At 59.4% G+C, this 55,492-nt stretch carries 59 protein-coding genes (2 of these 59 only partly in view); 21 read left to right on the top strand and 38 right to left on the bottom strand.

The genetic code is table 11. The features are described from left to right. The 14 genes from odhB to sdhC all read right to left on the bottom strand — a co-directional run. On the bottom strand, positions 1–883 hold the 5' portion of the coding sequence (gene odhB / locus FHX15_RS20065; protein WP_184400111.1) for a 2-oxoglutarate dehydrogenase complex dihydrolipoyllysine-residue succinyltransferase. 374 nt of this gene lie to the left of the window's left edge; only the first 883 of its 1,257 coding nucleotides appear in the window; its start codon is at positions 881–883; its stop codon lies off the left edge, out of view. A gap of 31 nt (positions 884–914) precedes the next feature. Further along, positions 915–1,232: a YciI family protein gene (locus FHX15_RS20060; protein WP_184400110.1), complete on the bottom strand. Its 318-nt coding sequence runs from the start codon at positions 1,230–1,232 to the stop codon at positions 915–917. A 15-nt stretch (positions 1,233–1,247) separates the two neighbouring features. Beyond that, positions 1,248–4,232 carry a 2-oxoglutarate dehydrogenase E1 component gene (locus FHX15_RS20055; protein WP_184400109.1) on the bottom strand — a complete coding sequence of 995 codons (2,985 nt, stop codon included), beginning with the start codon at positions 4,230–4,232 and terminating at the stop codon, positions 1,248–1,250. A 170-nt stretch (positions 4,233–4,402) separates the two neighbouring features. Continuing rightward, positions 4,403–5,305, bottom strand: coding sequence for a succinate--CoA ligase subunit alpha (gene sucD, locus FHX15_RS20050; RefSeq protein WP_064707972.1), 903 nt, complete (start codon positions 5,303–5,305; stop codon positions 4,403–4,405). 13 nt (positions 5,306–5,318) lie between these two features. Then, a complete protein-coding gene (locus FHX15_RS20045; protein ID WP_184400108.1) occupies positions 5,319–5,810 on the bottom strand; it encodes a DUF1579 family protein in 492 nt (163 codons plus the stop codon). An 8-nt stretch (positions 5,811–5,818) separates the two neighbouring features. Next, positions 5,819–7,012 (bottom strand): ADP-forming succinate--CoA ligase subunit beta, encoded by a 1,194-nt coding sequence (gene sucC, locus FHX15_RS20040; protein WP_184400107.1) that lies wholly within the window; start codon positions 7,010–7,012, stop codon positions 5,819–5,821. 36 nt (positions 7,013–7,048) lie between these two features. Beyond that, positions 7,049–8,011 carry a malate dehydrogenase gene (gene mdh / locus FHX15_RS20035; RefSeq protein ID WP_112571905.1) on the bottom strand — a complete coding sequence of 321 codons (963 nt, stop codon included), beginning with the start codon at positions 8,009–8,011 and terminating at the stop codon, positions 7,049–7,051. 173 nt (positions 8,012–8,184) lie between these two features. After that, a complete protein-coding gene (gene zapE, locus FHX15_RS20030) occupies positions 8,185–9,348 on the bottom strand; it encodes a cell division protein ZapE (RefSeq protein ID WP_184400106.1) in 1,164 nt (387 codons plus the stop codon). 49 nt (positions 9,349–9,397) lie between these two features. After that, positions 9,398–9,904 carry a protease inhibitor Inh/omp19 family protein gene (locus tag FHX15_RS20025; protein WP_184400243.1) on the bottom strand — a complete coding sequence of 169 codons (507 nt, stop codon included), beginning with the start codon at positions 9,902–9,904 and terminating at the stop codon, positions 9,398–9,400. Between the two features lie 248 nt (positions 9,905–10,152). Next, positions 10,153–10,443 carry a DNA polymerase beta superfamily protein gene (locus tag FHX15_RS31050; protein WP_246779009.1) on the bottom strand — a complete coding sequence of 97 codons (291 nt, stop codon included), beginning with the start codon at positions 10,441–10,443 and terminating at the stop codon, positions 10,153–10,155. A 127-nt stretch (positions 10,444–10,570) separates the two neighbouring features. Continuing rightward, positions 10,571–11,350 (bottom strand): succinate dehydrogenase iron-sulfur subunit, encoded by a 780-nt coding sequence (locus FHX15_RS20015; protein ID WP_184400105.1) that lies wholly within the window; start codon positions 11,348–11,350, stop codon positions 10,571–10,573. A gap of 15 nt (positions 11,351–11,365) precedes the next feature. Further along, entirely contained in the window at positions 11,366–13,207 is a 1,842-nt protein-coding gene (gene sdhA, locus FHX15_RS20010; RefSeq protein ID WP_184400104.1) for a succinate dehydrogenase flavoprotein subunit, read from the bottom strand. A 7-nt stretch (positions 13,208–13,214) separates the two neighbouring features. Continuing rightward, complete coding sequence (gene sdhD, locus FHX15_RS20005; protein ID WP_184400103.1) at positions 13,215–13,595, bottom strand: succinate dehydrogenase, hydrophobic membrane anchor protein; 381 nt, start codon at positions 13,593–13,595, stop codon at positions 13,215–13,217. A gap of 11 nt (positions 13,596–13,606) precedes the next feature. Continuing rightward, positions 13,607–13,999 (bottom strand): succinate dehydrogenase, cytochrome b556 subunit, encoded by a 393-nt coding sequence (gene sdhC / locus FHX15_RS20000; RefSeq protein ID WP_184400102.1) that lies wholly within the window; start codon positions 13,997–13,999, stop codon positions 13,607–13,609. Positions 14,000–14,301: 302 nt separating this feature from the next. On the opposite strand from sdhC, the gene FHX15_RS19995 reads away from it, so the two are divergent. Further along, positions 14,302–14,796 carry a hypothetical protein gene (locus FHX15_RS19995; RefSeq protein ID WP_184400101.1) on the top strand — a complete coding sequence of 165 codons (495 nt, stop codon included), beginning with the start codon at positions 14,302–14,304 and terminating at the stop codon, positions 14,794–14,796. Here the strand turns inward: FHX15_RS19995 and FHX15_RS19990 are convergent. The 5 genes from FHX15_RS19990 to tsaD are packed head-to-tail and all read right to left on the bottom strand — an operon-like array spanning position 14,793 to position 18,264. Further along, the gene (locus FHX15_RS19990; RefSeq protein WP_184400100.1) at positions 14,793–15,440 is read right to left on the bottom strand and encodes a class I SAM-dependent methyltransferase; all 648 of its coding nucleotides are present in this window, start codon (positions 15,438–15,440) and stop codon (positions 14,793–14,795) included. The genes FHX15_RS19995 and FHX15_RS19990 overlap by 4 nt on opposite strands. A gap of 6 nt (positions 15,441–15,446) precedes the next feature. Then, the gene (locus FHX15_RS19985; protein WP_184400099.1) at positions 15,447–15,878 is read right to left on the bottom strand and encodes an EVE domain-containing protein; all 432 of its coding nucleotides are present in this window, start codon (positions 15,876–15,878) and stop codon (positions 15,447–15,449) included. 5 nt (positions 15,879–15,883) lie between these two features. Then, entirely contained in the window at positions 15,884–16,177 is a 294-nt protein-coding gene (locus FHX15_RS19980) for a YciI-like protein (RefSeq protein ID WP_184400098.1), read from the bottom strand. Between the two features lie 9 nt (positions 16,178–16,186). After that, positions 16,187–17,170 carry an NAD(P)H-dependent glycerol-3-phosphate dehydrogenase gene (locus tag FHX15_RS19975; protein WP_184400097.1) on the bottom strand — a complete coding sequence of 328 codons (984 nt, stop codon included), beginning with the start codon at positions 17,168–17,170 and terminating at the stop codon, positions 16,187–16,189. Next, entirely contained in the window at positions 17,167–18,264 is a 1,098-nt protein-coding gene (gene tsaD, locus FHX15_RS19970; RefSeq protein WP_184400096.1) for a tRNA (adenosine(37)-N6)-threonylcarbamoyltransferase complex transferase subunit TsaD, read from the bottom strand. Before tsaD ends, FHX15_RS19975 begins: the two co-directional genes overlap by 4 nt. A gap of 72 nt (positions 18,265–18,336) precedes the next feature. On the opposite strand from tsaD, the gene hemC reads away from it, so the two are divergent. The 6 genes from hemC to FHX15_RS19940 all read left to right on the top strand — a co-directional run bounded on the left by hemC (position 18,337) and on the right by FHX15_RS19940 (position 24,165). Then, on the top strand, positions 18,337–19,266 hold the full coding sequence (gene hemC, locus FHX15_RS19965; RefSeq protein WP_184400095.1) for a hydroxymethylbilane synthase: 930 nt from the start codon (positions 18,337–18,339) through the stop codon (positions 19,264–19,266). 5 nt (positions 19,267–19,271) lie between these two features. Beyond that, positions 19,272–19,979, top strand: a complete 708-nt coding sequence (locus tag FHX15_RS19960; protein ID WP_184400094.1) for a uroporphyrinogen-III synthase — start codon at positions 19,272–19,274, stop codon at positions 19,977–19,979. A gap of 68 nt (positions 19,980–20,047) precedes the next feature. Next, positions 20,048–21,319, top strand: a complete 1,272-nt coding sequence (locus tag FHX15_RS19955; RefSeq protein ID WP_184400093.1) for a COG4223 family protein — start codon at positions 20,048–20,050, stop codon at positions 21,317–21,319. Between the two features lie 2 nt (positions 21,320–21,321). Further along, positions 21,322–22,929, top strand: a complete 1,608-nt coding sequence (locus FHX15_RS19950) for a heme biosynthesis protein HemY (protein ID WP_184400092.1) — start codon at positions 21,322–21,324, stop codon at positions 22,927–22,929. Positions 22,930–22,946: 17 nt separating this feature from the next. Continuing rightward, positions 22,947–23,432 carry a TerB family tellurite resistance protein gene (locus FHX15_RS19945; protein WP_184400091.1) on the top strand — a complete coding sequence of 162 codons (486 nt, stop codon included), beginning with the start codon at positions 22,947–22,949 and terminating at the stop codon, positions 23,430–23,432. Then, the gene (locus tag FHX15_RS19940; protein WP_184400090.1) at positions 23,419–24,165 is read left to right on the top strand and encodes a glutamine amidotransferase; all 747 of its coding nucleotides are present in this window, start codon (positions 23,419–23,421) and stop codon (positions 24,163–24,165) included. Before FHX15_RS19945 ends, FHX15_RS19940 begins: the two co-directional genes overlap by 14 nt. Here the strand turns inward: FHX15_RS19940 and FHX15_RS19935 are convergent. After that, positions 24,146–25,390, bottom strand: coding sequence for an MFS transporter (locus FHX15_RS19935; protein WP_184400089.1), 1,245 nt, complete (start codon positions 25,388–25,390; stop codon positions 24,146–24,148). The two genes, FHX15_RS19940 and FHX15_RS19935, sit on opposite strands and share 20 nt — an antisense overlap. A 139-nt stretch (positions 25,391–25,529) precedes the next feature. Between FHX15_RS19935 and FHX15_RS19930 the strand changes: the two genes are divergently transcribed. Further along, the gene (locus tag FHX15_RS19930; protein WP_210290784.1) at positions 25,530–25,820 is read left to right on the top strand and encodes a YggT family protein; all 291 of its coding nucleotides are present in this window, start codon (positions 25,530–25,532) and stop codon (positions 25,818–25,820) included. Then, positions 25,817–26,128, top strand: a complete 312-nt coding sequence (locus FHX15_RS19925) for a DUF167 domain-containing protein (RefSeq protein WP_184400087.1) — start codon at positions 25,817–25,819, stop codon at positions 26,126–26,128. Before FHX15_RS19930 ends, FHX15_RS19925 begins: the two co-directional genes overlap by 4 nt. 3 nt (positions 26,129–26,131) lie before the next feature. Here FHX15_RS19925 and ppa read toward each other — a convergent pair whose 3' ends face one another. The 4 genes from ppa to FHX15_RS19905 all read right to left on the bottom strand — a co-directional run bounded on the left by ppa (position 26,132) and on the right by FHX15_RS19905 (position 31,586). Continuing rightward, positions 26,132–26,668, bottom strand: a complete 537-nt coding sequence (ppa, locus tag FHX15_RS19920; protein ID WP_112572889.1) for an inorganic diphosphatase — start codon at positions 26,666–26,668, stop codon at positions 26,132–26,134. Positions 26,669–26,816: 148 nt separating this feature from the next. Continuing rightward, positions 26,817–27,323, bottom strand: a complete 507-nt coding sequence (locus FHX15_RS19915) for a GNAT family N-acetyltransferase (RefSeq protein ID WP_183749653.1) — start codon at positions 27,321–27,323, stop codon at positions 26,817–26,819. Positions 27,324–27,520: 197 nt separating this feature from the next. Next, positions 27,521–29,341 (bottom strand): translational GTPase TypA, encoded by a 1,821-nt coding sequence (gene typA, locus FHX15_RS19910; RefSeq protein WP_184400086.1) that lies wholly within the window; start codon positions 29,339–29,341, stop codon positions 27,521–27,523. Positions 29,342–29,498: 157 nt separating this feature from the next. After that, positions 29,499–31,586 carry a M3 family metallopeptidase gene (locus FHX15_RS19905; RefSeq protein WP_184400085.1) on the bottom strand — a complete coding sequence of 696 codons (2,088 nt, stop codon included), beginning with the start codon at positions 31,584–31,586 and terminating at the stop codon, positions 29,499–29,501. A 202-nt stretch (positions 31,587–31,788) separates the two neighbouring features. Between FHX15_RS19905 and FHX15_RS19900 the strand changes: the two genes are divergently transcribed. Then, on the top strand, positions 31,789–32,235 hold the full coding sequence (locus FHX15_RS19900) for a hypothetical protein (RefSeq protein WP_184400084.1): 447 nt from the start codon (positions 31,789–31,791) through the stop codon (positions 32,233–32,235). Here FHX15_RS19900 and FHX15_RS19895 read toward each other — a convergent pair whose 3' ends face one another. Both FHX15_RS19895 and FHX15_RS19890 read right to left on the bottom strand, forming a co-directional pair. Continuing rightward, a complete protein-coding gene (locus tag FHX15_RS19895) occupies positions 32,236–32,877 on the bottom strand; it encodes a LysE family translocator (protein WP_184400083.1) in 642 nt (213 codons plus the stop codon). Positions 32,878–33,016: 139 nt separating this feature from the next. Then, positions 33,017–34,240 (bottom strand): argininosuccinate synthase, encoded by a 1,224-nt coding sequence (locus FHX15_RS19890; RefSeq protein ID WP_184400082.1) that lies wholly within the window; start codon positions 34,238–34,240, stop codon positions 33,017–33,019. Positions 34,241–34,431: 191 nt separating this feature from the next. Between FHX15_RS19890 and FHX15_RS19885 the strand changes: the two genes are divergently transcribed. Both FHX15_RS19885 and FHX15_RS19880 read left to right on the top strand, forming a co-directional pair. Further along, a complete protein-coding gene (locus tag FHX15_RS19885) occupies positions 34,432–35,283 on the top strand; it encodes an SDR family NAD(P)-dependent oxidoreductase (protein WP_184400081.1) in 852 nt (283 codons plus the stop codon). 85 nt (positions 35,284–35,368) lie between these two features. Continuing rightward, complete coding sequence (locus FHX15_RS19880; RefSeq protein ID WP_184400080.1) at positions 35,369–36,010, top strand: LysE family translocator; 642 nt, start codon at positions 35,369–35,371, stop codon at positions 36,008–36,010. Positions 36,011–36,111: 101 nt separating this feature from the next. Here the strand turns inward: FHX15_RS19880 and FHX15_RS19875 are convergent, their stop codons facing one another. The 5 genes from FHX15_RS19875 to FHX15_RS19855 form a co-directional block, all read right to left on the bottom strand. Next, positions 36,112–36,906, bottom strand: a complete 795-nt coding sequence (locus FHX15_RS19875; RefSeq protein WP_184400079.1) for an ABC transporter ATP-binding protein — start codon at positions 36,904–36,906, stop codon at positions 36,112–36,114. Further along, positions 36,903–37,781, bottom strand: a complete 879-nt coding sequence (locus FHX15_RS19870; RefSeq protein ID WP_184400078.1) for an ABC transporter permease — start codon at positions 37,779–37,781, stop codon at positions 36,903–36,905. The genes FHX15_RS19875 and FHX15_RS19870 overlap by 4 nt, the downstream gene beginning before the upstream one ends. A 118-nt stretch (positions 37,782–37,899) precedes the next feature. After that, on the bottom strand, positions 37,900–38,853 hold the full coding sequence (locus FHX15_RS19865) for an ABC transporter substrate-binding protein (protein WP_184400077.1): 954 nt from the start codon (positions 38,851–38,853) through the stop codon (positions 37,900–37,902). 92 nt (positions 38,854–38,945) lie between these two features. Beyond that, positions 38,946–40,181: a 23S rRNA (adenine(2503)-C(2))-methyltransferase RlmN gene (gene rlmN / locus FHX15_RS19860; protein ID WP_184400076.1), complete on the bottom strand. Its 1,236-nt coding sequence runs from the start codon at positions 40,179–40,181 to the stop codon at positions 38,946–38,948. A 243-nt stretch (positions 40,182–40,424) separates the two neighbouring features. After that, positions 40,425–40,934, bottom strand: coding sequence for an invasion associated locus B family protein (locus tag FHX15_RS19855; RefSeq protein WP_184400075.1), 510 nt, complete (start codon positions 40,932–40,934; stop codon positions 40,425–40,427). 338 nt (positions 40,935–41,272) lie between these two features. Between FHX15_RS19855 and FHX15_RS19850 the strand changes: the two genes are divergently transcribed. Beyond that, positions 41,273–41,833 (top strand): sigma-70 family RNA polymerase sigma factor, encoded by a 561-nt coding sequence (locus FHX15_RS19850; protein ID WP_184400074.1) that lies wholly within the window; start codon positions 41,273–41,275, stop codon positions 41,831–41,833. A gap of 92 nt (positions 41,834–41,925) precedes the next feature. On the opposite strand, the gene FHX15_RS19845 is transcribed toward FHX15_RS19850, so the two are convergent. Both FHX15_RS19845 and FHX15_RS19840 read right to left on the bottom strand, forming a co-directional pair. Then, entirely contained in the window at positions 41,926–42,318 is a 393-nt protein-coding gene (locus FHX15_RS19845; RefSeq protein WP_184400073.1) for a YkvA family protein, read from the bottom strand. 64 nt (positions 42,319–42,382) lie between these two features. Next, positions 42,383–42,688 (bottom strand): 4a-hydroxytetrahydrobiopterin dehydratase, encoded by a 306-nt coding sequence (locus FHX15_RS19840; protein WP_184400072.1) that lies wholly within the window; start codon positions 42,686–42,688, stop codon positions 42,383–42,385. 34 nt (positions 42,689–42,722) lie between these two features. Between FHX15_RS19840 and FHX15_RS19835 the strand changes: the two genes are divergently transcribed. Continuing rightward, positions 42,723–43,223 carry a low molecular weight protein-tyrosine-phosphatase gene (locus FHX15_RS19835; protein WP_184400071.1) on the top strand — a complete coding sequence of 167 codons (501 nt, stop codon included), beginning with the start codon at positions 42,723–42,725 and terminating at the stop codon, positions 43,221–43,223. On the opposite strand, the gene thpR is transcribed toward FHX15_RS19835, so the two are convergent. Then, the gene (gene thpR / locus FHX15_RS19830; protein ID WP_184400070.1) at positions 43,130–43,723 is read right to left on the bottom strand and encodes an RNA 2',3'-cyclic phosphodiesterase; all 594 of its coding nucleotides are present in this window, start codon (positions 43,721–43,723) and stop codon (positions 43,130–43,132) included. The two genes, FHX15_RS19835 and thpR, sit on opposite strands and share 94 nt — an antisense overlap. Positions 43,724–43,790: 67 nt before the next feature. Continuing rightward, entirely contained in the window at positions 43,791–44,435 is a 645-nt protein-coding gene (locus FHX15_RS19825; protein ID WP_184400069.1) for an arylesterase, read from the bottom strand. 72 nt (positions 44,436–44,507) lie between these two features. Between FHX15_RS19825 and FHX15_RS19820 the strand changes: the two genes are divergently transcribed. The 4 genes from FHX15_RS19820 to FHX15_RS19805 all read left to right on the top strand — a co-directional run bounded on the left by FHX15_RS19820 (position 44,508) and on the right by FHX15_RS19805 (position 49,338). Then, positions 44,508–45,227 carry an ABC transporter ATP-binding protein gene (locus tag FHX15_RS19820; RefSeq protein WP_184400068.1) on the top strand — a complete coding sequence of 240 codons (720 nt, stop codon included), beginning with the start codon at positions 44,508–44,510 and terminating at the stop codon, positions 45,225–45,227. After that, positions 45,224–47,767, top strand: coding sequence for an ABC transporter permease (locus FHX15_RS19815; RefSeq protein ID WP_184400067.1), 2,544 nt, complete (start codon positions 45,224–45,226; stop codon positions 47,765–47,767). Before FHX15_RS19820 ends, FHX15_RS19815 begins: the two co-directional genes overlap by 4 nt. Positions 47,768–47,944: 177 nt before the next feature. After that, positions 47,945–48,673, top strand: coding sequence for a Bax inhibitor-1/YccA family protein (locus FHX15_RS19810; RefSeq protein WP_184400066.1), 729 nt, complete (start codon positions 47,945–47,947; stop codon positions 48,671–48,673). 107 nt (positions 48,674–48,780) lie between these two features. Further along, complete coding sequence (locus FHX15_RS19805) at positions 48,781–49,338, top strand: GNAT family N-acetyltransferase (RefSeq protein WP_184400065.1); 558 nt, start codon at positions 48,781–48,783, stop codon at positions 49,336–49,338. Between the two features lie 6 nt (positions 49,339–49,344). Here the strand turns inward: FHX15_RS19805 and FHX15_RS19800 are convergent, their stop codons facing one another. From FHX15_RS19800 to acnA, 3 genes are all read right to left on the bottom strand, one after another. Next, positions 49,345–49,746, bottom strand: coding sequence for a DUF2794 domain-containing protein (locus tag FHX15_RS19800; protein WP_184400064.1), 402 nt, complete (start codon positions 49,744–49,746; stop codon positions 49,345–49,347). Positions 49,747–50,019: 273 nt separating this feature from the next. After that, positions 50,020–50,760 (bottom strand): DUF1223 domain-containing protein, encoded by a 741-nt coding sequence (locus FHX15_RS19795; RefSeq protein WP_184400063.1) that lies wholly within the window; start codon positions 50,758–50,760, stop codon positions 50,020–50,022. Between the two features lie 236 nt (positions 50,761–50,996). After that, entirely contained in the window at positions 50,997–53,687 is a 2,691-nt protein-coding gene (gene acnA, locus FHX15_RS19790; protein WP_184400062.1) for an aconitate hydratase AcnA, read from the bottom strand. A gap of 261 nt (positions 53,688–53,948) precedes the next feature. On the opposite strand from acnA, the gene ccmA reads away from it, so the two are divergent. The 3 genes in view from ccmA to FHX15_RS19775 are tightly spaced (at most 48 nt apart) and all read left to right on the top strand, a layout consistent with a single transcriptional unit that may run on beyond the window. Beyond that, positions 53,949–54,593: a heme ABC exporter ATP-binding protein CcmA gene (gene ccmA, locus FHX15_RS19785; RefSeq protein ID WP_184400061.1), complete on the top strand. Its 645-nt coding sequence runs from the start codon at positions 53,949–53,951 to the stop codon at positions 54,591–54,593. Next, positions 54,590–55,249, top strand: a complete 660-nt coding sequence (ccmB, locus tag FHX15_RS19780; RefSeq protein WP_184400060.1) for a heme exporter protein CcmB — start codon at positions 54,590–54,592, stop codon at positions 55,247–55,249. The genes ccmA and ccmB overlap by 4 nt, the downstream gene beginning before the upstream one ends. Positions 55,250–55,297: 48 nt before the next feature. Beyond that, positions 55,298–55,492 carry the 5' portion of a heme ABC transporter permease gene (locus tag FHX15_RS19775; RefSeq protein WP_184400059.1) on the top strand. Its footprint extends 567 nt past the window's final position, so the window shows 195 of its 762 coding nt (coding positions 1–195); the start codon lies at positions 55,298–55,300; its stop codon lies off the right edge, out of view.

Below are 55,492 nucleotides of genomic sequence, written 5' to 3'. Positions count from 1 at the left end.
GGACGACAAGGCCCTTATCCGTGCCGACAGCCATGCCGACGTGGCAGTAGTTCTTGTAGATGATGTCGGTGCCGTCAATCTCGGCGTTGACGGCCGGCAGTTCCTTGAGCGCATGCGTGACAGCCTTGGTGAAGAAGCCCATGAAGCCGAGTTTCACGCCATGCTTCTTTTCGAAGACATCTTTATACTTGTTGCGCAGGTCCATGACGGCCTTCATGTCCACCTCGTTATAGGTGGTCAGCATGGCGGCCGTGTTCTGTGCATCCTTGAGGCGCTTGGCGATCGTCTGGCGCAGGCGCGTCATCTTCACGCGCTCTTCGCGAGCGGCGTCTTCCACCGTCGACGGACCGCGCGCTGCAACAGGCGCAACAGGCGCAGCCGCCGGTGCTGCGGCAGCCTTGGCGACTGCAGCAATGACATCACCCTTCAGGACCTGGCCGCGCTTGCCGCTGCCATCGACCTGATCGGCCGAGAGGTTGTTTTCTGCAAGCATCTTTGCAGCAGCCGGAGCCGGCGGCATGGACGAGACGGAAGCGGACGGAGTAGCAGCGGCAGCAGCCGATGCGGCAGGCGCAGCAGGCGTCGGGGCCGGAGCCGCGGTTGCTGCTGCCGGAGCTGCGGCAGCAGGAGCAGCAGCGGCAGCCGCACCTGCAGCGATCTGGCCGAGAAGCGCGCCGAGGCCAACCGTCTCGCCAGCCTGAGCAACGATTTCCGAAAGCGTGCCGGAAGCCGGGGCCGGAACTTCGATGGTCACCTTGTCGGTTTCAAGCTCGAGAACGGGTTCGTCAGCCTTCACGGCGTCGCCGACCTTCTTGAACCAGGTGCCGACGGTTGCCTCGCTGACGGATTCACCGAGTGTTGGAACGCGGATTTCTGTGGCCATTGTTCAAATCCTGATTGTGCTTGTTATCGTGTTAGATAGCGGTCCCGGTCTGCGGCCGGAGAATGATTGAGGGCATTGGGGAGATATCGAAACGGAAACCGAAGCTGGAAGTGATGATCGGGTCCGCGTCGGCAAGCGCCTTGGCTGCCGCCTGATCCGCAACCTCGACGACCGCAATGCCGAAAGCCCCTCCAGCCTCGAAGACGGGACCGACGGCAATCGCCGATCCCGCAAGGGCGTGCTGGTGCCAATATTCGGCATGGCGCTTCATCGCCGCCATTTCCTCCCCGGTCCCGTCATGCGGGAATGTCGGGCGCGGCGGCACGAGTCTCATGAAGAAATATGCCATCGCGTCCCCCTTTGGTTAGCCGCCCAGCGCATCCTCGAGGAACGCGGCGAGCTGCGACAGATGCTTGGACATCAGGCCCGTTGCCGGCGAAGCGGCTGCGGGACGGCCCGTGTAACGAACGCGCTGGTACTTCGCGTCGATATGGGCAAGGACCCATTCCAGATACGGGTCAATGAACGACCATGCGCCCATGTTCTTCGGCTCTTCCTGGCACCAGACCATCTCGGCGTTGCGGAAGCGGGACAACTCGTTGATGAGCGCCTTGGCCGGGAACGGATAGAGCTGCTCGATGCGCAGAAGGTAGATGTCGTCGATGCCGCGCTTTTCGCGCTCTTCCAGCAGGTCGTAATAGACCTTGCCGGTGCAGATGACGACGCGACGGATCTTGGCGTCCTTCTGCAGCTTGATCGGCCCGTCTTTGATGACCTCGGCATCGTCCCAAAGGAGACGATGGAAGGAAGATTCGCCGGCCAATTCCGCAAGCGTCGATACGGCACGCTTGTGGCGCAGCAGCGACTTTGGCGTCATCAGGATCAGCGGCTTGCGGAAGTCACGCTTCAGCTGACGGCGCAGGATATGGAAATAGTTCGCCGGCGTCGTAACGTTGGCGACCTGCATGTTGTCTTCCGCACAGAGTTGGAGATAGCGCTCCAGACGGGCGGACGAGTGTTCGGGACCCTGACCTTCATAACCGTGCGGCAACAGGCAGACGAGACCCGACATACGCAGCCACTTGCGCTCGCCTGACGAGATGAACTGGTCGAAGACGACCTGGGCACCGTTTGCGAAGTCGCCGAACTGGGCTTCCCAGAGTGTCAACGCATTCGGGCGGGCCAACGAGTAGCCGTATTCGAAGCCGAGAACGGCTTCTTCCGAAAGCATCGAGTTGATGACTTCGTAACGGCCCTGCGTCGGCGACAGGTTTGCCAGCGGAATGTAACGCTCTTCCGTTTCCTGATCGTAGAGAACCGAATGACGCTGCGAGAAAGTGCCGCGCTCGCAATCCTGACCGGAAAGGCGGATCTTGTGGCCTTCGACGCAAAGCGAGCCGAAAGCGAGTGCTTCCGCCATCGCCCAGTCGAGGCCTTCGCCACTCTGGATCATATTGGCACGGTTTTCCATGAAACGCTGGATGGTGCGGTGCGCGTTGAACCCATCGGGAATTTCGGACAGCTTGCGGCCGATATCCTTGAGTGTCTTCATCGGCACAGCAGTCTTGCCGCGGCGTTGCTCGTCGGCATTGTCTGCGGTCCGAAGACCGGACCATTCACCGTCCAGCCAGTCAGCCTTGTTCGGCTTATAGTGCTGGCCGGCCTCGAATTCCTGCTCGAGATGCGCGCGCCAGTCAGCCTTCATTTTTTCGACTTCGCCATCGGTGACGAGGCCCTCGCGGACGAGACGGTCTGCATAGAGCTGCAGGACCGTCTTGTGGCCGCGGATAACCTTGTACATCTTCGGCTGCGTGAAGGATGGTTCATCGCCTTCGTTATGGCCATAGCGACGGTAGCAGAACATGTCGAGCACGACAGGCTTGTGGAACTTCATGCGGAATTCCGTCGCGATCTTCGCGGCATAGACGACGGCTTCGGGATCGTCGCCGTTGACGTGCAGGATCGGCGCTTCGATCATCTTCGCAACGTCGGACGGATAGGGCGACGAGCGCGAGAAGGCCGGATTCGTGGTGAAGCCGATCTGGTTGTTGATGATAACATGCATCGTGCCGGCGACACGATGGCCGCGCAGCCCCGACAAGCCGAGGATTTCAGCAATGACGCCCTGGCCGGCGAAAGCTGCATCCCCGTGGATCAGAAGCGGAAGAACCTTGGAGCGTTCGGACAACGGAATGATGTCACCGTCCCAGACGGTGGCGCTCATGTCCTGTTTGGCGCGAGCCTTGCCCATGACGACAGGGTCGACGATTTCGAGGTGCGAGGGGTTCGCCGTCAGCGAGACGTGCACCTTGTTGCCGTCGAATTCGCGGTCGGAGGAAGCACCCAGATGATACTTCACGTCGCCGGAACCCTCGACCTCGTCGGGTGCGTAGGAACCGCCCTTGAACTCGTGGAAGATAGCGCGGTGCGGCTTGCCCATGACCTGGGAGAGCACATTCAGACGACCGCGATGGGCCATGCCGAACACGGCTTCCTTGAGGCCGAGAGAACCACCGCGCTTCAGGATCTGTTCGAGCGCCGGGATTAGCGATTCGCCGCCATCGAGGCCGAAGCGCTTGGTGCCCTTGAACTTGACATCGAGGAACTGTTCGTAACCTTCGGCTTCGACCAGCTTGGCGAGGATCGCCTTCTTGCCTTCAGCCGAGAAGGCAACACCCTTGTCCGGACCTTCGATGCGCGCCTGGATCCACGCCTTTTCTTCCGGATTGGAGATGTGCATGAATTCGACGCCGAGGGTCGAGCAATAGGTGCGCTCGAGGATCTCGATCATCTCGCGGATGGTCGCGTATTCGAGGCCGAGCACGTTGTCGATGAAGATCTTGCGATCGTAATCGGCAGAGGTGAAACCGTAATTTTCCGGCGAAAGCTCGTGATAATCCTCAACCGGAGCGGCAATACCGAGCGGATCGAGCTTGGCGTGCAGGTGGCCGCGCATGCGATAGGCACGGATCATCATGATGGCACGAACGGAATCGCGCGTCGCCTGCAGCACGTCGGCGGCGCCTGCCGGCTGGCCGGCGGCTTCGGCCTTCGCCTTCACCTTGGTTTCGATAACCTTTTCGACGATGCCCCAGTCGCCGTCGAGCGCCGAGACGAGATCGCCGCTTGCTTGCAACGGCCAGTTCTTCTTGCGCCAGGAAGCGCCCTTGGCCGCCTTCTTCACATCGTCGGGATTGTCTTCCAGCGCCTTGAAGAAGGACCGCCACTGATCGTCGACCGAGTTGGGATCGTCTTCATAACGGGCGTAGAGCTGCTCGATATAGGCAGCATTAGCGCCATCCAGAAACGAGGTGATCTGAAATTGCTCGTTGGCTTCTTGCCGTGCCATGGTGATACGCGGACGCTTCCGTCCGCCTCCTGACTTAGATGAATTTGCCGGCTTCATCGCCGGCTGCCGCATTCCGATCGCCGCCTGTCCGCGGCGCATCCGCATTGAGTAAGTGGAGAACCGGGCGGAGGCCAGGATGCCGTTCCTCTGCCCGGGATATATAAGTTGGCTTAGCCCTTGAGGACTTCAACCAGCGTCTTGCCGAGGCGAGCCGGAGACGGCGACACCTTGATGCCGGCCGATTCCATTGCGGCGATCTTCGATTCCGCGTCGCCCTTGCCCCCGGAAACCACAGCACCGGCATGGCCCATGGTGCGGCCTTTCGGCGCCGTACGGCCGGCGATGAAGCCCGCCATCGGCTTCTTGCGGCCCTTCTTGGCTTCGTCCTTGAGGAACTGGGCTGCATCTTCTTCAGCCGAGCCGCCGATTTCGCCGATCATGATGATCGAGGTCGTGGCTTCGTCTGCGAGGAACATTTCCAGCACGTCGATGAACTCCGTACCCTTGACCGGGTCGCCGCCGATGCCGACAGCCGTCGTCTGGCCGAGACCTTCATTGGAGGTCTGGAAGACGGCCTCATAAGTCAGCGTGCCGGAGCGGGAAACGATGCCGACGGAACCCTTGCGGAAGATCGAGCCCGGCATGATGCCGATCTTGCATTCTTCCGGCGTCAGGATGCCGGGGCAGTTCGGGCCGAGAAGACGCGACTTCGAGCGGTCGAGGCGAGCCTTGACGCGAACCATGTCCATGACCGGGATGCCCTCGGTGATGCAAGTGATGAACGGGATCTCGGCATCGATCGCTTCGATGATCGCATCGGCTGCACCTGCCGGCGGAACGTAGATCACAGTCGCGTCGGCGCCGGTCTTTTCCTTGCCCTCGGCAACGGTGGCGAAGATCGGCAGGCTTTCGCCCTTCGAGCCGGTCCAGGTTTCACCGCCCTTCTTCGGATGGATACCGCCGACCATCTGCGTGCCGTAGTAAGCAAGCGCCTGTTCGGTGTGGAACGTGCCGGTCTTGCCGGTTAGGCCCTGAACCAGAACCTTGGTGTCTTTGTTGACGAGAATGGACATGCGAGGCCTTTGTTTAGGAGAGGTTGGAAGACGTGAGGGACGCGCGACGATAGATGCCGCTGACGACCTCCTGCCAAGTATCGCTGCCTGCAGGCGAAAAGCTGACGCCCATCCGGTAGCAGTCTTCATTTTCAAATGTGAATATGGTGCGCTGTCTGCCGCGCGGCGAAGTCTTCATCAGCACAAGCTCGTTGCCGTTCCACTCACCGGAAGCCGGCGAGGGCGGAGCAAAACCGACGCTGTCGAACTGGTAGAGCTTGTAGCTCTGGTCCGAACGATCGAAGCCGAAAACATTGCGGGCTTCGAAGGAAACTTCGCCGTCGCGCATCTGCCGGTAGGACTGTTCGACGAAGAACCCGCCGAACAGCGCCTCGCCGGACAGCGAAGCGCTGGCCTTGCCTTCCTTCGTCCAGGCCGAAGCCGCGACATGCTCTTCCCCTTCCCAGACGCCGGCAAAGGCGTCCAGGCGGAGATGAGCAGCAGTAGGCGTGGACTGGAAGGCCATGACCGTTCTCAACCGTTGATCGCCGCGACGATCTTCTTGGCTGCGTCGTCCAGATCGTCGGCAGCCGTGATCGCCAGACCCGACTCGTTCAGGATCTTCTTGCCGAGCTCGACGTTGGTGCCCTCGAGACGAACGACGAGCGGAACTTTGAGGCCGACTTCCTTGACCGCGGCAATGACGCCCTCGGCAATGACATCGCACTTCATGATGCCGCCGAAGATGTTGACGAGAATGCCTTCGACCTTGGGGTCAGCCGTGATGATCTTGAAGGCCGCAGCAACCTTCTCCTTGCCGGCGCCGCCGCCGACGTCGCAGAAGTTCGCCGGCTCCTTGCCGTAGAGCTTGATGATGTCCATCGTCGCCATGGCAAGGCCGGCGCCGTTGACCATGCAGCCAATGTTGCCGTCAAGCGCCACGTAGGCGAGATCCCACTTGGAGGCCTCGATTTCCTTGGTGTCTTCTTCGGTCTCGTCGCGCAGCGCCTTGACGTCGTCATGGCGAAAGAGCGCGTTGCCGTCGAAGGAAACCTTGGCGTCGAGAACGCGCAGGTGGCCGTTGGTCATGACGATCAGCGGGTTGATTTCGAGAAGCGACATGTCCTTCTCGTCGAAGGCCTTATAGAGGATCGGGAAGAGCGACTTGGCATCTTCGGCGGCAGCGCCGTCGAGAGCCAGTGCCTTGCAGATCTCCTCGACGTCGGCGGCGGTAACGCCGGCAGCCGGATCGATAGCGATCGTGTGGATCTTCTCCGGCGTGTCGTGGGCAACAGCCTCGATGTCCATGCCGCCTTCGGTCGAAACGACGAAAGCGACCTTGCCGACCGAGCGGTCGACTAGCAGCGAGCAGTAGAGTTCGCGGGCGATATCGGCGCCGTCTTCGATGTAGAGACGGTTGACCTGCTTGCCGGCGGGGCCAGTCTGGGCGGTCACCAGCGTATTGCCAAGCATTTCCTTGGCATTGGCAACAACGTCTTCGATCGAGCGGGCTAGGCGAACACCGCCCTTGGCTTCAGGCGAAAGCTCCTTGAACTTGCCCTTGCCACGGCCGCCGGCATGGATCTGGCTCTTGACCACGTAGAGCGGACCGGGAAGCGACTTGGCGGCAGCCTCGGCTTCATCAGCCTTGAGGATTGCAACGCCTTCCGCAACCGGCGCACCATAGCTCTTCAAGAGAGCCTTGGCCTGATATTCATGAATGTTCATGGGTTTATCCCTATTTCGATTGGGTCAGCGCGCCGATTACTTCAGGGCAGGCGCGATGTTGATGCAGGCTTCGCAGAGACCGGCAACGGCGCCGACGGACTTGTCGAAGGCTTCCTTCTCGGTCTTGTTGAGATCGATCTCAATGATGCGCTCGACGCCGCCAGCACCGATGACGGTGGGAACGCCCACATACATGTCCTTGACGCCGTACTGGCCCGAGAGATGGGCAGCGCAGGGCAGAACGCGCTTCTTGTCCTTGAGGTAGGATTCGGCCATCTCGATCGCCGAAGCGGCCGGAGCGTAATAGGCAGAACCGGTCTTCAGCAGGCCGACGATTTCGGCGCCGCCGTCACGGGTGCGCTGGATGATCTCTTCGAGACGTTCCTTGGTGACCCAACCCATGGTGACGAGGTCGGTCAGCGGAATACCGGCGACCGTCGAGTAACGGGCGAGCGGCACCATCGTGTCACCGTGGCCACCGAGGACGAAAGCAGTGACGTCCTGAACGGAAACGTTGAATTCCTTGGCCAGGAAAAGACGGAAGCGCGAGGAGTCGAGAACGCCGGCCATACCGACGACCTTGTTGGCCGGAAGGCCGGAGAACTTCTGCAGCGCCCAGACCATAGCGTCGAGAGGGTTGGTGATGCAGATGACGAAAGCGTTCGGGGCATATTTCTTGATGCCGGCGCCAACCTGCTCCATGACCTTGAGGTTGATGCCAAGGAGGTCGTCGCGGCTCATGCCCGGCTTGCGCGGAACGCCGGCAGTGACGATGCAGACATCTGCACCTTCGATCGCGGAATAGTCGCTGGCACCGGTCAGGTTAGCATCGAAGCCTTCGACCGGGGAGGACTGTGCGATGTCGAGACCCTTGCCCTGGGGAATGCCGTCAGCAATGTCAAAGAGGACGATGTCGCCCAGCTCCTTCAGGCCGGCGAGATGCGCCAGCGTGCCACCAATCATGCCAGAACCGATGAGTGCGATCTTGTTACGCGCCATTTCGCTTTTCCTTTGCGATCAAAATCCGGCGGGCGAGCGAGGGCGTCGCCCAATGCCGAAATCGCATAGACCTAAAGCCGAAAAATGGCAATCGATTATTTTTGATGTAGCAATTTCAATCGTTTAGATATCAAAATTCTTACGTAAACGTAAGATCAATTGTCACTAAACCGTTACTCTGCGGCCCGCCGCTCGTGATGCGCATTAAGATATTCCGCACTTCTCATCTCGAAAAGCCGAGATGCCGTACGGTCGAATTCGAAGCCTTCCGTGCCCCGCCTTTCGACAAGCAGATCCTCCGGCATAGCGGCGGCCGAAATGTAAAGGCGGACGCCATGATCGTAGAGCGTATCGATCAGAATGATGAAGCGTTTGATCTGGTTTCGCTTTTCAGGCCCGAGCAGCGGAACGTGATCCAGGAAGACCGTCTCGAAGCGTTCGGCAATGGCGAGAAAATCGGCAGCACCCAGCGGCCGGTCGCAGAGATCGGCGAAGGAAAAGCGGGCCATGCGATCGGCAGCGAGCGGCACATGGATCGTTCGGCCCTTCATCGGGATTTCCAACGGCTGGGCCTTCCGGCCATGTAGCGCCTGCGTCCACGAGGCCTCCATCGCCATGTCGGTGCGCTCGTCAATCGGTATGAGATAGATCGGCTGGCTGTTCAGCTTCTCCATCCGGTAGTCCGTCGGCGAATCGAGCGTGACTATTTCGACATGCTTCTTGAGGAGAGCGACGAAAGGCAGGAAAAGCCCGCGATTGAGGCCATCTTTGTAGAGGTTGTCGGGCTCGACATTCGAGGTCGCCACCAGCACGCAACCGCGTTCGAAAAGCTCGGAAAACAGCCGAGACAGGATCATCGCATCGGCGATGTCGGTGACCGTAAATTCATCGAAGCAGAGCAGTTCTGCTTCCTCGAAAAGGGCAGCGGCAACCGGCGGCATCGGATCGGCTTGCTTCGTCTCGCCGCTCTTCAGCTTCTGCCGATGGGCGGCGATACGATTGTGCACATCGGCCATGAACTCATGGAAATGCGCGCGCCGCTTTTTCCGGCAGGGCGCCATGTGGAAGAACATGTCCATCAGCATCGTCTTGCCGCGCCCGACGCTGCCATGGATATAGAGACCCTTGATGCCAGCCTCGGTCTTCTTCTTGGAGGCGAACAGCCAGCCGAGTGCACTGCTCTTGGCCGCCGGCTGCTTCTGTTTGAGAGCGGCAAGCACCCGGTCGAGACACTTGGCAACATCCATCTGGGCGGAATCGATCTGCAGCGTCCCCGAAGCGGTCAGCGATTTGAGCTGCTCGGTGACGCTGAGCGAATAGTCTGGCATTGGCTGCATGAGGGCTCGTCCGCCTATGCTTATAACCGGCGGAACTCGCCGGATTGTCTTACCGGCTGAGGTTGATCGGCTGGCCGGTCGAAGTCTGACCGTTGAAGCTGTTGTCTGCAACCTTGTAGACTGAGCCGATCTGATTGCCGCTGCGATCCTTGAGCAGGACCTGCTTGCCGGAAACTTCCCAGGAACCCATGGCCGTCAGCTCGCCGACGCAACCGCGCGTACCGCCACGCGAGCCGCTGCCGAGATTGGTAAGCGTCAGGAACATGTCGCAGGTGCCGTTGACACGCCAGCTCCCGACCATCGATTCCTTGGTAACGTCCATGGCGGCTGTCGGCGCGGCACCTCCCTGCTGAACGCCGCCCGTTGGGGCGGTCGAGGTTGGCGCGGCAGGAAACTGTCCGGCGGGCGGAGGTAGCTGACCGCCTTGTACGGAAGGGACGGGCTGCGCCGTCAGCGGCGGAGGTGCACTGTTACTGCTGTAATCATATGAGGTGCGTTGGCATCCCGCCAAGGCCAGAGCGGCCGTTAGACCCGTCACCACATATCGCAACTGCATCATCAAGCTCCCGAATGTCCGCCTCAACCGCAGAGATATTTCAATTAAAGGTTCGATTACCGTATTTCAATTTGGTTAATCAAGTCAGCACAATCCCAAAACGCCTTCGTGACACCTATGACGATACCGGCACAATTCAACCAGTCTTTCGCTGGACTTCTTGCTGATAAAATATGTCAGCACGGTGATGTGCCAGACTCTCCGCTTCCTGATCAGGTTTGATACGCTCGGCAAGGTCTACATAGCGTTTAATTGATGCGGCCTGAAAAGAGCGGATACGCCCGGCGGCATTCCCTCGCCCATCTCGCGAGCCTGGCCTTGAGCATCACTAGATCATGGATTGCCTCGCGCAATTCGTGATCGATGCTCGCCACCGCCAAGCCGCGGCGCCTTGCGCAAGTCCCAACCTTCAGTGTCAATATCATCGACGATCGGAACTCGATCACATCCCGATGCAAGACCAGCCCGATATGGTGGATGACCGGGCGGACATAGACGAAGCGGCAATCATAGTCGCTGTCGGGCGAGGAAAGCCCCAGGCACGGCTTCCGCTTTCGATCGCGAAACTGAGGCGGATGCCTTGCCGTCTGACCGAGGCGAGCCGCAAACGAATTTTGGCCACCGCCTCAGGATCAAAGCCTTCAATTCGGATGGTCGTATTGACGCTCACACGCGACGCTCGACCATCATCTTTTTGATTTCGGCAATGGCCTTGGCCGGGTTCAGACCCTTCGGGCAGGTCTGCGCACAGTTCATGATCGTGTGGCAACGATAGAGGCGGAACGGATCCTCGAGATTGTCGAGGCGTTCGCCGGTTGCTTCGTCTCTGGAGTCGATCAGCCAGCGATAGGCCTGCAGCAGGACGGCCGGACCGAGATAGCGGTCGCCATTCCACCAGTAGCTAGGACAGGAGGTCGAGCAGCAGGCGCACAGGATGCACTCATAGAGACCGTCGAGCTTCTGACGATCCTCATGGCTCTGCTTCCATTCCTTGGCGGGCGTCGGCGAGACTGTCTTCAGCCAGGGCTCGATGGAACGATGCTGGGCATAAAAGTTGCTGAGATCCGGAACCAGATCCTTGACGACAGGCATATGCGGCAGCGGGTAAATCTTCACCGCGCCCTTGATGTCGTCCATGCCCTTGGTGCAGGCGAGCGTGTTCGTGCCGTCAATATTCATCGCGCACGAACCGCAGATGCCTTCACGACAGGAGCGGCGCAGCGTCAGCGTCGGATCGATCTTGTTTTTGATGTACAGAAGCGCATCGAGGACCATTGGTCCGCAATCGTCGATATCCACGTAGAAGGTGTCGATCGACGGGTTCTGGCCGTCGTCCGGGCTCCAGCGATAGACGCGGAACTCGCGGGTGTTCTTGGCACCCGCTGGCTTCGGCCACACCTTGCCTTCGCGCATCTGGGAATTCTTGGGAAGAGCGAGTTCAACCATGTCAGGTTCCTCTAATCAGTATACGCGGGCCTTCGGCTCGATCTTGTGGGGATCGATGCCGTCTGCAATGAGGTCGGTGTGGACAGGCCGGTAGTCGAGCTTCACGTCGCCCGCCTCGTTCACCCAGGCTAGCGTGTGCTTGCGCCAGTTGACGTCGTCGCGGCCCGCGAAGGGACCTGACGTGTAGTCTTCGCGGGCGTGCGAACCGCGGCTTTCCTTGCGGGCTTCTGCGCCGTAGATCGTCGTGATGGCATTGGCCATCAGGTTCTGCAGCTCAAGCGTTTCGACGAGGTCGGAATTCCAGATCATCGAACGGTCGGTGACCTTGATATCCTTGAGTTCGCCCCAGATTTCCGAAAGACGGCGGCAGCCGGATTCCAGCGATTCCTGCGTACGGAATACCGCCGCATCTTCCTGCATGGCGCGCTGCATCTTTTCGCGCAACACAGCCGTCGGCGTGCCGCCACTAGCGTGGCGCAGACCGTCGAAACGATCCATGATCTTGTCGCAGGCGGCAAGGTTCAATGCCGGCACCGGTGCATCGCGGTCAATGATCTCACCAGCGCGGATAGCCGCGGCACGGCCGAAGACCACGAGGTCGATGAGCGAATTGGAGCCGAGACGGTTTGCCCCGTGAACCGAGGCGCAGCCGGCTTCGCCGACGGCCATCAGGCCAGGGATGATGCGTTCCGGATTGGAGCTGTCGGCGTTCAGTACCTCACCCCAATAGTTGGTCGGAATGCCGCCCATATTGTAGTGGACGGTCGGCAGAACCGGGATCGGTTCGCGGGTCACATCGACGCCGGCAAAGATCTTGGCGCTCTCGGAAATGCCTGGCAGGCGCTCATGCAGCACGGCCGGGTCGAGATGGTCGAGGTGCAGGAAGATGTGGTCCTTGTTTTTGCCCACACCGCGGCCTTCGCGGATTTCCAACGTCATGCAACGCGAAACGACGTCGCGCGAGGCGAGGTCCTTGGCCGACGGCGCATAACGTTCCATGAAGCGCTCGCCCTCGGAATTGACGAGATAGCCGCCTTCGCCGCGCGCGCCTTCGGTAATGAGACAGCCGGAACCATAGATGCCGGTCGGGTGGAACTGCACGAACTCCATATCCTGCAGTGGCAGGCCGGCACGGGCCACCATGCCACCGCCATCACCGGTACAGGTATGGGCTGACGTTGCCGAGAAATAGGCGCGTCCATAACCGCCGGTCGCCAGCACCACCATCTTGGCGGCGAAGCGATGGATCGTGCCGTCGTCCAGGCACCAGGCGACGACGCCGGTGCAGCGGCTGCCGTCATCGGACATGATCAGGTCGAGCGCAAAGTACTCGACGAAGAATTCAGCGTTGTTGCGCAGCGACTGGCCATAAAGCGTGTGCAGAATGGCGTGACCGGTACGGTCGGCGACAGCGCAGGTGCGCTGCACGGGCGGGCCTTCGCCGAAGTTCTGCATATGCCCACCGAACGGACGCTGGTAGATCTTGCCTTCCTCGTTGCGCGAGAAGGGCACGCCGTAATGCTCCAGCTCATAGACCGCCTTCGGCGCTTCCATGGTGAGATACTGCATGGCGTCGACATCGCCGAGCCAGTCGGATCCCTTGACAGTGTCGTAGAGATGCCACTGCCAGCTGTCCGGCGTCATGTTCTGCAGCGAGGCGGCGATGCCGCCCTGGGCCGCAACTGTGTGCGAACGGGTGGGAAATACCTTGGTGATGCAGGCCGTGCGGAAGCCCTGTTCGGCCATGCCGAGCGTGGCGCGCAGGCCGGCGCCACCGGCGCCGACGACGATTACGTCATAGGAATGGTCGACATAGTTGTAGGCCTTCCCATTCTGAGCGGGTGAAGACGTTGCCATGATACGGTTATCCTACGAATGCAATTTTCAGAATGGCGAAGAGACAGAGGCCGGCAATCAGAACCGCGAAGAACGTATTCAACATCAGAAGCAGCAGCTTGCCGATCTCGCCGTGAACGTAGTCTTCGATGATGACCTGCATGCCGAGTTTCATGTGAATGGTGCCGGAGATGACCATCAGACCCATGACGACGGCGACGAATGGGTTCGAGAGAGCACGAACCACATCCGTATAAGGCGCGCCGGCATACACGATCATAAAGATGACGAAGAAAATGATGAGCGGGATGTTGGAGACAGCCGTCAGCCGCTGGCGCCAGAAATGATCGGTGCCTTCCTTGGCGGAGCCGAGGCCGCGAACCTTGCCCAGAGGAGTGCGCATATCCATGAGTGCGACCTTTAAAAGCGAATGATGAAGCCGAGCACCCAGACCAGGACGGTCAGGCAGAGCGATCCGATAACATTGGCGATGGCGAGCTTGGTGGAGAATTCTTTCTCGAAACCGTGTCCAAGATCCCACATCAGGTGGCGGAAGCCGCCGAGCATATGGTGGAGCAAGGCCCAGGTATAGCCGAGCAGGACGAGCTTGCCGATAATGCTGCCAAGAACCCAGTTGGCCCAGTCGTAATAGGCCTGGCCGGTGGCGGCCGCGATCAGCCACCAAGCAATCAGCAGGGTGCCGACATAAAGTGCGCCACCGGTAACGCGGTGGACGATCGACATAACCATGGTGGGGATTGGCTTATAAATTTGCAGATGCGGCGACAGGGGCCGGTTTGTCACATTCGCCATCAGAACCTCGCGGCGTCTTTTCTTTGCCCTTGATGTCAGGGGCATTCTCAGTCAACCACACGAATGACAAAATTCTGTGTGCGTTGCATCATTCTCGACGTTTAATCACCGAAACCCCTGACGACAAGCATAATTGCTGCCTGCTTTTAATTTAATCGATTCGCGTTACCGGGAAGTTTTCAACACCACGAAACTCCTCTCCATCGCTCATTTTTTAAGCTGGCCTTATGGCCGCGTAGACAAGATCGGCCTTTCGGCGCAATCTGGCGTTAACAATTTGTTAGCGTTCCGGAGTTTGGTCCATGTTTCGCAGTCTGCCCAAGACCATCCTTGCTCTCTTTGCGGTGCTGACAGCGCTGCCTGCCATAGCCGGAGAGCGCCAGTTCGATCATCGCTTTCCGCGCCATAACGGCTTTAATGACGGCGTTTTCCTCGGTAGGCGCACTCACTGGCAGAGTGGTCTGCACTTCAGAGGCGACAACGTTGTCCGCTATCGTCCCCGCACCCCTTTTTTGAGGCAGTTCAACTATCCTGGGACAAGCCGCTATAGCCGCAGCAACATCGTCGTCATTGCGTCCCAGCCCCAGAGCTACGATCAGAATTACGGGAGCAACGGCCTCTACGCCGGATCGTCCTATGCCTATCAGACTGATGGAGGCACCTATATCGGCGGCGACGGATATTATCGGGTGGCCGAACCGGCACGCGAACTCGCGCCGAAGGCCAAAGTCATCGATGTCGGCATTGCCGATGATCCCTGTTCCTACGAGGCCAATGTCTGCGTCATCCGACCCTAAGGCCGGAACCGCCAGACCGTCGTCTTCTTGACCTCGCTGTCTTCAAGCGCCCGGGTAACGAGCACTTCGTAGACGGCGCAGAATTCCAGCCTGTCCTTTGGCAAATAGGCGCGTCCGGGATCTCCGACCAGCACGTCCTTGCCCCCGGCCACGAGCGTCTCGAACCACGGAATCAGCGCTTCGGCGAAGGATTTGTCGTAGAAAACGTCGCCGGCAAGGACCACATCCGCGTCGACATTCTGACCGATTAGATCAGCTCCGGTGAAATCCAGTGAGACGGAATTGACGGCCGCATTCAACCACACCGCCGTCTGCGACCACGGATCGATATCGGCGGCAAGAACCTTGGCGGCGCCAGCCTTGCTTGCGGCAATTCCGACTAGTCCCGAACCGCTCGCAAAATCGAGGACACGCTTGCAGCGAACCGTTTCAGGATGATCGAGAACATAGCGCGCCAGCCCCTGCCCGCCCGCCCAGGCGAACGCCCAGAAGGGCGGCGGCAGACCGATTGCCTCCAACTCCTCTTCGGTCTTCAGCCAGAGCTCATGAACTTCGCTCGCCAGATAGAGCTGGATCTCCGGCACATGCGGCGGCACAAGCAGGCTGGTATTGGCGCGGATGAAGGTTTCCGGATCGGTCTTCAAGACTGCTTAGCGAGGCGGTTTGTCGAAGCCGCCCATGCGGCAGACCTCAGCCCATTCGTCATCCGTCACCGGCTGCACGGAAAGCCGCATCGAGGTAACAAGCGACATCTTGGACAGCTTTTCGTTTGCTTTGATATCTTTCAGCGTCACCGGCTTCGGTACATCCATGACCGCGCGGATATCGACGCAATCCCAGCGGTCATCGCCCTTCGCCGTCGAATCCGGATGCGAGAGCGCGCAGACCTCGACGATGCCGACGATCTCCAGCCCGTCATTGGAATGGTAGAAGAAACCCTTGTCGCCGATCTGCATGGCTCGCATGTTGTTGCGTGCCAGATAATTGCGCACGCCGGTCCATTCCGTGCCCTTCTCGCCGGCGGCCTTCTGCTGCTCCCAGGACCAAGCTCCCGGCTCGGATTTGTAAAGCCAGTGCGCCATTCTGCTTAAGCCTCCGGCTTATTGAAGACCCAATTGAAGGGCTTCACTTCGACGCTTTCGAAAAGACCAGCCAGTGCGTAAGGGTCTGCGGCGCCTAGCGCCGTGGCTTCTTCCACCGTTTCGGCATGGACCATAACGAGGCTGCCATTCGGCTTGCCCTCCGCATCGAGGAACGGGCCAGCCATAGCAAGCTTGCCTTCGGCATTCAGCTTGTTGAGATAGTCGAGGTGAGTGGGGCGGGTTTCCATGCGCACGTTGAGATGGCCGGGCTTGTCCTTGCAAAGAAGGGCAAAAAGCATGTCTGTCTCCTATTCGGTCGTAATCGGACGTGTCATCAATTGTTCGATGGCTTCGGAAATGCCGAGCCTGCCTTCGATGATTGCCGAAACCGCATCGGTGATCGGCATTTCCACACCGAGCTCTTCGGCAAGCCGCGAGGCAACCGCCGCCGCAAAAGCCCCTTCCACCAACTCGCCGCGGGAAGGGTCGGCCTTTTCGCCGCGCCCGAGCGCAATGCCGAAACGCAGGTTTCGCGACTGATGGCTGGTTGCCGTCAGCACCAAATCACCCAGACCGGATAGCCCCCGCGCCGTATCGGCATTGCCGCCCTTGGCGACGATGAAGCGCGACATTTCGGCAAGCCCGCGGGCAATCAACGCCGCACGCGCCGAATCGCCAATTCCGGCGCCCTCGACGATGCCGCACGCAATCGCCAGCACATTCTTCAAAGCGCCACCCAGCTGCACGCCGATCGGATCTGCCGAGGCATAGAGCCGGAAGGTGCGGCCGGAAATCGCCTGCGCCAGCAGCTCGGCGACATGCATATCGGTAGCAGCGATTGCCATGGCCGTCGGCAGCCCCTTGGCGATATCGGCGGCAAAACCCGGACCGGAGAGCACACCGACCGGGTGATTGGGCAGTTCCCGCTCCAGCATGTCGGTCAGAAGCGCGCCGGTTTGCCGCTCCATACCCTTTGCACAGGTGACGACAATCGCATCCTTAGACAGATAAGGACCATACTGCCGCGCGGCATCCGCCTGTGCCTGAGAAGGCATGGCGAAGAGCACGATGTCCGCATCGCCGATTGCATCCGCTTCCGCAGAAAATTCCAGTGTTTCCGGCAGTGTGATGCCAGGCAGAACAGCATCATGCAATCGCTCTGCCTTAAGGTCCTCGATCAGCACCGGGTCGCGTCCGACAAGGATTGCCGAATTTCGCCCGGTCAGGGCCACCACGGCCGCAAGAGCCGTGCCGAAAGCCCCCGACCCGACGACGGCGATGCGCTCGCTCATGCTTTGGCCCCCCGCTTTCCTGATCCGAGCACGGTTTCCGCCTTGGAATCGAGCGGCCAGCGCGAACGCGGCTGCACATCGAGAGCGTCAGGTGCAACGCCCTTCGCCATGCGTTCCAACCCGGCCCAGGCGATCATTACGGCATTGTCGGTGCAGAGCCGGAGCGGCGGCGCGATGAAGCGGAAGCCGTTCTTGTCGCAAAGCGCCTGCAGCGTGCTGCGGATTTCCAGATTGGCGGCAACACCGCCGGCCACCACGAGGGCCGGCTTTTCCGGAAGGTTCGGAAATTCCGCCTTGAACCTCTGCAGGCCGCGGCCGATGCGATCCTTCATCGTGCGGGAGATGGCCTTCTGGAAGGAGGCGCAGATATCGGCGACATCCTGATCCGTCAGCGGCGCGATCTCGGTCGCCGCCTGCCTTACGGCGGTCTTCAGGCCGGAGAAAGAAAAATCGAGCCGCGCCTCGCCAACCAGCGGCCGCGGGAAATTGAAGCGACCGGCATTGCCGTCCTTCGCCATCCGCTCCACGGCCGGCCCGCCAGGATAGGGAAGACCGAGCAGCTTCGCCGTCTTGTCGAAGGCTTCCCCCAGAGCATCGTCGATCGTCGTGCCCCAGCGTTCATATTCGCCGATACCCCGCACGAGGATGAGTTGCGTATGGCCGCCAGAAACGAGCAGCATGAGATAGGGAAAGGAAAGCCCATCCGTCAGCCGCGCCGTCAGCGCATGACCTTCGAGATGATTGACGGCATAAAGTGGCTTGCCGGCCGCCTTGGCGATCGCCTTGCCGGTCATGAGCCCCACCAGCAAGCCACCGATCAAACCGGGGCCTGACGTTGCGGCTATCGCATCGACATCCGAGAGCGACACATTGGCGCGCTTCAAGGCCTCATCGATCAATTCATCCAGCGCCTCGACATGGGCGCGCGCAGCAATTTCCGGAACCACTCCCCCATAGGCGCTGTGCTCGTCCAGCTGGGAAAGAACGACATCCGACAGCACGTTGGAGCGGCCTTCGGCATCGCGCTCGACGATCGCAGCGGCGGTCTCGTCGCAGCTTGTCTCGATGCCGAGGATGCGCAGAAAGGGAGCCATGAAACCTGTTCGTTCATTGCGATAGGGTTTAAACGTGTTTACGAGAACTCCGGTAACAACGGATCAAAGCGGATGCAAACAAAACCTTTCCGGATCGGCACGCGCGGCAGCCCATTGGCTCTCGCGCAGGCGCACGAGGCCCGCGACCGGCTGATGGCTGCCCATAATCTGCCGGGGGAGATGTTCGAAATCGTCGTGCTGACGACCAAGGGTGATCGGATCACCGATCGGTCATTGGCCGAGATCGGCGGAAAGGGACTTTTTACAGCAGAATTGGAACAACAGCTCGTCACCGGCGATCTCGACCTCGCCGTACATTCGAGCAAGGACATGCCGACAGTCCTGCCGGAAGGCCTCTATCTCTCAGCCTATCTGCCGCGCGAGGATATCCGTGACGCCGTCGTGGGACGCACTGCGCCGAAGCTGATCGACCTGCCGCATGGAGCGACCGTTGGCTCCTCTTCGCTTCGCCGTCAGGCGCTCATTCGCCGCATGCGGCCCGATATCAATGTCATCACTTTCCGCGGCCTCGTGGACACGCGCCTGCGCAAGCTGCGGGAAGGCCAGGTCGATGCGACGCTTCTGGCGCTCGCCGGCCTCAAGCGGCTAGGCAAGGTTGAGGTGATCACCGATATCCTCGACCCCGACAGCTTCCCGCCAGCACCTGCCCAGGGCGCGATCTGCATCGAAAGCCGGATCGGCGATACGAGGATCGACGAATTGCTGGCGCCGATCAATGACACGTTGACCTTCGACACAGTTTCCTGCGAACGCGCCTTCCTAGCTGCCCTCGACGGCTCCTGTCGCACGCCGATCGGAGGCTACGCCGTCTGCGAAGGCGATCATATCCGCTTCTCGGGTCTCATCCTCACTCCCGACGGCCGCGGCCAGCATGCGATCACGATCGACGGCCACCGTCGCGATGCCGCAGCACTCGGCACCCGCGCCGGCCAGGACGTGCGCGCAAGAGCCGGCAGCAGCTTTTTCGAGGACTGGAGCTAGCTTGAATGCGCGTGCTCGTCACCCGTCCCGCACATTCGGGTGAGCGGACCGCTCAACGTTTACGTGCGTTGGGTCACGAGCCGCTGCTGCTGCCGCTCAGCCGTCCCGTCCACGATGCAGCGGCCGCTGGACAGGCTCTGGAAACAACCAATGGACCAGTTGCCATAACGAGCGCCGAAGCGGTGCGAACCTTGCAGTTCCTTGGCGACGCGCTGACATCTCACCTCTCGCGCAAGCTCTTTGCCGTTGGCGAAGCGACGGCCGACGAGGCTCGCGAACTGGGGTTCCATTCTGTTACGGCATCGTCGGGCAGCGGCCGCGAACTGGCGGAGTTGATTGCGGCAAATGATGCCGACGGGCTTCTCTATCTTGCCGGCAGTCCGCGTGCCGAAACCTTCGAGACGCGGCTGACAGAGCTCGGGCAGAACTTCTCGGTTACCGAATGTTACCGGATGGAGCCCATTGCCCCCGATCCGGGGGTTGTCGCAACGCTCCTGACAGAAAATATGCCGGATGCGGTTCTTTTTTACTCCCGTCAGACGGCCGGAAATTTCTTTCATATCTCGCGGGTAGAGTCCCTTTTGCTGCAGCGGCCGAAAATCCGTCTCATTTGCCTCAGCAACACTGTTGCGGAAGCTGTTCCACCTGACTTGAAGGGAGCTCTGGAGATTTCGCCGATGCCGGACGAAAAAAGCCTTTTGTCGCTGCTTTGAAGGCTTTAGCCGCCCAAATTTGATCTAACCTCTTCCCTTAATTGCCATCCCTGTCTAGTTTCGTTGCAATGCAGGATAATGAGGACCTCATGGTATCAGGAAATCCGCCACGCCACTCGAAGAGCTCCGACGAGCCGGTCACGATCGACCTGGACACGCAGGACTTCGCCACGGCGACTGACCCTGAAAAACCTGCCGAAGAGACCGCTCGCGCATCCGACCATATCCCTGTTGCCGAAACCGCAGCCGCTGCGGAAACCAAGGGGGAACCGTTATCGGAACATGAAAGCGAACGCGCCGCCAGCGCGCAGGAAGAGTCCTCGACAATGGAGCCTCCTCCAGCCGAACCTGTACAGCCGCTTCCGGCGCAGAAGGGCGCTGTCACATCGGGCCTGATTGCCGCCGGCATTTTCGGCGGCCTTGTCGCTTTGCTCGGCGCCGGCGCGATTCAATACGCGGGTTATCTGCCCGGCTCCTCCACTCCCTCGACAAACTCTGCGGAATTGGCCGACCTCTCCGGCGAGATCGAAGACCTGAAGCAATCGGTAGCAAGCCTGGCCTCCAATCCGCCGCCAGCCGCCGATACCAGCGCCCTCGAAAGACGTATCGCGGCTCTTGAATCGGCTCCTCGGGCACCGGAGTCAGCGTCGACTGGCGCTGCAGATCTCGACGCACTCAACCAGAAGATTGCAAATCTGACCGCTCAGATCGAACAGCTGAAGACGAGCCTTGCACAGACCACTGAACAGCAGACCTCCAGCGGCGCCGATATGTCCAACCGTCTTGCCGAAGCCGAAAAGAAACTGAACGAACCGCGCGAAGATGTCGCCGTTGCCCGCGCCATCGCTGCTGCGGCTCTAAAGGCTGCAATCGACCGTGGCGGCCCCTTCCGCGCCGAACTCGATACGTTTGCCGGCGTCGCACCGGATGATCCGGCGGCGACCGATTTGCGCAGCTTTGCCGAAACCGGTGTGCCCTCCCGCGCCGAGCTGATCCGTCAGGTTCCCGATGTCGCCACAGCCATCGTCGAATCCGCCAATCAGCCCGACCCCAATCAGAGCTGGTCGGACCGGCTGATGTCGAGCGCAAAATCGCTGGTATCAGTCCGCCCCGTCGGCAATGTCGAAGGCGAAAGCGTCGAAGCAATCGCCGCGCGTATGGAGGACAAGGTGAAAAACGGCGATCTGCCCGGCGCAGCCACCGAATGGAACAGCCTGCCTGCTGCCGCCAAACAGGCTTCCGCTGCCTTCAAGCAGTCGCTCGAAGCTCGTATTCGCGTCGAGGATCTTGTCGGCGGCGCCCTCTCCAAGGCCGTTTCCAGCACCGGCAAGGAAGGATGAGTATGGTCCGCCTGATAATCTTCGCGCTCCTCGTTCTCGTTCTCGCCTACGGCTTCTCCTGGCTTGCCGACCGCCCCGGCGATCTGTCACTGATCTGGGAAGGCCAGATCTACCAGACCAAGCTGATCGTCGCGGCGAGCGCCATCATCGCGCTGATTGCTGCCGTCATGGTGGCCTGGTGGTTCGTCCGCCTCGTCTGGACCTCTCCGCATTCGGTGACGCGCTTCTTCCGCGCCCGCAAACGCGACCGCGGTTATCAGGCGCTCTCGACCGGCCTCATCGCCGCCGGGGCAGGCAACGCCCTGCTCGCCCGCAAGATGGCGGCCCGCTCGCGCGGCCTTCTCCGCGCCGATCAGGAACCGCTGATCAATCTCCTGGAAGCACAGGCAGCTCTCATCGAAGGTCGCTATGATGAGGCACGCTCCAAGTTCGAGATGATGGCCAACGACCCGGAAACCCGCGAACTCGGCCTGCGCGGCCTTTATCTGGAGGCCAAGCGCCTTGGCGCAAACGAAGCTGCCCGCCAATATGCGGAAAAAGCCGCCGACAACGCCCCCTATCTCCCCTGGGCCGCACAGGCGACACTCGAATACCGTAGCCAGTCCGGTCGCTGGGACGATGCAATCCGCCTGCTGGAACAGCAGAAGGCTGCCAAGGTTGTCGAAAAGGCGCAAGCCAATCGCCTGCATGCCGTCCTTCTTACTGCCCGCGCTGACGACAAGCTTGAAAGCGACCCTGCTGGCGCCCGCGACGATGCCCTGCAGGCGCTGAAACTATCGGCCGATTTCGTCCCCGCTGCGCTCATCGCCGCCAAGGCACTTTTCCGTGAAGGCGGCGTACGCAAAGCCGCCTCGATCCTCGAACAGGCGTGGAAGGCCGGGCCGCATCCGGAAATCGGCCGCGTTTATATCCGCGCCCGCAGCGGCGATTCCACCCTCGATCGCCTGAAGCGTGCTGAGCGGCTGGAAGGCATGCGGCCAAACAATGTGGAATCTCTCCTCGTCGTCGCCCAGGCGGCACTCGATGCGCAGGAATTCGCCAAGGCTCGCGCCAAGGCGGAAGCCGCCGCTCGTATCGAACCCCGCGAGGCGGCGTTTCTGCTGCTTGCCGATATCGAAGAAGCCGAAACCGGCGACCAAGGGCGCGTCCGCCACTGGCTGGCACAGGCGTTGAAGGCGCCGCGCGATCCGGCCTGGGTTGCCGATGGCTTTGTGTCCGACAAATGGCTGCCGGTTTCACCGGTGACCGGCCGACTCGACGCTTTCGAGTGGAAGGCGCCCTTCGGTCAGCTTGAAGGCCCTGTCGAGGAAGGTTCGAGCGCCTCGATCGAAACGGCGCTGAAGACCTTGCCACCGCTGCGCGAGACCCGCCCGGAAAGCGTGGTCAATGATCATCGCATTATCGAGCTGGAACGGGCGGCGGCGATTGCCGAAGCCACGCGCCCAGCAACCCCAGCGCCCGCATCGGCAAAGGCTGCCGAACCGTACACTTCCCGGCCGGTTCCTGCCACGCCGGAACCCAAACCCTTCTTTGGCGGCCTGCCGGATGATCCTGGCGTCCGCGACCCTAAGGTGGAACCGGAGCCCAAGACACGGCTCCGCCTTTTCTGAAATGGAACGAAAACCGCATGTTCGAACGCTTTCAGGCATTTTTCCAGCATCTGACCGCCGACCGTCCAAAATCTGGCTTTGCCCCCGATGACCCACGCATCGCGGTCGCCGCGCTCTGCATGCAGGTCATGGAAGCAGACGGCCAGATCAAGGAGAGCGAGAAAAAGCGGCTGCGGAAGCTTCTGAAGGAGCAATATGCGCTCGACGGCAAGCAGCTCGATGCTCTGATGGCCGCAGGGCAGGAAGCCGAAAGCTCGGCGGTTGATTATTTCCGCTTCACATCCGATCTTAAGAGGCATCTCAATACCGAACAGCGGCTGGAGCTGATCGGCATTCTCTGGGATATTGTCTATGCCGATGGTGAGCGCAGCGAAATGGAAGACCATGTAATCTGGCGGATCGCCGACCTCCTGGGTGTTTCTTCCCGTGAGCGTATTCAGAAGCGGCAGGAGGCTGCCGCAAGGGTTACGGACGCACGGGTGGTGCAGGATGACGCTGACTGACAGAAGCATAAAACGCGACCGGCGCCCTATTCTCATCATTCTTCATCAGGAGCATTCCAGCCCCGGTCGAGTCGGGCAGCTTCTCGTCAAGAAGGGCTATGATCTCGATATTCGTCGTCCGGTACTCGGCGATCCCCTTCCCTCAACACTCGACGACCATGCCGGTGCCGTGGTCTTCGGCGGCCCGATGAGCGCCAACGATCCCGATGAATTCGTCAAAACGGAGATCGACTGGCTGGAAGTGCCGCTCAGGGAAAACCGGCCCTATCTCGGTATCTGCCTCGGCGCGCAGATGCTGGCGCGCCAACTCGGCAGCAAAGTCGCAGCCAATCATGACGGGTCCACCGAGATAGGTTGGTATCCGCTGCATGCAACCGAAAGAGGCCGGTTGCTGATGCGCTGGCCGAAAATGGTCTATCACTTCCACCGCGAAGGCTTTGAACTGCCGCATGGGGCCGAGCTGCTGGCGTCGGGCGATGCCTATCCCAACCAGGCTTTTCGCTATAACGGCAACGCCTGGGGCCTGCAGTTTCATGCGGAACTGACGCGGGTAATGATGCACCGCTGGGTCGTTCACGGCGCCCACCGTTTCATCTTGCCGAATGCCCAGCAGGGACGGGAGCATCTGGAAGGACGCATGTTATTCGATGCGCCGCTCAAAGCCTGGCTCGACGATTTCCTCGATATCGTCTTCGAGAGCAGGACGGCGGCCGTTACACCGCTTCTCGCATAGGCGCCGCAAGCGTATCGATCTTCCGCAACTTCGGGAAGCCGGATGCCCAGATTGCAGCAACGACGAGCGTGCCGATCCCGCCAATAATGACGGCCGGGGCGGCGCCAAAAACCGACGCCATGGTCCCTGCCCGGAATTCTCCAAGCTCGTTGGAAGCACCGACGAAGACCATGTTGACCGCATTGACACGGCCACGCAGATGGTCCGGCGTCCAAAGCGCGATAAGGCTTTCGCGAACATAGACGGAAATCATGTCCGCGGCGCCCATGATGGCGAGCGCGGCGATGGAAACTTCGGTATTGGTGGACAGGCCGAACACAATCGTACCGAGGCCGAAAATCGCTACGCCGATGAACATATACATGCCAGCCTTATGCTTCAGCGGATAGGCAGCAAGGAAGATCGCCATAATGATTGCACCGACGCCAGGCGCCGAACGCAGCAGACCAAGGCCCCACGGTCCGAGCGTGAGGATATCGCGTGCAAAGATGGGCATGAGTGCCGTGGCGCCGCCAAGCAGAACGGCGAAGAGATCGAGCGAGATGGCGCCAAGCACCACCTTCTCTTCCCGAATATAACGGAAGCCACCGAGGATCATGTCCCAGCTCTTTGCCTCGCCCGTCGTCTTCTGCGGCGGCTTGGGAATCATATAGAGCAGCAGTGAACCGAGCGCGGAGAAAACGACAGCGACCGCGTAGGCCGTCGATGCGCTGACACCATAAAGTAGGCCGCCAAGCACAGGCCCGGTGATGGCCGCCAGCTGCCAGGAAGACGAATTCCAGGCGATTGCGTTGGAGAGATCCTTTTCCGGCACCAGGTTTGGCGCAAGGGATTGCACGGCTGGCGCCATGAAGGCGCGTTCGATACCAAAGATGAACAGCACGACAAAAACCGGGATCGGCGAAAACGTGCCCGAAACTGTCATGGCGAGTAGCGCCAGCGTGCAGAGCGCGCTGATGAGCGAGCAGATCGAGGCAATAGCGCGGCGATTGTGCCGATCGGCCACCGAACCAGTGACGAGAATCAGCACAAGAGATGGCAGGAACTGCACGAGCCCGATCAGACCGAGATAGATGGCGCTCCCTGTCTGGTCATACATCTGCCAGCCCACCGCGACGCTGACGATCTGCTGCGAGAAGGAAAGCAGGAACCGTGCGAAGAAGAAACGGGTGTAAGACGGGTGCCGGAACGCGGCAAAACGGTCTCCGGTGGGCGAAAGCGACATGAAGCTTTTCCGAGGAAACGGGCGCCAAAAGCCGTGCAAAAGCGGCCGTTAAACATGATTCACCGTGCGGTTCCACACGGCACTTGCTCGTTTAGTCGCCAATGTCTACATGTCTGTCAACAACGAATTGGAGACGACTATGATTGCGCTGTTTCAAACCATTGATTTGGCTTTGCAACTTTATACTTGGATCCTGATTGCCAGCGCTATCTTCTCCTGGCTCTATGCATTCAACGTCATCAATTCCAGCAATCAGTTCGTCAATCAGGTCGGAACGTTCCTCTATAACGTCACGGAGCCCCTGCTGCGCCCGATCCGTCGCCTGCTGCCCAATCTCGGTGGCATCGACATCTCGCCGATCATCCTTTTGCTCGTCATCTTCTTCCTGCGCTCCTTCCTCTGGACGACGATCTATCCGCTCGTCGCTTGACCACGCCTTGGAAGAAATTTGACGATCATATCCGCCTGACCGTCCGGCTGACGCCGAATGGCGGGCGGAATGCCGTTGACGGGATCGAATCCGATGGCGAAGGCGGCATGCTGCTGAAGGTCCGCGTCACTGCTGTTCCTGAAAAGGGAAAAGCCAACACGGCGCTCATCGCCCTCATTTCCAAATCGCTCGGCGTCGCGAAGTCCTCCGTCGATCTCGTCTCCGGCGACACATCACGTAAAAAAATCCTCCGGATCGACGGTGACCCGGAGGATTTGACCAAAAAGCTTGAAGCGCTTGTCGCCTGAAGATCAGGCCTTTTCCTTCTTGGCGCGTTCGATCGCTTCTAGGATGAGCGCGCCGGCTTCCTTGGAATCGCCCCAACCGTAGATCTTCACCCATTTGCCGGGTTCCAGATCCTTATAGTGCTCGAAGAAGTGCTCGATCTGCTTCAGCGTGATCTCCGGAAGGTCGGTGTAGTCTTTGACCTTCTCGTAGCGCAGCGTCAGCTTCGGCGACGGAACGGCGATAATCTTCTCGTCCTTGCCGGAATTGTCTTCCATCTTCAGAACGCCGATGGGGCGCACGTTGATGACGCAGCCAGGAACCAGCGGGCGGGTGCTTGCGATCAGTACGTCGATCGGGTCGCCGTCTTCAGAGAGCGTATGCGGTACGAAGCCATAGTTACCCGGGTAGGTCATCGGCGTGTAGAGGAAACGGTCAACAACCAGCGTGCCGGCTTCCTTGTCCATTTCATACTTGATCGGATGACCGCCGACCGGAACCTCGACGATAACGTTGACGTCTTCAGGTGGATTCTTACCGATTGAAACGGCGTCGATGCGCATAGGAAACTCCCGGGAGGTTGAATTGCTCGAAGCCAGTTAATCGGTTTCATCTCGCAACGCAACACGCCTCGCAAGCGATGTTTAACATGCGGGGCGCCAGAATATAGAATTTCTCTAATGAAATATGCAGCACCCCTCGGCGCTGCAATCAGTTCCAAACGAAGCCGATCTTTTTAATCTGCTTGTGGTCGAAATTTTCCATACCTTCGCAGAAATCCATACCGCCATGGTCGCGATAAAAGTTGGCGGCGGTTTCATTTTCTTCCAGGCACCAGACGACGAGACCGTTGCAGCCCAGAGACTTCAACAACCGCCGTGCTTCGCCGAATAGCAGCTTTCCGAGGCCGATACCCTGATATTCCGGGCGCAGATAAAGCTCGTAGATTTCGCCTTCCTGAGGCAATGCGCGGGCACGATTGAGCCCCAGGGTCGCATAGCCCGCAACGGTGCCTGCAACATCCAGAACAAGCAGGGTTGCCGGACCTCGAGTCGCTTTACGCCACCAATTTTCTCCGCGGCGTTCGATCATCTGGGTCAGAGCGCGATGCGGAATAATGCCGGCATAGGTATGCTGCCAAGAAAGCCGGTGGGCTTCCGAAATGGCTCGGGCATCATGAGGTTCGGCCCGCCGAACATCGATCGACAACGTCTTCATAACGCTTACTCTGGTCCTGCCGGAGGCAATTAACCATATGCGGCAGCCGCATCGTGATCGATTGCCCACAGACTTGATATGTGGACGATTGAGAAATTTTAACGCTTTTTTAACGATTGTCACAAGCCGGAATCGACGCAGCGCACAATAAAAAACCCCGGCGCCAAGGCCGGGGTTTAAAGCTACGGCTTAGGCTCTTAGAGAGCGGCCTTCGACTTTTCGAAACGCTTGCGGTCGTTGGCGTCGAGATACATCTTGCGCAGACGGATCGACTTCGGCGTCACTTCGACCAGTTCGTCCTCCTGGATCCAGGAAAGAGCACGTTCCAGCGTCATTCGGATCGGCGGGGTCAGCTTGACGGCTTCGTCCTTGCCGGCGGCGCGGATGTTGGTCAGCTTCTTGCCCTTCAACACGTTGACTTCGAGGTCGTTGTCGCGCGTGTGGATGCCGATGATCATGCCCATGTAGACCTTTTCGCCGGCGTCGATGATCATCGGGCCGCGGTCTTCCAGGTTGAACAGCGCGTAGGCAACGGCTTCGCCGGCTTCGTTGGCGAGCAGCACGCCGTTGACCCGGCCGCCGATTTCGCCCTTGTACGGCTGGTAGCTGTGGAACAGGCGGTTCATGATCGCCGTGCCGCGCGTATCCGTCAGAAGTTCCGACTGGTAACCGATCAGGCCGCGGGTCGGCGCGTAGAAAACGAGGCGAACGCGATTGCCGCCCGACGGACGAAGCTCGACCATTTCGGCCTTGCGCTCGGACATCTTCTGCACGACGACGCCGGAATGCTCCTCGTCGACATCGATGAGGACTTCTTCGATCGGCTCCAAAAGCTGGCCGGCATCATCCTTGTGCATGACGACGCGCGGACGCGAAACGGCAAGCTCGAAGCCCTCGCGGCGCATGTTTTCGATGAGAACGGCGAGCTGAAGTTCGCCGCGACCGGAAACGAAGAACGAATCCTTGTCGGCGCTTTCTTCGATCTTCAGAGCGACATTGCCTTCGGCTTCCTTGAGCAAGCGGTCGCGGATGACACGGCTCGTGACCTTGTCGCCTTCGGTGCCGGCAAGCGGCGAGTCATTGACGATGAAGGACATCGTAACGGTTGGCGGGTCGATCGGCTGTGCCTTCATGGCTTCCGTCACAGACGGATCGCAGAAGGTGTCGGCGACGGTGCCCTTCGAGAGGCCGGCGATCGCGACAATATCGCCTGCATGCGCTTCTTCGATCGGCTGACGCTCGATACCGCGGAAGGCGAGGATCTTGGAGATACGGCCCTGTTCGATCAGCTTGCCGTCCTGGCCGAGAACCTTCACCGCCTGGTTCGGCTTGATCGAGCCGGAAGCGATACGGCCGGTGATGATGCGGCCGAGGAAGTTGTTGGCTTCCAGGATCGTGCCGATCATGCGGAACGGGCCTTCTTCGACGGTCGGGGCCGGAACGTGCTTGACGACCAGGTCGAGGAGCGGTGCGAGACCTTCGTCGGTCGGGCCTGCCGGATCGAAGTTCATCCAGCCGGCACGGCCGGAACCGTAAAGGATCGGGAAGTCGAGCTGCTCATCGGTTGCGTCGAGAGCGGCAAAGAGGTCGAAGACTTCGTTGACGACTTCTTCGGCGCGGGCGTCCGGACGGTCGATCTTGTTGATCGCAACGATCGGGCGAAGGCCGACCTTCAGAGCCTTGCCGACGACGAACTTGGTCTGCGGCATCGGGCCTTCGGCGGCGTCGACGAGAACGATCGCGCCATCCACCATCGAGAGGATGCGCTCGACTTCACCGCCGAAGTCGGCGTGGCCGGGCGTATCGACGATGTTGATGCGGGTGTCTTTCCACTCGATCGACGTCGCCTTGGCGAGAATGGTGATGCCGCGCTCTTTTTCGATGTCGTTGGAATCCATCACGCGTTCCATGACGCGCTGGTTCTCGCGGAACGAACCGGACTGTTTCAGAAGCTCGTCGACGAGGGTCGTTTTGCCATGGTCAACGTGCGCGATGATCGCGATGTTGCGAAGTGCCATATGTCATAATCTCTGAGGCTGGGGCGCTACGCCAAGTGGACGCGCCATTTATGTTGGCGCGCTCATACCGTTTTTTTCGCGATTGCGAAAGGGGGTGGCACGCGAAAGCTGCGGCATGGCTGTCACCATGCCGCTTGGCTCATGTCATCAAACTGTCTTAAGCGTCGCTGCCTGTCAATTCCTCGAAGGTCGCAAGGCCCTTCTTGACCAGCATCGCATCCGGGCTCGGCAGCTTGCCACGGAAAGCCTTGTAAGCATCTTCCGGATCGACCGAGCCGCCCGTGGAGTAGATATTGTCCCGAAGCTTCCTGGCCATTTCGCCATCAAAGGCATCGCCCGTCTCCTCGAAGGCGGCGAAGGCGTCGGCATCGAGCACTTCCGACCACATGTAGGAGTAATAGCCCGCCGAATAGCCGCCCGAGAAGATATGCTGGAAATGCGGCGTAGCGTGGCGCATGACGATCGATTTCGGCATGCCGATTTCGGCAAGCACTTCCGCCTGCACCGCCATCGGATCCTCCACCTTGTCGCGCGTATGGAAGGCCATGTCGACCAGAGCCGAGGAGGTGAACTCCACCGTATTGAAGCCGGAATTGAAGGTGCGAGCGGCAAGAACCTTATCGAGCAGCGCCTGCGGCATTGGCTCTCCGGTCTCGAAATGCACCGCATATTCCTTGAGGATGGCAGGAACCGTCAGCCAGTGCTCGTAGAGCTGCGAGGGAAGCTCCACAAAATCCCGTGAAACGCCCGTACCCGACACCGAAGGATAGGTGACATCGGAAAGCATGCCGTGCAGCGCGTGGCCGAATTCATGAAACAATGTGCGCGCATCGTCGAGCGAAAGCAGCGCCGGCTTGCCTTCCGCGGGCTTTGCGAAATTGCAGACATTGTAGATGATCGGCAGTTCGCCATGATGGCCGTTCTTCAGCGCCAGCTTGTGCTGTGACTGGAACGAGCTCATCCAGGCGCCCGAACGTTTCGAGCTGCGAGCGAAGTAATCGCCGAGGAAGAGCGCGACCAGCTTGTCGTCCCGGTCGCGGATCTCGAAGACCTGCACATTGGGATGATAGGCGGCAACGCCCTTCCTCTCGACGGCGCGAATGCCGAACAGCCGGCCGGCGACATCGAAGCAGGCGTCGATGATCTTTTCGAGCTGCAGATAGGGCTTCAGTTCCGCTTCCGAGAAATTGAACCGTTGCGCCCGGATCTTCTCCGCGTAATGGCGCCAGTCCCAAGGCATGACCTCATGGTTCTTGCCCTCGGCCGCGATCAACCCGGCAATATCGGCTTCTTCCTCATGGGCACGCTTCACCGCCCTGGCCCAAACGGCACGTAATAGGCCGTTAACGGCTTCGGGCGTCTTTGCCATCGTTTTGTCGAGCTTCAATTCCGCAAAATTGCCATATCCGAGGAGCTTTGCCACCTCGTCACGCAGGGCAAGCGTCTCACGAATGATCCCGCGGTTATCGGTCTCTCCGGCATTTTCACCGCGCGCCACCCAGGCCTTGAAGGCCTGCTCGCGAAGATCGCGCCGTTCCGAGAAAGTCAGGAAGGGCTCGATGATCGAGCGCGACAGGGTCACGGCATATTTACCGTCCTCGCCTCGTTCACGGGCTGCCGCCGCCATAGCGTCACGCAGGAAATCAGGAATGCCGGCAAGTTCGTCTTCGCTTGAGAGCATGAGCGACCAGTTCTTCTCGTCGGCAAGCACGTTTTGCCCGAAGCTGGTGCTGAGGCCGGCGAGCTTCTCATTGATTGCGGCGAGTTTCTCCTGCTCGGCCTTCGGCAACTTGGCGCCCGATTTGACGAAACCTTTCCAGTGTCGCTCCAGCACGCGCGTTTGCTCCAAGGTCAGGCCGAGGCTCTCCCGCTTTTCCCAGAGCGTGTCGATGCGCCTGAAGAGATCGGCATTCATGCCGATCTTCGAATAATGCCGCGACATCTTTGGCGAAATCTCCCGCTCCAGCGCCTGAATGACATCGTTGGTGTGGGCGCCCGCCCGGTTCCAGAAGAGAGCGGAAACGCGCGAAAGCTCATCGCCGGCGATTTCGAGCGCGACGATAGTATTTTCGAAATTCGGCTCTTCCCTGTTGCCGGCAATCTCGTCGATCTCGCGTTCGTGTGAAGCAAGCGCCGCCTCGAAGGCGGCAGCAAAATCGCCATCGGCAACCGCGTCAAAACGCGGCAGACCATGAAGGCCATCCCAATTGACAAGTGCCTGATTGAATTGAGTGGGAGAAGACATGTGAAGTCCTTTATGCCAGCAAATGAAGGGGTAATATAGGAACGCCGTCACCGAATTGATATGTGTCTGACTGGGCTTTTACCCGCCCCGATAAATTTGCGGGCAAGAATTGATACATAAAAATTAACCAATCGTTAACGATTGACGCGAATCAGGCCGGGACGCTAAATTCCCCTTAATCTTCAAGTAAGAGGACATGCGCATGGAAATCTTTTCCGTGCGGTCTTCTCAGAGTTTGCTATTCAAAAATAATCCCAATAATAACGCAAAAAGTTCGAAGACCGCTGATATTACAATTGAGCCGAAGCTGACTGTCGCCCAAGGCTCATTCCAAATAGAAGACTCTGAGAACAGGCGGGCGCTCGATTTTACAGCCGTCAGCCCTGGTGAATTGCGCAGCTATGCGCGCCAGGGCTACGACAATGGCCTGATCGATCAGAATACGTTTGCCGCAATATCCGAACCGTTGCCGATGCATGCTATCGATCCGCTCGGCAATGTCATCGATCTGTCCAACGTCACTGACGGCACGAGCTTCAACTTCTTGGACTACTACAAGAACCAGCTTCAGATCGCCATGTCGATCGGGGATCCTAATGAGGTTCAGACGCTGAATTCGGTCGTCGGTTTTCTCGTCAACGACGCCTGATCAGGCCTTTCGCCAGCCAAGCAGGCCGGGTGTGGCGTGCCACAACGCTTGCACGGCAAAACCCATAAAGAGCACGCCGGAGCAGCGTACGATCAGCCCTTCATGGGCGCGGTAGAAGCGGCGTACGACGCCGGCACCGATGATCCCGATCAGGATGATATCAGCTGTGACGAAACCGACGAAGGACACGCTGAGCAGCATCGGGAGAGCCTGAAAGTCGAGCGCGCTTGCAGAGCCCGCGACCAGCGCCGTGAAAGTGGCGAGCGCCACCGGATAGCCCTTCGGATTGGTGACGCCGAAAATCAATCCGCGGCGGAACGGCCGTTCCACGACGAGCAGCGCCTGCCCCTCGACCTTCGGCTTGGCATTGACGGCGCTCCATCCGATCCAGGCGAGATAGAAGCCGCAGGCAAGTCCCAGCAGGTCGAACACGAACGTGCCGATGGTCTTGGCACCGACGATAGCGATCAACGCCAATCCCGACCAGATGATATCGCCAACGAGATGACCCATCATGAAAAAGGCGCCTGCCTTGCGCCCTTGCCCGGCACCTATGCCGAGAAGCTGCAGGAAGGCCGGGCCGGGAATGAGCACATAAAAAAGCGCCGCCAGGAAGGCGCCGAGAAGCAGGGATTGCGGCATAGAAATGCTCCCGTGATGACGGCTCAGCTTATGCGACAGCCCTGCCGCGTCAAGACGTTACAACCTGTAATCGATGTGACAAAGAAAAGGCCCGCGCGGCGGAGCCGGCAGGCCTTTTTGGAGATCTGTCTGAAGCTGCTTACTTCTTCAGGTTACGCTTGCCGAGCGTGCGCAGACGCAGCGCGTTGAGCTTGATGAAACCTGCAGCATCCTTCTGGTCGTAAGCGCCCTGGTCGTCTTCGAAGGTGACGAGCTTGTCGGAATAAAGCGACTTCTCGCTCTCACGACCAATGACCATGACATTGCCCTTATAGAGTTTCAGCGTCACTTCACCTTCGACATGTTCCTGGCTCTTGTCGATGAGGGCCTGCAGCATTTCTCGCTCCGGCGAGAACCAGAAACCGTAATAGATGAGTTCGGCATAACGAGGCATCAACTCATCCTTGAGGTGAGCCGCACCACGGTCGAGCGTGATGGACTCGATGGCGCGATGCGCTGCGAGCAGGATCGTGCCACCAGGTGTCTCGTAAACACCGCGCGACTTCATGCCGACGTAGCGGTTCTCGACGAGGTCGAGGCGGCCGATACCATTGTCGCGGCCGTAATTGTTGAGGGTCGCGAGCAGCGTCGCCGGAGACATCTCGACACCATTGATCGAGACGGCGTCGCCCTTGCGGAAACCGACCTTGATGATGGTCGCCTTGTCCGGGGCCGCTTCCGGCGAGATGGTGCGCATATGCACATATTCCGGGGCTTCCTGTGCCGGATCCTCCAGAACCTTGCCCTCAGAAGAAGAGTGCAGCAGGTTGGCATCGACGGAGAAGGGGGCTTCGCCCTTCTTGTCCTTGGCAACCGGGATCTGATGCTTCTCAGCGAATTCGAGCAGGTCGGTACGGCTCTTGAAGGACCAGTCGCGCCAAGGCGCAATGATCTTGATATCGGGGTTCAGCGCATAGGCCGAAAGCTCGAAACGAACCTGGTCGTTACCCTTGCCGGTCGCTCCGTGTGCGATCGCATCGGCACCGGTCTTGCGGGCGATGTCGATGAGGTGCTTTGAAATCAGCGGACGGGCGATCGACGTACCGAGCAGGTAGACGCCTTCGTAGACGGCATTCGCACGGAACATCGGGAAGACGAAATCGCGCACGAATTCTTCGCGCACGTCCTCGATATAGATCTCCTTGATGCCGAGCATCTCGGCCTTCTTGCGCGCCGGCTCAAGCTCTTCGCCCTGGCCGAGGTCGGCCGTGAAGGTGACGACTTCAGCGCCGAGTTCGGTCTGCAGCCACTTCAGGATGATCGAGGTATCGAGACCGCCGGAATAGGCGAGCACGACTTTCTTCACGTCTTTGTATGATGCCATGGTGATGAGGTCCGTTACATGAGGGCCGACGGCATACCCGCAAGGCCCGTTATCGCGGCACTTTTAGCGAGATTGGCGCATGACGCAAGGGCAACGAGCCAAGCAACGCTACCTCGATAAGGTTTGACAGCGCAAAAGGAGAGCCCATATTCGGCATCGTCCGAACAATGCTCTGAGGAGAGGCCAGTCACGTGACGAATATTCAAGACATTTTCAAGCAATCCAATGTTGCCGTCGTCACCGGCGGTGCTTCCGGCATCGGCCTTGCAGCCGCAAAGCATTTTGCCAAAGCTGGCATGAGCGTCGTCATAGCCGATCTCGGCGGTGAAAAGCTTGCAAACGCCCGCGCGGAACTTGAGGCAATCGTCGGTCAGGAACATGTGATGGCTGTCGAAACCGACGTCTCGCAAAAGGAGCAGATAGAAGCTCTCGAGCGTGCCGTCATTCAGCGCTTCGGCCGCGTGCACGTGCTGATGAACAATGCCGGCATCGGCCCGGAAACCTCGATCTTTAGTGCCCAGGCGGGTTGGGACAATATCCTCGCGGTCAATCTTCTCGGCGTCATCAATGGCACGAGGACCTTCGGCCCCGGAATGATCGCCCACGGCGAGCCCGGCCTCATTATCAACACCGGCTCCAAGCAAGGCATCACGACGCCCCCCGGCAACCCGGCCTACAATATCTCGAAAGCCGGCGTGAAGGTCTTCACCGAAGCGCTCGAACACGAATTGCGCAACACCGAACGCGCGCGGATATCGGCGCATCTGCTGATCCCCGGCTTTGTCTTCACCGGCCTGACCAAAGGCGATCGCCAGGAAAAGCCAGCAGGCGCCTGGACTCCGGAACAGACGGTCGCTTTCATGGTCGAGAGCCTTGAACGCGGCGATTTCTACATCCTCTGCCCCGATAACGACGTCGCCCGCCCGGTTGACGAACGCCGGATGGCCTGGGCTGTTGGCGATATCATCGAAAACCGCCCGCCGCTGTCGCGCTGGCATAAGGACTACGCCGACAAGTTCAAGGCTTTCCTCGAGCAGAAGTAATCGGCGGCATCACAAGGTTTGATTGGTAATTTTTCGAAAACCGGGTAAGAGATCGTCAGAACTTTTCCCGGCTTTCAGAGGCACCATGGATTTCCTGCCGAGCTTTCCGACGCTTATTGCTTTTGCCGCCGCCACACTGTTGCTTGCGGCGACGCCAGGCCCTGACATGACGCTGTCGATCAGCCGTGCACTTGCACAGGGCAAGAAGGCAGCCCTCTTCGTTGTGCTCGGCACGAGCCTCGGCATTGTCGTCCACACGATGCTGGTCGCCTTCGGCATCTCAGCGCTGATTACAGCTTCGCCGACCGCCTTCTTGATCTTGAAGACCGGTGGTGCCGCCTATCTCTTCTGGCTGGCAGTTCAGGCGATCCGCTTCGGCTCGAAGTTAACCGTTGCCAAGGTAGAAGGTCCGAAAGGGACGATCCTGTCGAACATTTCCTCGGGCTTCTGGGTCAATCTCTTGAACCCGAAAGTCATCATCTTCTTCATGACCTTCCTGCCGCAATTCGTCAGCGCCAACGATCCTGCAGTCACGCACAAACTTCTGTTCCTCGGCTTCTGTTTCATCCTAGTCGGTATGCCGGTCAATGCGGCCGTCGTTATAGCTGCTGACCGGCTGTCCAGCTGGCTGCAGAACAACAAAAAGGCGCTGCGCGGCATGGATTATACCTTCGCCGGCGTCTTCTCGGTCTTCGCCGCCAAGATCCTGCTTACCCAGGCCCGATAAAGTGTGACGCGGTTTTGCGTCCGGAATTGCGCCAAACAAAGGCTCAAAACGTGTCAAGGATCTGAACGATCGCGACACGCTTTGATCAGCACGCTTTCGACTTAGCCGATCAGCAATGCATCGTCATCGAGAGTCTGGCCGCGCATCTTGCGGAACATGGCGATCAGGTCTTCGACCTGCAGGTTCTTCCTGTTGTCGTCGGCGACGTCGAGCACGATCTCGCCTCCATGCAGCATGATCGTCCGGTGGCCGTAATCCAGGGCCTGACGCATGGAATGAGTGACCATCATCGTCGTCAATTTGCGTTCTGAAACGATTTTTTGCGTGAGGTTCATGACGAACTCGGCCATGCCTGGGTCGAGTGCTGCCGTATGCTCGTCGAGCAGCAACACTTCAGAGCCGGCAAGCGTCGCCATGACCAGCGAAACAGCCTGCCGCTGCCCGCCGGACAGCAAGTCCATGCGGTCTTTCAGCCGGTTCTCCAGCCCTAGATTGAGCTCAGCAATTCGCTCCCTGAAATAGTCGCGCCTGCTACCGCCGAGCGCCGAACCAAGCCCGCGCTTTTCACCGCGTCGGGCGGCGAGCGCGAGGTTTTCTTCGATCGAGAGCGCGCCGCAGCTTCCGGTCAGCGGATCCTGAAACACACGCGCAACCATGCCGGCACGCTTCGCCGTCGACTTGCGCGTCACGTCCGTATTGCCGATCAATACCGAGCCTTCGCTTGGCATGACATCGCCTGCGAGCACACCGAGCAGTGTCGACTTGCCGGCGCCATTGGAGCCGATGACAGTGACGAAGGAACCTTCCTCGATGGTGAGGCTGACGCCATTCAGCGCTTGCTTCTGTAATGGCGTACCGCGCCCGAAAACGACCTTAATGTCCTTGACGCTGATCACGATGTGGCACCTCCGCGCAGGCGGGGAAGAATGAGCGCAACAGTCACGAGAACCGCGGTCACGAAATTGAGGTCGGAGGCTTGCAGACCGATAACATCGCTCGAAAGTGCAAGCTGGATGGCGATACGGTAGATGATCGAGCCGAACACGCATCCGACAAGCGCAATCAGCAGCCCCCGCCGCCCAAGCAGCGTCTCGCCGATAATGACGGCAGCAAGGCCGACGACGATGGTGCCGACACCCGAGGTGACGTCTGCAAAGCCGTTGGTCTGCGCAAAGAGCGCTCCGCCAAGGGCCACCAGCGCATTGGAAATCGCCATGCCCAGATATATCTGCCGGCTGGTATCGACACCCTGGGCGCGGGCCATGCGGGCATTGGCGCCGGTCGCACGCATTGCAAGCCCGGCATCGCTTTCAAGGAAGCGCCAGACGACAAGGACGGCAATGACAACAAGAATGCCAACGAAGAGCGGCCGTACGTAGAAATCACGCAGCCCGTGGCCGAAGAAGGGGCTGATCATCGTATCGGCATTGATGAGCGCGACATTCGGCTTGCCCATCACCCGCAGATTGACGGAGAAGAGTGCGATCATCGTCAGGATCGAGGCCAGCAGATTGAGGATCTTGAAACGCACATTGAGGAGCGCCGTCACCATGCCGGCCGCAGAACCTGCCGCCATCGCAACCAGTGCCGCGAGCCACGCATTGACACCGGCGATAATCAGCACCGCGGTCACAGCGGCACCGAGCGGGAAGGAGCCGTCTACCGTTAGATCCGGAAAATCAAGGACGCGGAAGGCAAGATAAACGCCAAGAGCGACGAAAGAATAGACTAGGCCGAGCTCGACGGCCCCCCAGAATGCGATTTGGCTCAAGGCTTTCTGCCCCTTTTGTGTCCGTCCCGCCCGTCGCGAAACCGGAGCCTTGTAATATAAATAGCCGCCCCCGTGCAAACGGGAGCGGCTGAATGTGAGTAAGTTATGGGTCAGCGGATTATTCGATGACCTTATTGGCGCGCGAGACAACGCTCTCCGGCAGCGTCACACCCATCTTGGCTGCAGCACCCTTGTTGACGACGAGGTCGCTTCCCGCCGCCGTCTTGACAGCGATATCGCCCGGGTTCTCGCCCTTCAGAACGCGCACGACGATTTCACCCGTCTGCTTGCCGACATCATAATAGTTGAAGCCGAGAGCTGCGATCGAACCGCGCGAAACAGAATCCGTGTCAGCAGTGAACAGCGGCAGCTTGCTTTCTTCGGCAACGGCAACTGCCCCTTCGAGCGCAGAAATGATGGTGTTGTCGGTCGGGATATAGATCGCGTCGGCACGGCCGACGAGCGCACGGGCCGCACCCTGAACCTCGGCGGACTTGGTTGCAGCCGATTCAACAATGGTGACGCCGGCCTTCGCGGCCTCGGCCTTCAGCGCCGCCAGAAGCGAAACCGAGTTGGCTTCACCGGAATTGTAAAGATAACCGATCGTCTTCGCGTTCGGCAGGATTTCTTTGATGAGCGCGATATGCTCGCCAACCGGCGACATGTCGGAAAGACCGGTCACGTTGCCGCCCGGTTTGTCCATGTTCTTGACGAGCTGCGCGCCGAGCGGATCGGACACGGCGGTGAAGACGACAGGAATATCACGCGTCGCGGAAACGACGGCTTGTGCGGACGGCGTGGAGATCGGCACGATGACATTGGGTTCGTCGCCGGCGAACTGGCGGGCGATCTGGGCTGCCGTTGCCGGATTGCCCTGCGCGGATTCGAAAACGAACTTGAGGTTCTCGCCTTCCTTGTAGCCGGCAGCGGCCAGCGCATCGCGCACGCCATTGCGGGCTGCATCGAGCGCCGGATGTTCGACGATTGCGGTTACGGCGACCGTGACTTCCGCAGCCTTGGCCGGCAGTGTCAGGGCCAGAGTTGCGGCAAAAGCCAAAAGAATTGAACGCATGGTGTCCTCCTGAATGATTTTGGAGGCACTTTTAGGAAAAGCGCCCCTGTTAATCAATCTCGGAGAACTGTTGCGACGATCAAACTTGCTGATCAGTCGTCTGCACCGTGGTTGGCGATCATCATCGCTTCGAAGGCAAGACGCTCGGTCTTGCGCATGCGTTCTGATTCCGACTTCAGCTGACCGCAGGCCGCCAGAATATCGCGGCCGCGCGGCGTGCGGATCGGCGAAGCATAACCCGCCGAATTGATGAAATCGGCAAACTTCTCGATCTGTGCCCAGTCTGAACATTGATAGTTCGTGCCCGGCCATGGATTGAAAGGAATGAGGTTGATCTTCGCCGGTACGCCCTTCAGAAGCTGAACCAGGCCTTTTGCGTCTTCCAGACTGTCGTTGACATCCTTCAGCATCACATATTCGAACGTGATGCGCCGCGCGTTCGACAGCCCAGGATACTTCCGGCAGGCTTCGATCAGTTCCTTCAACGGATACTTCTTGTTGATCGGTACGAGAATGTCGCGCAGGTCGTCGCGAACAGCATGCAGCGAGATCGCCAGCATGACGCCTATTTCCTCGCCGGTGCGAAGGATCTCGGGCACAACGCCCGAGGTTGACAGCGTCACGCGACGCTTGGACAGCGACAAGCCGTCACCGTCTGTGGCGATCAGCAAAGCCTGTTTGACGGCATCGAAGTTATAGAGTGGCTCGCCCATGCCCATCATCACGATATTGCTGACCTTGCGGCCTTCGGAAGGCACAACGGCACCGACAGGTACGTCGCGGTCCGGGAAGTCGCCCAGCCTGTCGCGGGCCAGCAGAAGCTGGGACAGGATTTCCTCGGCCGTCAGATTGCGCACCAGCCGCTGCGTGCCGGTGTGACAGAAGGAGCAGGTCAGCGTGCAACCAACCTGACTGGAAATGCAGAGCGTACCGCGCCCTTCTTCCGGGATGTAGACCGCCTCGATCTCGACGGGCCGGCCAGCGCCGCGCGGCGGAAAACGCAAGAGCCACTTTCGCGTGCCGTCATTGGAAATCTGTTCTTCGACAATTTCCGGCCGGGCAATGGTGAAATGCTGCTTCAGCATCTCGCGCATATCCTTGGCCACATTCGTCATATGATCGAAGTCGGAGACGCCGCGCACATAGATCCAATTCCAGAGCTGCGAGACGCGCATCTTGATCTGCTTATCCGGCACACCCTTTTCACGCAACGCCGCGCCCATCTCCTCGCGCGTCAAACCGATCAGCGATGGCTTTGGCGAAAGCTCAACGCCGACAGGCGCCCGCGCAGCGGCTTTGGCAACGGTCATCGCATCCATAACGGACATATTCTTCTAATCCCGAACTCAACATGCGACCATCCCGGAAAGCCGGAGGACTTACGGGGCCGGTAACGCATGATTGCAGAAAATGAATGGCGGAGCAGCGATGGATCGCGATCTTCCGCAGTTGCGCGCCGCTTTAGCATCATTTTCGTCCCGCGTCACTAGACATGGAATCGTCACCTTAGATGGAAATGACGAAGGCCGGCGCAGGGCCGGCCTTCGAAACGTTGCTTGGGAGCGTCGAGCTTACTTGCAGCTTTCGATCTGCTTCAGTGCGGCAGAGATGCCGGACAGCGAATAGCTGTAGGAGGTGCCGGTGCCCTTGCGCGAGGTAGCGCTAACGGTCATCGAATGGCCGGTCTTCATCGCTGCGACAAGCGCCGGCTCCTGAGCCGCATTCTCGACCCAGCCCGCCTTGTCCTTGGTGAACATCACGAAAGTCTTGTTGTCGATCGTAACGTTGATCTTCGAATTTTCCTTCACCGTGTAGCCCATCATTGCCTGCGGCTCATAAGAGATGTTCTGACCCGGACGCTGAGAGACAATGAAGAAGTTATCACCATGGTCGACGCTTGCCGGCTGCTTGGTGGTTGGCACCGACAGCACGTAGCAGACGGTAGAATTGCCGGACTTGTACGAATAAGCGCCCCATGCCTGGAACTGCTGGATGCGGGTCGGAGCCGCCTGCTGTGCTTCCGCTACTCCAGCCATAACAATGGTGAAGGCGAGAGCGGATACGATACTTTTTACAAACATGGAATTCCTGCCGGTTCTTGCGGTTCAAGGCCCGAAGCGATCATTGCGGGCGGCGCATAATCACGAACTGCTTTATTTTGACTTAATTCAGGTTACCAAATGGTCAACAATATCCGCGAATTGTATTCTGCCTGTTTCATTTTCGCCCGACTGTCATTTTCGAACCCGCCAGTAGCGCGGATGGCACGCCCTGTCGCGATGGACTGAGCCATCGCTTCGGGTGAAATTTAAGACACAAAGATTCAGGCAAGAGTTTGACCTTTCTCAAATTCATTATACGTCATTAAGATGTGGAAATTCGGGACGAAATCGACATCGCAGGGAGTGCGTGAGGGGATATGGATGCCGAGGAAAGACAGCATTTCGCTGCCCTCGCAAAGGCCGTTGCCGATCGGCGCGACGAGGCCGCATTTTCGGTTCTGTTCGACTATTTCGCACCGCGCCTGAAATCATGGCTGATGCATCAGAAGATGACGTCAGGCGAGGCGGAGGAACTGGTCCAGGAGATCATGATCGTCCTCTGGCACAAAGCCGCTCTTTATGATCCTGCTCGCTCCTCGCTTTCCACCTGGCTTTTCCGGATCGCCCGCAACCGGCGCATCGATCTGCAGCGTCGCGTCAAGGTTCGTATTCTTGATGGCGAAGACCCGACGCTGCAGCCACAGGAGGAAATGCGCGCCGATGAGATTATTGCCAATGATGACCGCGACGCGCGGGTGCGCGATGCCGTGAGCCAATTGCCCGAGGAGCAACGGGCGCTGCTGCAGGCTGCTTTCTTCCTCGGCCAATCGCATTCGCAAATCGCCGACGCGACCGGTCTCCCGCTGGGTACCGTGAAATCACGCATCAGGCTCGCCTTCGGCAAGCTCAGAAACCTCCTGGAGCGGGAAAAGGTCTGAAGCAGGTCGCACGCATTGGCTTTGCGACGACGGCATACGCAAAAACAATGACCTGAAGCGCAGCGAGCGAATCTTGGAGATCTCGACGCGCTTTAGATCGTCTTCATGCTGTCTTCGAAACGGTCGGCGAGAACGCGATCGGCCGCCTCGTAGTGGCTTGGACGGATATTCCCCCTCACCATGGCAAAGGCTGCCGACAGGACCGCGACATCATCCGAAAAGCCGATAACGGCGAAAATATCGGGGATGATATCGATCGGCATGACGAAATAGGCAAGTGCTGCCAGCAGAACGCCGCGCACTCTGGTTGGCGTCTGCGGATCAAGGGCGCAATAGAAACCGGCAACCACATCGCGGGAGAACGGAATTTGACGTACGGCACGACGAAATGTCGGCCAAAACTTCTGCCGCACCGTCTTTTCGCGACGGTTCTGCGTATCCTCGTCGCCCGGCAACAGGATTTCTCCGTACTTGACCTCGTCCATCCCGATATTCCTTGTGGTCGCTGCAAACATATGGTTACGGCCGAAGCCGTTTCAATCGGCCAATTCAATCGGCTCGACGCGCTGCAGCCTTGTCCATGGCCGTTGCAAGCTTGAAATCCAGCTCCGTCAGCCCGCCGGCATCATGCGTGTTGAGCTTCACCTCGACGCGGGAATAGACGTTGAACCATTCCGGATGATGATTGAGTTTTTCAGCAGCAAGCGCCGATTCGGCCATGAAGCCGAAAGCTTCGACAAAGTTCCCGAATTTGAACGTCTTCAAAATGGAGCCCGCCGCCTCATCGAGCGTCCAGCCCTTAAGCTCGCCAAGTAACTGGCTGATCTCCGATCTTTCCAGCTTTTCCCTTTTCATGCCATCTTCCTCTCATCTTTGGCCAGGTTCTGAGATGAAACGTATCAGCCTCCTCTTTGTTTGCATGGGCAATATCTGCCGCTCTCCGCTTGCCGAGGGAATATTCGGGCACGTCGCGGGTGAGGCCGGCCTTGGCGATACCTTTCGCGTTGATTCCGCCGGTCTCGGCGGCTGGCATCAGGGAGAACTGCCCGACCGACGCTCGATCGCCACCGCAAGCGAGCATGGCATCGACATTACAGGCCAGCGCGCCCGGAAGATATTGCCTAAAGATTTTGACGACTTCGATCTGATCCTCGCCATGGACCGCTCGAATATCGTCGAACTGCGCCGGCGATCGCCCCACGCAAACAATATTCATCTCTTCGGCGATTTCGCGCTCGGCACCGGCGAGGATATTCCCGATCCCTATTATGGCGATCGGGAAGATTTCGAACTCGTTTACGCCAGGCTCTTCAGCGGCTGCAACAAGTTGGTCGAGTGGCTCGGCACCGTCAGCGGCTCGTGGAGCGGAAAAACCTCCTCGGTGAGGTAAGGTCCGCCGCCGACCGATTCGCGTGACGACAGAAGCACGAAGCGTGGCACGGTGAAGGTCGAGGTTTGGAAGTTGCCGCGACCGGCGAGATAGTGGACGACATCGTCGACGCGAGAATATTTCAGCCGGGCAAGCGTGACATGAGGTGTGAACTTGCGCGGATCCGGCGGCAGGCCGATGCGCTGGCAAATCCGCTCGATCTCGCCCTGCAGGGCATACATTTCTGGCGAGGGGGAAACCCCAGCCCAAATCGAATGCGGTTTCTTGGAACCGAAGGAGCCGATGCCTTCAAGCCGGAGCTGGAATTCCGGTCGATCGATCCGGTCGAGACGCTCGACGATTTCGTCTGCCGTACGTCCGTCGACATCGCCGATGAAGCGAAGTGTGATGTGGTAATTCTCCACATCGATCCATCGTGCTCCGGGAAGACCACCGCGCAACAATGAGAGGCTCATTGCCGCATTGCGCGGAATTTCGAGGGCGGTAAATAGTCTCGGCATAACGAGCACTCCCCGAATCTTTTGCAGGTGCTCACACGGAATCACGCATTACAAACCTGCGCAAGCCCTATTTCTTCACAGAAGAAATCGTTCTAACGAATTTCGTGACAGCCGGTTCCATCCTTTCCACCATCACGTCCACCCCCTTGGCGTTGGGATGCATGCCGTCGTCGAGCTTCAGGCCAGCATCCAGAACCACGCCGTCGAGGAAAAATGGATAGAGTTCGACCCCATGTTTTTCTGCAAGTTTCTGGTAAATCGGGTTGAAGCGCTCTGCATAGTCCGCCCCCATGTTCGGGGGTGCCATCATGCCGGCGAGCAGTACGGCAATGCCGCGCTCTTTTAACCGGCTTATCATCTGGTCGAGATTCTTTTCACTCTGATCAGGCGGGATGCCGCGAAGCGCATCATTGGCGCCGAGTTCGAGAATCACCCCGTCGGTTCCGTCAGGAATCGACCAGTCGATTCGCGCAAGCCCGCCCGTGGTTGTGTCGCCTGAGACGCCGGCATTGGTGATCGCAACGTCAATCCCTTTGGCCTTAAGGGCCGCCTGCAGCTTTTCGGGAAAGCCGTCGCCCGGCTGCAGCTGGTAGCCCGCCATGAGGCTGTCCCCGAAACCGACCAGATTGATCGTGCGTGCTTGCGCAACCGTCGAGAAAATCAGGGACAAGGTAATGACAGCGAAGTGAAGGGCGGCAACTTTAAATCTCATAATGCTTTCCCTAGATTGGCTAGGTGCCGTTATGCGGCCATTCGGTTACGGAACTATATAGGGCGATTTCTGTTGGCCAAAACCATCATCGATCTGAAACGCGCCGATTTGACGCTCGGTAATGCTGCAGCCTCCGTCCATGTGCTGAAGGGCATCGATCTTGAGATCAGTGCGGGCCAATCCGTCGGTATCGTCGGCCCTTCGGGCTCCGGCAAATCCACGCTGCTGATGGTGCTTGCGGGTCTTGAAAAGCTCGACAGCGGTGAGATCAACATCGATGACACACCCCTGCATGCGCTGAACGAGGATCAGGTCGCCGATTTTCGTGGCCGCAACATCGGCATCGTCTTCCAGTCCTTCCATCTGATAGCCAATATGACGGCGCTGGAAAATGTCGCCGTCCCCCTCGAACTCGCTAATGTTCCCAATCCCTTCGAGATCGCTCGCCGCGAACTGACATCGGTGGGGCTCGCCGAGCGGTTGAATCATTATCCCGGCCAACTCTCCGGCGGCGAGCAGCAGCGTGTCGCAATCGCCCGTGCGCTCGCGCCGTCGCCTGCCCTGCTGATCGCCGATGAGCCGACCGGCAATCTCGACACCGATACCGGCCGGCAGATTGCCGATCTCCTGTTTTCCAAACAGGTCGAGCGCGGCATGACCCTGCTGCTCGTGACCCACGATGTCGGCCTCGCCAATCGCTGCTCACGCCAGATTCGCGTCCGCTCCGGCCGCATCGAAGACGATAGCGCCGTCCGGCAATCAGAGGCGACGTCCGAGGCGGCGATTGCATGATAATCTTAACCCCGCGCATCTCGCTCGCCTTCCGTTTGGCCCTGCGCGAGCTGCGTGGGGGTCTGAGGGGTTTCTACATCTTTCTTGCCTGCATCGCGCTCGGCACTGCGGCAATCGCCGCCGTCAATTCGGTGTCGCAGTCGATTACCGATACGATCGCCTCGCAGGGGCAGGAGCTTCTCGCCGGGGACGTTCGCTTCGAACTTAACAACCGAGAAGCGACGCCGGAGGAAATGAATTTCCTGCGCGGTCTTGGCGGCGTCTCCGTTTCGACCGGCCTGCGTTCCATGGCCCGCAAACCCGATGGTTCCGACCAGGCGCTGGTCGAAGTCAAGGCTGTCGATGATGCCTATCCGCTCTACGGCAGTTTCCAAGCCGAGCCGAACTATCCGCTTGCCTCTCTGCTATCAGGAGAGGGCGGCACTTACGGCACCGTCGTCGCTCCGCTGTTGCTGGAGCGGCTGGGCTTGCGGATCGGCGACGAGCTGCTGCTCGGCAACGTCAAACTCAGCATCACAGGCACGGTCAAGACGGAACCGGACGCGCTCTCTGAGGGCTTCGGTTTTGCCCCGCGCATGCTCGTCAGCCGACGCGCACTTCAGGCGTCGGGACTGATCCAGACCGGCAGCCTCGTCGAACATGCCTATAAAATCAAGCTCGAAGACCGCGCCACGATGAACGCCATCCAGGCGCGCGCGACCAAGGAATTCCCCTTGGCCGGCTGGTCGATCCGCACCAGCGATCGAGCAGCACCCTCGCTGACGGAAAACATTACCCGCTTCACCCAATTCCTCACTCTGGTCGGCCTGACCGCGCTGATCGTCGGCGGTGTCGGCGTCGCCAACGCAGTACACGCCTTCCTCGATGCCAAGCGCACGACGATCGCGACCTTCAAATGCCTGGGCGCACCGGCGGTCGTCGTGGTCTGGATCTATCTTTTTCAGATCGCCATTATCGCCACAGGCGGCATCCTGATCGGCCTCCTGCTCGGCGCCCTGTCGCCCATGCTGGCGGCGCAATTTCTCGCGCAATTCCTGCCCGTATCCACCGATCCGACCCTCTATCCCGGGGCGCTGTCGCTCGCGGCCCTCTTCGGCATGTTGACGACGCTTGCCTTTGCAATCCTGCCGCTTGGCCATGCGCGCGAGGTGCCTGCAACCGCTCTTTTCCGCGAGCAGGGTTTTGAAGCCCGCCACCTTCCCTCCTGGCCTTACGTGCTGCTGGCCGTACTCTTCATGGCAGCCCTTGCCGGCCTTGCCATTCTGACCGCCTACGATCGTTTCATCGCCGTGGTCTTCGTCGGCGCCATTATCTTCGCTTTCGTCATCCTGCGCCTTGTTGCGGGATTGATCGCATGGCTGGCGCGCAGGAGCCCGCGCGTCAATTCGCCGGCACTCCGGTTGGCGATCGGCAATATTCATCGCCCCGGCGCTCTGACGTCCTCCGTTGTCCTGTCACTGGGTCTCGGATTGGCGCTGCTCGTGACGCTGACGCTGATCGATGGCAATCTGCGCCGGCAGCTGACCGGCCGCATGAGTGAAGGCGCGCCGAACTTCTTCTTCGTCGATATCCAGAGCGCCGAGGTCGATGCCTTCCGCGACCTGATCCACACCCGATCGCCGAACGGCAAACTGGTGGAAGTGCCGATGCTGCGCGGCCGCATCGTCGCGTTCAATGGCCAGGACGTGACCAAACTGAATGTTCCGGCCGCAGGCCGCTGGGTGCTGAACGGCGACCGCGGTATCACCTACGAAGAAAGCCTGCCGGAAAATTCTGCGCTCGTCGAAGGGCAATGGTGGCCCCTCGATTACAGCGGCGAACCACTCGTTTCCTTCTCAGCCGAAGAAGCGCGGGAACTCGGCCTGAAGATCGGCGATACCGTCACCGTTAACGTTCTGGGCCGCAATATCACCGCCAGAATCGCCAATCTGCGGCGCGTCGAGTGGGAATCGCTATCGATCAACTTCGTCATGGTTTTCTCGCCGAACACCTTCCGCGGTGCACCGCATGCGTGGCTGGCAACACTGACCGATCCGGCCTCGACCGAGGCCCAAGACGCCGCGATCCTGAAATCGGTGACCAATACCTATCCGACGATCACCAGCGTGCGCGTCAAGGACGCAATCGATATCGTCAACCAGCTGGTGGGCCAGCTTGCGACCGCGATTCGCGCCGCCGCTGCCGTCGCCCTCATCGCTTCCGTTCTCGTGCTCGCTGGCGCACTGGCTGCCGGCAACCGGGCGCGCACTCATGACGCCGTGGTGCTGAAAACGCTTGGAGCGACGAGAACCATGCTAATCCGCGCTTTCAGCTACGAATATCTCATCCTCGGCATCGCAACCGCCATCTTTGCACTCTTTGCCGGCGGCGTAGCCGCCTGGTTCATCGTCAGTCATATCATGCACCTGCCCTCCAGCTTCATGCCCGCTGTCGCCGCTTTGACCCTCGTCACAGCCCTCGTGCTGACCGTTGGCATCGGCTTGATCGGTACCTGGCGTATCCTTGGCCAGAAGGCTGCACCCGTTTTGCGCGAGCTCTAACGGTCAAAAGCTCAAGACGCTTCACCTTACGGCGATTTAACCGAATGACTGATTGCAAAGGCCTTGTTTGCAAAGGCCGAAAGGCTCATATTGTCAGCAGGCATGCTGGAGCTCCGCAGCGGCGCCCGGGTCGTGAACCCGACACCGTATTTCCATCGGAGCTTGTAAGAGGAAACTATGGCTGATCTTCGTAACTATCAAAGCCGCGCGCAAGCCGGTGAAGTGATTGATCAAGGCCTCCGCGCATATATGCTCAAGGTCTACAACCTGATGGCGCTGGGTCTGGCGATCACCGGTGTGGCCGCTTACCTGTCGTTTCAGCTCGCTTTTGCGGACGGTCAGCTGACCGCGTTCGGTCAGGCGATTTACGCGAGCCCGCTCAAGTGGGTCGTGATCCTTGCGCCGCTTGCTGCGGTGTTCTTCCTGAGCTTCCGCATCAACCAGATGAGTGTTGCCGCGGCTCAGACAACCTTCTGGGTCTATTCCGCCCTGGTTGGTCTGTCGCTCTCGTCGATCTTCCTGATCTACACGGGCCAAAGCATCGTACAGACGTTCTTCGTGACGGCCGCCTCCTTCGGAGCGCTATCGCTTTACGGCTACACAACCAAGCGTGACTTGTCGGCGATGGGCTCGTTCCTGATCATGGGTCTGTTCGGCATCATCATCGCTTCACTAGTCAACATCTTCCTGGCTTCGTCCGCTTTGCACTTCGCGATCTCTGTGATCGGCGTGCTGATCTTCGCGGGCCTCACCGCTTACGACACGCAGCGGATCAAGGAAATGTATTATGAAGCAGATGGCTATGACGTCGCTGGCCGCAAGGCCATCATGGGTGCACTGACCCTCTACCTCGACTTCATCAACCTCTTCATGTTCCTGCTGCAGTTCATGGGAAACCGGAAGTAAGCAGGTCCCTAAAAACCGGAAAAGGCGGCTTCGGCCGCCTTTTTTGTTGCGGGCAGTTTATTGGAGTGCTTCAACGAACCTTCTTCAACCGTGCCGATCGATCTGAAATGTTCCCTATTCTGCGCGACGCCCTTGCTTCCGACCTTCCCGCCATCACTGAAATCTATCGCGAATCCGTGCTGAACAGTACGTCAAGCTACGAGATAACGCCGCCGACCGAGACAGAAATGGCAGCCCGCTTCTCCGCCATCTGCGAGCAGGGCTATCCATACATCGCCGCCGCAGGCGAAGACGGAACCCTTATTGGCTATGCCTATGCCTCAGCCTTCCGCACGCGGCCGGCCTATCGCTGGCTGGTTGAGGATTCGATTTATCTTGGCACGGAGGCGCGTGGGAAGGGCATCGGCAAGCTGCTTCTTGGAGAGCTGATCTCCCGCTGCACCGTGTCAGGCTTCCGACAGATGACCGCAGTCATCGGCGGCGCGAGCCCGGCTTCTATCGCACTTCACCGCTCTCTCGGTTTCGAAAAGATCGGCATCATGAAGGGTGCCGGCTACAAACACGGCCGCTGGCTAGACACTATGCTTATGCAGCGGGAACTCGGCGAAGGAACGGAAACCCACCCCGATCCTGATGCCTATCCCGGCACGCTGTTCAAGGGATGAGCCCGCCTACTTGTCGACAAGCTTCAATGACTTGTCGAAAACCTTCAGCACCGGCCCGAGCTCGTGGCCGCGCTTCAGGATCATGCCATTGATATTCACGACCGAATAGGCGCCCTGTTTTGTCGCAAGCTTCGGATTCTTCTCGATGCGGAAGAGCGGCATTTCGCCTGACCGCTTGAAGACCGAAAACACGGCCTTCTCCTTGGTATGGTCGATGGCATAATCCTTCCATTCGCCCTCGCCCACCATACGGCCGTAGATCCATAAAATCTGGTCGAGTTCCCGCCGGTGAAATGTCACCGGCATCGGCTCCTTGTTCTGCCTGTATTCCCTGAGATCAACGACGGTTGAAGAGCTGTTGTCGGCGGAGCGGCTTTCGCCGTGTCGCAAATCCGGCGTATCTGTCATCAGACTCTCAAGACCTCCACGTGTGACAGGAGAGTGACAGTTTGCCCGAGCCGTGGCAAAATGCAAGGCTACGGACTGTTACACTGGGGACGAAACCGGCTTTCTCCGCGCTGCCCCATTTCAGTCAAAACAGCGCCTCATTTCCAAGAGAACTATAGGCTCCAGTTTGGCGCCAGCGCGCCAAAGGGCCCGGCGGAGCGTATCGACCTTAACCCCAGCCCCGAATACGCTTGGCCGGGCCGCCTCGCATTCATCCGCAAACGGATGAAATTCCTAGATATTTTTCCCCGCCATAACGACGGTCGCGCCGAGGATTGCTCCCGGATCGCCGCTGGGCGTCGCAGACTGCAAGAGAATCGCCGATCCCTCAAGATTCGGTTTTTCCATTACGCTTGCCGGTAAAGTGAGTGTCGTGGCCTTGCCATCCCACATGCCTACTGTTTCCACATCGGCCACGCTGTGGAGATAGGAAATCTTCTGGCCGCTGTTTTCCCCCCTCTCGACGTCGATGGTTTTTTCCTTGTCGAAATAGACGATCACGACATTGGCCTTGCCCTGACCAGCGCCAAGCTTGATCTCCAGTTCGTCGCCACGCATGCGGGCGCTGACCGGCACGATCAGACCTTTGCCCTCGCCTGCGTAGCTGTCCAGCTTGCCGTTGATGCCGGCAAGGTCCGCGCCTGCAAGATGATCACGACCGTTGACGATCGCCTGTGGCGTATAGACGTTGCTGCGGCCCATCATTCGCGCATAGCCGTACTGACGCTCGGTGTTTTCCTTCGAGCTCAGCGTGTCGGCCCAACCGAGATAGTTCCAGTAATCGACATGATAGGCGAGCGCGATGACATTGCCCTGGCTGACGAGCTTGCGGAATGCCGCATCGGCCGGCGGACAGGAGGCGCAGCCTTGTGCCGTGAACAGTTCGACGACGCCTTTCGGCGCGCCGTCTTCTGCAAGCAGCGGACCTGCAAACGCAAGCCCGGCGACCAGCGGGATCGAAAAAAGCGGGGACATTCACCAGCACCTCTTTTTCAGCGCCGGCAATGGTCCTGACCGCCGGCTCCGAGATATGAACGTACGAATAATCCTTCCAGGTCCAAACGCAAAGTCACGAACGGGTGAGACGGAACCCCAAGAAGAGGGTGGCCGAAACACATCGCCGTGAGCGGTAAAACAGCCGTGTCCTCGGCAATGAAAAACCGCCGGAAATTGCTTTCCGGCGGCCATTATCAGGCGAACTATCTTAACAATCAGGCGGCGAGGTCGCGCAGAACCGTCTGCAGGATACCGCCGTTGTTGAGATAGACGACCTCGTCCAGCGTATCCACGCGCGACAGCAACGGAACCTCCTTCACCGCGCCGTCGGCATAGGTGATCTTGGCGATCTTCTTTTCGCGGGGCTTGATATTTTCAAGACCTTCAATGGTGACGAGTTCATCGCCTTTCAGGTTGAGGCTCTGCCAGGTCGTGCCCTCTTCGAAAACGAAGGGGATGACGCCCATCCCGACCAAGTTCGAACGGTGGATACGCTCGAAGCTCTGTGCGATGACGGCCTTGACGCCGAGCAGGTTCGTGCCCTTTGCAGCCCAGTCACGCGAGGAGCCGTTGCCATATTCCACGCCGGCGAAGATGACGAGCGGAACACCCTCGGCCTTGTACTGCATGGCCGCATCGTAGATCGAGGTCTCTTCCTTGGACGGGTAGTGGATGGTGTAGCCACCTTCCTTGCCGTTCGCACCGAGCATGAAGTTGCGGATGCGGATATTGGCGAAGGTGCCGCGCATCATGACTTCATGGTTGCCGCGGCGCGTGCCGTACTGGTTGAAATCGGCCACGGCAACGTCATGGTCGAGCAGGTAGGCACCGGCCGGAGAAGCAGCCTTGATCGAACCGGCCGGAGAAATGTGGTCGGTGGTGATCTTATCGCCGAAGAGGCCGAGAACGCGTGCGCCCTTGATGTCGGACGTGCCGGTGCCCTTCTTGCCCATGCCGACGAAATACGGCGGGTTCTGAACATAGGTCGAATCGTCGTCCCAGGCGTAGGTCTGACCCGGAGGAACCTGAACGGCCTGCCAGTTTTGGTCCCCCTTGAAGACGTCGGCATACTTGGTTTCGTAGAGTTCGCGGGTGACGTACTTCTGGATGAAGTCCTGCACCTCGTGCGAAGTTGGCCAGATGTCCTTGAGATAGACGGGATTGCCGTTCTGATCTTCACCGATCGGCTCCTTGGTCAAGTCCTTCTGCACCGTGCCGGCAAGCGCGTAGGCGACGACGAGCGGCGGCGAAGCGAGGTAGTTCGCCTGAACGTCCGGCGAGATACGGCCTTCGAAGTTGCGGTTGCCAGAAAGCACGCCGGAAACGATCAGACCCTTGTCGTTGATCGTCTTGGAGATCGGTGCCGGCAGCGGACCGGAATTGCCAATGCAGGTCGTGCAGCCAAAGCCGACGAGGTTGAAGCCGAGCTTGTCGAGATCGGCCTGCAGGCCGGACTTGGCAAGATATTCACCGACGACCTGCGATCCCGGAGCAAGCGAGGTCTTGACCCAAGGCTTGGTCTTCAGACCCTTGGCAACGGCGTTGCGGGCGAGAAGGCCGGCAGCGATCAGCACTGACGGATTGGAGGTGTTGGTGCAGGAGGTGATGGCGGCAATCGCGACGTCACCATGGCCGAGATCGAAATCGGTGCCTTCGACTGCATAGCGGTTGTTGAGCTGGCCGGGCTTCTTGTAGTCGGCATCCATCGAGCCGGCAAAACCGGAAGCGATGTTTTCGAGCGCGATGCGGCCTTCCGGACGCTTCGGCCCGGCCATCGACGGAACGACGTCGCCGAGGTCGAGTTCCAGCGTGTCGGTGAAGACGAGGTCGGAACCATCACCTTCGCGCCACATGCCCTGAGCCTTCGAATAGGCTTCGACGAGCGCGATCCGATCATGTGTACGGCCCGACATGGTGAGGTAGTTTATAGTTTCCCCATCGACCGGGAAGAAGCCGCAGGTCGCGCCATATTCCGGACCCATGTTGCCGATCGTCGCGCGGTCGGCAAGCGGCATGTTGTCCATGCCCGGGCCGAAGAATTCGACGAACTTAGAAACGACGCCCTTCTTGCGCAGCATCTGCACGACAGTCAGAACGAGGTCGGTCGCGGTCACGCCTTCCTTCAGCTTGCCGGTCAGCTTGAAGCCGATGACCTCAGGGAGGAGCATGGAAACCGGCTGGCCAAGCATGGCGGCTTCAGCTTCGATACCGCCGACACCCCAGCCGAGAACACCGAGGCCGTTGATCATCGTCGTGTGGGAGTCCGTACCAACGCAGGTATCGGGATAGGCGATCGTTTCGCCATCCTCTTCCTTCGTCCAGACGGTCTGGCCGAGATATTCAAGATTGACCTGATGACAGATACCGGTGCCCGGAGGAACGACGCGGAAATTCTTGAAGGCCTGCTGGCCCCACTTCAGGAAGCGGTAACGCTCACCATTGCGCTGGTATTCCAGCTCGACGTTCTTGGCGAAAGCCTGCGGCGTGCCGAATTCATCGACGATGACGGAATGGTCGATGACGAGATCGACGGGAACGAGCGGGTTGATCTTTTCCGGATCGCCACCGAGGGAGACCATCGCGTCGCGCATTGCGGCTAGGTCGACGACGGCGGGAACGCCGGTGAAGTCCTGCATCAGCACGCGGGCCGGGCGATAGGCGATCTCGTTCTCGACGGCGCCCTTGTTATCAAGCCATTTGGCGACGGCAAGGATGTGCTCCTTGGTGACCGACTGGCCATCTTCGAAGCGCAGCAGGTTTTCAAGCAGCACCTTCATCGAAAAGGGGAGCTTCGATACGCCGGGCAGGCCGTTTGCCTCAGCCTTCGGCAGGCTGTAGTAGACATAGTCCTTTCCACCGACGGAAAGCGTGGATCGACAATTGAAACTGTCAAGAGATTTAGACACGAGAGACCCCGTTTCTGATAGCCAACACAGTCGTGCGAACGCCTATGCACTTAATGCACATCAGGATGCGGGTACGGCCATTTCCGCTGTCCGCACGTGAGGAAAGGACCCCAAGTTCGGCGCAAGGATGAAATTCACGCCGACCGCTGGCGTGGTTGCAGGTCTTATAGATAATTTCGTAAAGACTTGCCATACCGACGAAGGTCAAAATTGGACATTTTTTGAGCCTGCCCGAGAGCGTAACCAAGAAAGAGCCGATGCATGCATCTGACCGCTGAAAATCTGGCTGCCCGGCGCGGGGAAGATCTGATTTTCGTTAACGTTTCCTTTCACTTGCAGGCCGGCGAAGCGCTTATTCTGACGGGTAAAAACGGATCGGGAAAATCCACTTTATTGCGTGTGGTGGCAGGCCTTTTGAAGCCTGAAAAGGGCTCTGTGACAGTCATCGATTCCCTCGGTGGCGAGAGCGGCCCGGCAGCCGAAGCGAGCCACTACCTTGGTCATCAAAATGCGATGAAGAATGAACTTACGGTTGCAGAGAATCTGGATTTCTGGCGATCGTTCCTGGGACCCGGCAAAGTCGGAGGCCTGAGCATCGAAGCAGCAGCAGAAGCCGTCGGCCTTCCCGGCATCACCCATCTTCCCTTCGGCTATCTCTCCGCTGGCCAGCAGCGCCGCTTTGCCTTCGCCAAGCTCTTGGTCGCACATCGCCCGATCTGGATCCTCGACGAGCCGACGGCAGCACTCGATGCCAGCGCAGACAAATTGTTCGCCGGACTGATCGAAACGCACCGCCGGGAAGGTGGCATTGTGATCGCCGCAACGCATCAGCCGCTTGGGCTCGAAAATGCCGGAGAATTACGCATGACCGGTTTTGCCGGGGTCGACCCGGGAGTATGGGGATGATCGCCCTTTTCCTTCGCGATCTCAGGCTTTCCATTCGTGCCGGCGGTGGCGCCTTGATCGGCATTCTTTTCTTCCTGACAATCGTCACCGTTATTCCCTTCGCCGTCGGGCCTGATCTTGCGCTGCTTTCGCGCATCGGGCCGGCGATCGTCTGGATCGGTGCGTTGCTTGCGGCTCTTCTCGGACTTGACCGCCTCTTCCAGGCCGAGCGCGACGACGGCTCACTCGATCTGATGCTGATGCAGGAAACGCCGCTGGTACTGACCGTGCTCACCAAATGCGCGGCGCACTGGACGGCAACCAGCCTGCCGCTCGTCATCGCCTCACCATTGCTCGGCCTCTTCATGAACATGAACGAGACGGCAATCGGTGCGACCATGCTCACACTCCTCGTTGGCTCGCCGGCGATTACCTTTATCGGCGCCGTCGGCGCGGCCGTCGCCGTCGCGCTGCCGCGTGGCGGCCTGCTGGTCTCTGTCCTCATCCTGCCGCTGACAATTCCCGTGCTGATCTTCGGCGTCAGCGCCACCTACGCAGCGGTCGCGGGGCCATCACCCTTCCTGCCGCCGTTTCTGATCCTCATCGCCCTGACGCTGTTCTTCGCCGTCATCGGTCCGGCTGCGGCCGCGCTTGCGCTCAGAAACACGGCGGATTGATCGGCGCTTCGATTGCGGCTCCGGGCGGATCAAGGTAATGAAGCGGATATGAGCGAAACGAGCTTTGCCATCAGCAAATTCAGTGATCTCGCCAACCCGACGCGGTTTCTGGCGCTGGCATCGCGCGTCATTCCATGGCTGGCCGGCATCACGGCCCTCTGTTTTACCATCGGGCTCTATCTGAGCTTCTCGACCGAAGGCGACTATCAGCAGGGCGAGACGGTGCGCATCATGTATGTGCAC

The organism is Rhizobium sp. BK650, assembly GCF_014195325.1.
Classification (GTDB): Bacteria; Pseudomonadota; Alphaproteobacteria; order Rhizobiales; family Rhizobiaceae; genus Rhizobium.
The sequence above is the reverse complement of the archived record's forward strand: the minus strand, read 5'-3'. Positions and strand labels throughout refer to the sequence as shown.

Bases quoted from the DNA above. Each gene is read 5' to 3' on its own strand.
- FHX15_RS19915 (WP_183749653.1), bottom strand. From the start codon at position 27,323: ATGAAGACGTTGTCGATCGATGTTCGGCGGGCCGAACCTCATGATGCC.
- mdh (WP_112571905.1), bottom strand. From the start codon at position 8,011: ATGGCGCGTAACAAGATCGCACTCATCGGTTCTGGCATGATTGGTGGC.
- FHX15_RS20025 (WP_184400243.1), bottom strand. From the start codon at position 9,904: ATGCAGTTGCGATATGTGGTGACGGGTCTAACGGCCGCTCTGGCCTTG.
- FHX15_RS19805 (WP_184400065.1), top strand. From the start codon at position 48,781: ATGTTCCCTATTCTGCGCGACGCCCTTGCTTCCGACCTTCCCGCCATC.
- ccmA (WP_184400061.1), top strand. From the start codon at position 53,949: ATGCATCTGACCGCTGAAAATCTGGCTGCCCGGCGCGGGGAAGATCTG.
- FHX15_RS19980 (WP_184400098.1), bottom strand. From the start codon at position 16,177: ATGCTTTTTGCCCTTCTTTGCAAGGACAAGCCCGGCCATCTCAACGTG.
- typA (WP_184400086.1), bottom strand. From the start codon at position 29,341: ATGGCACTTCGCAACATCGCGATCATCGCGCACGTTGACCATGGCAAA.
- FHX15_RS19975 (WP_184400097.1), bottom strand. From the start codon at position 17,170: ATGAGCGAGCGCATCGCCGTCGTCGGGTCGGGGGCTTTCGGCACGGCT.
- thpR (WP_184400070.1), bottom strand. From the start codon at position 43,723: ATGCCGAGACTATTTACCGCCCTCGAAATTCCGCGCAATGCGGCAATG.
- sdhA (WP_184400104.1), bottom strand. From the start codon at position 13,207: ATGGCAACGTCTTCACCCGCTCAGAATGGGAAGGCCTACAACTATGTC.
- FHX15_RS19850 (WP_184400074.1), top strand. From the start codon at position 41,273: ATGGATGCCGAGGAAAGACAGCATTTCGCTGCCCTCGCAAAGGCCGTT.
- FHX15_RS19800 (WP_184400064.1), bottom strand. From the start codon at position 49,746: ATGACAGATACGCCGGATTTGCGACACGGCGAAAGCCGCTCCGCCGAC.
- FHX15_RS20060 (WP_184400110.1), bottom strand. From the start codon at position 1,232: ATGGCATATTTCTTCATGAGACTCGTGCCGCCGCGCCCGACATTCCCG.
- FHX15_RS19865 (WP_184400077.1), bottom strand. From the start codon at position 38,853: ATGCGTTCAATTCTTTTGGCTTTTGCCGCAACTCTGGCCCTGACACTG.
- FHX15_RS20055 (WP_184400109.1), bottom strand. From the start codon at position 4,232: ATGGCACGGCAAGAAGCCAACGAGCAATTTCAGATCACCTCGTTTCTG.
- FHX15_RS19930 (WP_210290784.1), top strand. From the start codon at position 25,530: ATGATTGCGCTGTTTCAAACCATTGATTTGGCTTTGCAACTTTATACT.
- FHX15_RS19945 (WP_184400091.1), top strand. From the start codon at position 22,947: ATGTTCGAACGCTTTCAGGCATTTTTCCAGCATCTGACCGCCGACCGT.
- sdhD (WP_184400103.1), bottom strand. From the start codon at position 13,595: ATGGATATGCGCACTCCTCTGGGCAAGGTTCGCGGCCTCGGCTCCGCC.
- FHX15_RS19955 (WP_184400093.1), top strand. From the start codon at position 20,048: ATGCAGGATAATGAGGACCTCATGGTATCAGGAAATCCGCCACGCCAC.
- FHX15_RS19935 (WP_184400089.1), bottom strand. From the start codon at position 25,390: ATGTCGCTTTCGCCCACCGGAGACCGTTTTGCCGCGTTCCGGCACCCG.
- FHX15_RS19810 (WP_184400066.1), top strand. From the start codon at position 47,945: ATGGCTGATCTTCGTAACTATCAAAGCCGCGCGCAAGCCGGTGAAGTG.
- FHX15_RS19950 (WP_184400092.1), top strand. From the start codon at position 21,322: ATGGTCCGCCTGATAATCTTCGCGCTCCTCGTTCTCGTTCTCGCCTAC.
- FHX15_RS19815 (WP_184400067.1), top strand. From the start codon at position 45,224: ATGATAATCTTAACCCCGCGCATCTCGCTCGCCTTCCGTTTGGCCCTG.
- sdhC (WP_184400102.1), bottom strand. From the start codon at position 13,999: ATGGCGAATGTGACAAACCGGCCCCTGTCGCCGCATCTGCAAATTTAT.
- FHX15_RS19880 (WP_184400080.1), top strand. From the start codon at position 35,369: ATGGATTTCCTGCCGAGCTTTCCGACGCTTATTGCTTTTGCCGCCGCC.
- ppa (WP_112572889.1), bottom strand. From the start codon at position 26,668: ATGCGCATCGACGCCGTTTCAATCGGTAAGAATCCACCTGAAGACGTC.
- sucC (WP_184400107.1), bottom strand. From the start codon at position 7,012: ATGAACATTCATGAATATCAGGCCAAGGCTCTCTTGAAGAGCTATGGT.
- ccmB (WP_184400060.1), top strand. From the start codon at position 54,590: ATGATCGCCCTTTTCCTTCGCGATCTCAGGCTTTCCATTCGTGCCGGC.
- FHX15_RS19845 (WP_184400073.1), bottom strand. From the start codon at position 42,318: ATGGACGAGGTCAAGTACGGAGAAATCCTGTTGCCGGGCGACGAGGAT.
- FHX15_RS19985 (WP_184400099.1), bottom strand. From the start codon at position 15,878: ATGGCGCACTGGCTTTACAAATCCGAGCCGGGAGCTTGGTCCTGGGAG.
- FHX15_RS20015 (WP_184400105.1), bottom strand. From the start codon at position 11,350: ATGGTTGAACTCGCTCTTCCCAAGAATTCCCAGATGCGCGAAGGCAAG.
- FHX15_RS19825 (WP_184400069.1), bottom strand. From the start codon at position 44,435: ATGAGATTTAAAGTTGCCGCCCTTCACTTCGCTGTCATTACCTTGTCC.
- FHX15_RS19855 (WP_184400075.1), bottom strand. From the start codon at position 40,934: ATGTTTGTAAAAAGTATCGTATCCGCTCTCGCCTTCACCATTGTTATG.
- FHX15_RS19835 (WP_184400071.1), top strand. From the start codon at position 42,723: ATGAAACGTATCAGCCTCCTCTTTGTTTGCATGGGCAATATCTGCCGC.
- FHX15_RS19795 (WP_184400063.1), bottom strand. From the start codon at position 50,760: ATGTCCCCGCTTTTTTCGATCCCGCTGGTCGCCGGGCTTGCGTTTGCA.
- zapE (WP_184400106.1), bottom strand. From the start codon at position 9,348: ATGCAGCCAATGCCAGACTATTCGCTCAGCGTCACCGAGCAGCTCAAA.
- FHX15_RS19890 (WP_184400082.1), bottom strand. From the start codon at position 34,240: ATGGCATCATACAAAGACGTGAAGAAAGTCGTGCTCGCCTATTCCGGC.
- hemC (WP_184400095.1), top strand. From the start codon at position 18,337: ATGCAAACAAAACCTTTCCGGATCGGCACGCGCGGCAGCCCATTGGCT.
- FHX15_RS20045 (WP_184400108.1), bottom strand. From the start codon at position 5,810: ATGGCCTTCCAGTCCACGCCTACTGCTGCTCATCTCCGCCTGGACGCC.
- rlmN (WP_184400076.1), bottom strand. From the start codon at position 40,181: ATGTCCGTTATGGATGCGATGACCGTTGCCAAAGCCGCTGCGCGGGCG.
- FHX15_RS19905 (WP_184400085.1), bottom strand. From the start codon at position 31,586: ATGTCTTCTCCCACTCAATTCAATCAGGCACTTGTCAATTGGGATGGC.
- tsaD (WP_184400096.1), bottom strand. From the start codon at position 18,264: ATGGCTCCCTTTCTGCGCATCCTCGGCATCGAGACAAGCTGCGACGAG.
- FHX15_RS19840 (WP_184400072.1), bottom strand. From the start codon at position 42,688: ATGAAAAGGGAAAAGCTGGAAAGATCGGAGATCAGCCAGTTACTTGGC.
- FHX15_RS19940 (WP_184400090.1), top strand. From the start codon at position 23,419: ATGACGCTGACTGACAGAAGCATAAAACGCGACCGGCGCCCTATTCTC.
- FHX15_RS19900 (WP_184400084.1), top strand. From the start codon at position 31,789: ATGGAAATCTTTTCCGTGCGGTCTTCTCAGAGTTTGCTATTCAAAAAT.
- FHX15_RS19960 (WP_184400094.1), top strand. From the start codon at position 19,272: ATGCGCGTGCTCGTCACCCGTCCCGCACATTCGGGTGAGCGGACCGCT.
- sucD (WP_064707972.1), bottom strand. From the start codon at position 5,305: ATGTCCATTCTCGTCAACAAAGACACCAAGGTTCTGGTTCAGGGCCTA.
- FHX15_RS19895 (WP_184400083.1), bottom strand. From the start codon at position 32,877: ATGCCGCAATCCCTGCTTCTCGGCGCCTTCCTGGCGGCGCTTTTTTAT.
- FHX15_RS19995 (WP_184400101.1), top strand. From the start codon at position 14,302: ATGTTTCGCAGTCTGCCCAAGACCATCCTTGCTCTCTTTGCGGTGCTG.